At 71.2% G+C, this 56,838-nt stretch carries 47 protein-coding genes and 4 pseudogenes (1 of these 51 only partly in view); 12 read left to right on the top strand and 39 right to left on the bottom strand.

Annotation, left to right across the window (positions count from 1 at the left end; all coding sequences use genetic code 11):
• The 3 genes and pseudogenes from ACZ7HT_RS05375 to ACZ7HT_RS05385 form a co-directional block, all read right to left on the bottom strand.
• Positions 1-130 (bottom strand): annotated as a pseudogene (locus tag ACZ7HT_RS05375) (FAD-dependent monooxygenase); the annotation flags it as partial.
• Between the two features lie 163 nt (positions 131-293).
• Positions 294-476: a hypothetical protein gene (locus ACZ7HT_RS05380; RefSeq protein WP_471160102.1), complete on the bottom strand. Its 183-nt coding sequence runs from the start codon at positions 474-476 to the stop codon at positions 294-296.
• On the bottom strand, positions 473-799 hold the full coding sequence (locus ACZ7HT_RS05385) for an alpha/beta hydrolase (protein WP_471160105.1): 327 nt from the start codon (positions 797-799) through the stop codon (positions 473-475). The genes ACZ7HT_RS05380 and ACZ7HT_RS05385 overlap by 4 nt, the downstream gene beginning before the upstream one ends.
• Here ACZ7HT_RS05385 and ACZ7HT_RS05390 point away from each other — a divergent pair.
• Positions 798-1,127 carry a hypothetical protein gene (locus ACZ7HT_RS05390; RefSeq protein ID WP_471160108.1) on the top strand — a complete coding sequence of 110 codons (330 nt, stop codon included), beginning with the start codon at positions 798-800 and terminating at the stop codon, positions 1,125-1,127. The genes ACZ7HT_RS05385 and ACZ7HT_RS05390 overlap by 2 nt on opposite strands.
• A gap of 796 nt (positions 1,128-1,923) precedes the next feature.
• On the opposite strand, the gene ACZ7HT_RS05395 is transcribed toward ACZ7HT_RS05390, so the two are convergent.
• The 4 genes and pseudogenes from ACZ7HT_RS05395 to ACZ7HT_RS05410 form a co-directional block, all read right to left on the bottom strand.
• Positions 1,924-2,265: a YkvA family protein gene (locus tag ACZ7HT_RS05395; RefSeq protein WP_471160111.1), complete on the bottom strand. Its 342-nt coding sequence runs from the start codon at positions 2,263-2,265 to the stop codon at positions 1,924-1,926.
• A 420-nt stretch (positions 2,266-2,685) separates the two neighbouring features.
• Positions 2,686-3,585, bottom strand: a pseudogene (locus ACZ7HT_RS05400) (SulP family inorganic anion transporter); the annotation flags it as partial.
• Positions 3,586-3,681: 96 nt separating this feature from the next.
• Entirely contained in the window at positions 3,682-4,074 is a 393-nt protein-coding gene (locus ACZ7HT_RS05405; protein WP_471160114.1) for a three-helix bundle dimerization domain-containing protein, read from the bottom strand.
• A gap of 341 nt (positions 4,075-4,415) precedes the next feature.
• Complete coding sequence (locus ACZ7HT_RS05410) at positions 4,416-4,736, bottom strand: carboxymuconolactone decarboxylase family protein (protein WP_471160117.1); 321 nt, start codon at positions 4,734-4,736, stop codon at positions 4,416-4,418.
• An 860-nt stretch (positions 4,737-5,596) separates the two neighbouring features.
• Between ACZ7HT_RS05410 and ACZ7HT_RS05415 the strand changes: the two genes are divergently transcribed.
• Genes ACZ7HT_RS05415 through ACZ7HT_RS05430 form a run of 4 tightly spaced genes read left to right on the top strand, consistent with a single transcriptional unit; the run spans position 5,597 to position 10,862 of the window.
• On the top strand, positions 5,597-6,838 hold the full coding sequence (locus ACZ7HT_RS05415; protein ID WP_471160119.1) for an MFS transporter: 1,242 nt from the start codon (positions 5,597-5,599) through the stop codon (positions 6,836-6,838).
• 51 nt (positions 6,839-6,889) lie between these two features.
• Positions 6,890-8,221 (top strand): hydantoinase/oxoprolinase family protein, encoded by a 1,332-nt coding sequence (locus tag ACZ7HT_RS05420; RefSeq protein ID WP_471160121.1) that lies wholly within the window; start codon positions 6,890-6,892, stop codon positions 8,219-8,221.
• Positions 8,218-9,354, top strand: a complete 1,137-nt coding sequence (locus ACZ7HT_RS05425; protein ID WP_471160123.1) for a DUF917 domain-containing protein — start codon at positions 8,218-8,220, stop codon at positions 9,352-9,354. The genes ACZ7HT_RS05420 and ACZ7HT_RS05425 overlap by 4 nt, the downstream gene beginning before the upstream one ends.
• Complete coding sequence (locus ACZ7HT_RS05430) at positions 9,351-10,862, top strand: PucR family transcriptional regulator (protein WP_471160126.1); 1,512 nt, start codon at positions 9,351-9,353, stop codon at positions 10,860-10,862. The genes ACZ7HT_RS05425 and ACZ7HT_RS05430 overlap by 4 nt, the downstream gene beginning before the upstream one ends.
• A 102-nt stretch (positions 10,863-10,964) precedes the next feature.
• Here ACZ7HT_RS05430 and ACZ7HT_RS05435 read toward each other — a convergent pair whose 3' ends face one another.
• The 7 genes and pseudogenes from ACZ7HT_RS05435 to ACZ7HT_RS05465 all read right to left on the bottom strand — a co-directional run bounded on the left by ACZ7HT_RS05435 (position 10,965) and on the right by ACZ7HT_RS05465 (position 19,978).
• Positions 10,965-12,659, bottom strand: a complete 1,695-nt coding sequence (locus tag ACZ7HT_RS05435) for a hydantoinase B/oxoprolinase family protein (RefSeq protein ID WP_471160128.1) — start codon at positions 12,657-12,659, stop codon at positions 10,965-10,967.
• Entirely contained in the window at positions 12,656-14,698 is a 2,043-nt protein-coding gene (locus ACZ7HT_RS05440; protein ID WP_471160131.1) for a hydantoinase/oxoprolinase family protein, read from the bottom strand. Before ACZ7HT_RS05440 ends, ACZ7HT_RS05435 begins: the two co-directional genes overlap by 4 nt.
• Positions 14,699-14,808: 110 nt before the next feature.
• Positions 14,809-15,285 carry a YybH family protein gene (locus tag ACZ7HT_RS05445; protein WP_471160133.1) on the bottom strand — a complete coding sequence of 159 codons (477 nt, stop codon included), beginning with the start codon at positions 15,283-15,285 and terminating at the stop codon, positions 14,809-14,811.
• A 652-nt stretch (positions 15,286-15,937) separates the two neighbouring features.
• Positions 15,938-17,230 carry a pyridoxal phosphate-dependent decarboxylase family protein gene (locus ACZ7HT_RS05450; protein ID WP_471160136.1) on the bottom strand — a complete coding sequence of 431 codons (1,293 nt, stop codon included), beginning with the start codon at positions 17,228-17,230 and terminating at the stop codon, positions 15,938-15,940.
• 227 nt (positions 17,231-17,457) lie between these two features.
• Complete coding sequence (locus tag ACZ7HT_RS05455; protein ID WP_471160139.1) at positions 17,458-18,267, bottom strand: DUF1254 domain-containing protein; 810 nt, start codon at positions 18,265-18,267, stop codon at positions 17,458-17,460.
• Between the two features lie 35 nt (positions 18,268-18,302).
• Positions 18,303-18,521 (bottom strand): annotated as a pseudogene (locus tag ACZ7HT_RS05460) (DUF1254 domain-containing protein); the annotation flags it as partial.
• A 170-nt stretch (positions 18,522-18,691) separates the two neighbouring features.
• On the bottom strand, positions 18,692-19,978 hold the full coding sequence (locus ACZ7HT_RS05465) for a DUF2254 domain-containing protein (protein WP_471160140.1): 1,287 nt from the start codon (positions 19,976-19,978) through the stop codon (positions 18,692-18,694).
• A 261-nt stretch (positions 19,979-20,239) separates the two neighbouring features.
• Here ACZ7HT_RS05465 and ACZ7HT_RS05470 point away from each other — a divergent pair, with 261 nt between their 5' ends.
• Positions 20,240-22,087, top strand: coding sequence for a glycoside hydrolase family 15 protein (locus ACZ7HT_RS05470; RefSeq protein ID WP_361625652.1), 1,848 nt, complete (start codon positions 20,240-20,242; stop codon positions 22,085-22,087).
• 24 nt (positions 22,088-22,111) lie between these two features.
• On the opposite strand, the gene ACZ7HT_RS05475 is transcribed toward ACZ7HT_RS05470, so the two are convergent.
• The 8 genes from ACZ7HT_RS05475 to ACZ7HT_RS05510 form a co-directional block, all read right to left on the bottom strand.
• The gene (locus ACZ7HT_RS05475; RefSeq protein WP_471160143.1) at positions 22,112-23,887 is read right to left on the bottom strand and encodes a cation:proton antiporter; all 1,776 of its coding nucleotides are present in this window, start codon (positions 23,885-23,887) and stop codon (positions 22,112-22,114) included.
• A 45-nt stretch (positions 23,888-23,932) separates the two neighbouring features.
• Positions 23,933-24,991: a cytochrome d ubiquinol oxidase subunit II gene (locus tag ACZ7HT_RS05480; protein WP_471160145.1), complete on the bottom strand. Its 1,059-nt coding sequence runs from the start codon at positions 24,989-24,991 to the stop codon at positions 23,933-23,935.
• Complete coding sequence (locus ACZ7HT_RS05485; protein WP_471160148.1) at positions 24,988-26,463, bottom strand: cytochrome ubiquinol oxidase subunit I; 1,476 nt, start codon at positions 26,461-26,463, stop codon at positions 24,988-24,990. Before ACZ7HT_RS05485 ends, ACZ7HT_RS05480 begins: the two co-directional genes overlap by 4 nt.
• Before the next feature lie 36 nt (positions 26,464-26,499).
• Positions 26,500-27,339 carry an SDR family oxidoreductase gene (locus tag ACZ7HT_RS05490; RefSeq protein WP_471160150.1) on the bottom strand — a complete coding sequence of 280 codons (840 nt, stop codon included), beginning with the start codon at positions 27,337-27,339 and terminating at the stop codon, positions 26,500-26,502.
• 162 nt (positions 27,340-27,501) lie between these two features.
• The gene (locus ACZ7HT_RS05495; RefSeq protein ID WP_471160153.1) at positions 27,502-29,106 is read right to left on the bottom strand and encodes a GMC oxidoreductase; all 1,605 of its coding nucleotides are present in this window, start codon (positions 29,104-29,106) and stop codon (positions 27,502-27,504) included.
• Positions 29,107-29,229: 123 nt separating this feature from the next.
• Entirely contained in the window at positions 29,230-30,189 is a 960-nt protein-coding gene (locus ACZ7HT_RS05500; RefSeq protein WP_471160155.1) for a cyclase family protein, read from the bottom strand.
• Positions 30,186-31,706, bottom strand: coding sequence for a gluconokinase, GntK/IdnK-type (locus ACZ7HT_RS05505; protein ID WP_471160157.1), 1,521 nt, complete (start codon positions 31,704-31,706; stop codon positions 30,186-30,188). The genes ACZ7HT_RS05500 and ACZ7HT_RS05505 overlap by 4 nt, the downstream gene beginning before the upstream one ends.
• Before the next feature lie 18 nt (positions 31,707-31,724).
• Complete coding sequence (locus tag ACZ7HT_RS05510; protein ID WP_471160158.1) at positions 31,725-32,138, bottom strand: DUF7144 family membrane protein; 414 nt, start codon at positions 32,136-32,138, stop codon at positions 31,725-31,727.
• A gap of 331 nt (positions 32,139-32,469) precedes the next feature.
• Here ACZ7HT_RS05510 and ACZ7HT_RS05515 point away from each other — a divergent pair, with 331 nt between their 5' ends.
• Both ACZ7HT_RS05515 and ACZ7HT_RS05520 read left to right on the top strand, forming a co-directional pair.
• Complete coding sequence (locus ACZ7HT_RS05515) at positions 32,470-36,204, top strand: S8 family peptidase (protein WP_471160159.1); 3,735 nt, start codon at positions 32,470-32,472, stop codon at positions 36,202-36,204.
• A 137-nt stretch (positions 36,205-36,341) separates the two neighbouring features.
• Positions 36,342-37,340 carry a helix-turn-helix domain-containing protein gene (locus ACZ7HT_RS05520; RefSeq protein WP_361625631.1) on the top strand — a complete coding sequence of 333 codons (999 nt, stop codon included), beginning with the start codon at positions 36,342-36,344 and terminating at the stop codon, positions 37,338-37,340.
• A gap of 93 nt (positions 37,341-37,433) precedes the next feature.
• On the opposite strand, the gene ACZ7HT_RS05525 is transcribed toward ACZ7HT_RS05520, so the two are convergent.
• The 15 genes and pseudogenes from ACZ7HT_RS05525 to ACZ7HT_RS05595 form a co-directional block, all read right to left on the bottom strand.
• Positions 37,434-38,120, bottom strand: coding sequence for a hypothetical protein (locus ACZ7HT_RS05525; RefSeq protein WP_471160161.1), 687 nt, complete (start codon positions 38,118-38,120; stop codon positions 37,434-37,436).
• Positions 38,121-38,370: 250 nt separating this feature from the next.
• Entirely contained in the window at positions 38,371-39,015 is a 645-nt protein-coding gene (locus ACZ7HT_RS05530) for a GAP family protein (RefSeq protein WP_471160163.1), read from the bottom strand.
• A gap of 745 nt (positions 39,016-39,760) precedes the next feature.
• Positions 39,761-40,117: pseudogene (locus ACZ7HT_RS05535) on the bottom strand (heavy metal translocating P-type ATPase); the annotation flags it as partial.
• Between the two features lie 127 nt (positions 40,118-40,244).
• Positions 40,245-40,466: a ferredoxin gene (locus ACZ7HT_RS05540; protein WP_184931916.1), complete on the bottom strand. Its 222-nt coding sequence runs from the start codon at positions 40,464-40,466 to the stop codon at positions 40,245-40,247.
• Positions 40,463-41,791, bottom strand: coding sequence for an NADH-ubiquinone oxidoreductase-F iron-sulfur binding region domain-containing protein (locus ACZ7HT_RS05545; RefSeq protein ID WP_471160166.1), 1,329 nt, complete (start codon positions 41,789-41,791; stop codon positions 40,463-40,465). Before ACZ7HT_RS05545 ends, ACZ7HT_RS05540 begins: the two co-directional genes overlap by 4 nt.
• Complete coding sequence (locus ACZ7HT_RS05550) at positions 41,788-42,480, bottom strand: ferric reductase-like transmembrane domain-containing protein (RefSeq protein ID WP_471160169.1); 693 nt, start codon at positions 42,478-42,480, stop codon at positions 41,788-41,790. Before ACZ7HT_RS05550 ends, ACZ7HT_RS05545 begins: the two co-directional genes overlap by 4 nt.
• Positions 42,477-43,466 carry an FAD:protein FMN transferase gene (locus tag ACZ7HT_RS05555; protein ID WP_471160171.1) on the bottom strand — a complete coding sequence of 330 codons (990 nt, stop codon included), beginning with the start codon at positions 43,464-43,466 and terminating at the stop codon, positions 42,477-42,479. The genes ACZ7HT_RS05550 and ACZ7HT_RS05555 overlap by 4 nt, the downstream gene beginning before the upstream one ends.
• Positions 43,463-43,903 (bottom strand): hypothetical protein, encoded by a 441-nt coding sequence (locus ACZ7HT_RS05560; RefSeq protein WP_184931912.1) that lies wholly within the window; start codon positions 43,901-43,903, stop codon positions 43,463-43,465. Before ACZ7HT_RS05560 ends, ACZ7HT_RS05555 begins: the two co-directional genes overlap by 4 nt.
• A 124-nt stretch (positions 43,904-44,027) precedes the next feature.
• A complete protein-coding gene (locus tag ACZ7HT_RS05565; RefSeq protein ID WP_471160175.1) occupies positions 44,028-45,398 on the bottom strand; it encodes a sensor histidine kinase in 1,371 nt (456 codons plus the stop codon).
• Entirely contained in the window at positions 45,395-46,099 is a 705-nt protein-coding gene (locus ACZ7HT_RS05570; protein WP_471160178.1) for a response regulator transcription factor, read from the bottom strand. Before ACZ7HT_RS05570 ends, ACZ7HT_RS05565 begins: the two co-directional genes overlap by 4 nt.
• Positions 46,100-46,676: 577 nt before the next feature.
• Entirely contained in the window at positions 46,677-47,075 is a 399-nt protein-coding gene (locus ACZ7HT_RS05575; RefSeq protein ID WP_471160181.1) for a DUF302 domain-containing protein, read from the bottom strand.
• A gap of 190 nt (positions 47,076-47,265) precedes the next feature.
• Positions 47,266-47,865 carry an FAD:protein FMN transferase gene (locus ACZ7HT_RS05580; protein WP_471160184.1) on the bottom strand — a complete coding sequence of 200 codons (600 nt, stop codon included), beginning with the start codon at positions 47,863-47,865 and terminating at the stop codon, positions 47,266-47,268.
• Complete coding sequence (locus ACZ7HT_RS05585) at positions 47,862-48,047, bottom strand: hypothetical protein (RefSeq protein WP_471160186.1); 186 nt, start codon at positions 48,045-48,047, stop codon at positions 47,862-47,864. Before ACZ7HT_RS05585 ends, ACZ7HT_RS05580 begins: the two co-directional genes overlap by 4 nt.
• On the bottom strand, positions 48,040-48,450 hold the full coding sequence (locus ACZ7HT_RS05590) for an FMN-binding protein (RefSeq protein WP_471160189.1): 411 nt from the start codon (positions 48,448-48,450) through the stop codon (positions 48,040-48,042). Before ACZ7HT_RS05590 ends, ACZ7HT_RS05585 begins: the two co-directional genes overlap by 8 nt.
• A 55-nt stretch (positions 48,451-48,505) precedes the next feature.
• Entirely contained in the window at positions 48,506-49,876 is a 1,371-nt protein-coding gene (locus ACZ7HT_RS05595; protein ID WP_467458080.1) for a ferredoxin reductase family protein, read from the bottom strand.
• Between the two features lie 230 nt (positions 49,877-50,106).
• On the opposite strand from ACZ7HT_RS05595, the gene ACZ7HT_RS05600 reads away from it, so the two are divergent.
• From ACZ7HT_RS05600 to ACZ7HT_RS05615, 4 genes are all read left to right on the top strand, one after another.
• Complete coding sequence (locus ACZ7HT_RS05600; protein ID WP_471160193.1) at positions 50,107-50,844, top strand: response regulator transcription factor; 738 nt, start codon at positions 50,107-50,109, stop codon at positions 50,842-50,844.
• The gene (locus tag ACZ7HT_RS05605; RefSeq protein ID WP_471160196.1) at positions 50,841-52,343 is read left to right on the top strand and encodes a sensor histidine kinase; all 1,503 of its coding nucleotides are present in this window, start codon (positions 50,841-50,843) and stop codon (positions 52,341-52,343) included. Before ACZ7HT_RS05600 ends, ACZ7HT_RS05605 begins: the two co-directional genes overlap by 4 nt.
• A gap of 373 nt (positions 52,344-52,716) precedes the next feature.
• On the top strand, positions 52,717-53,049 hold the full coding sequence (locus tag ACZ7HT_RS05610; protein ID WP_184931904.1) for a GYD domain-containing protein: 333 nt from the start codon (positions 52,717-52,719) through the stop codon (positions 53,047-53,049).
• A gap of 6 nt (positions 53,050-53,055) precedes the next feature.
• On the top strand, positions 53,056-53,574 hold the full coding sequence (locus tag ACZ7HT_RS05615; protein WP_132916188.1) for a flavodoxin domain-containing protein: 519 nt from the start codon (positions 53,056-53,058) through the stop codon (positions 53,572-53,574).
• Positions 53,575-53,660: 86 nt separating this feature from the next.
• On the opposite strand, the gene ACZ7HT_RS05620 is transcribed toward ACZ7HT_RS05615, so the two are convergent.
• The gene (locus tag ACZ7HT_RS05620) at positions 53,661-56,597 is read right to left on the bottom strand and encodes an FtsX-like permease family protein (RefSeq protein ID WP_471160201.1); all 2,937 of its coding nucleotides are present in this window, start codon (positions 56,595-56,597) and stop codon (positions 53,661-53,663) included.
• Positions 56,598-56,599: 2 nt separating this feature from the next.
• Positions 56,600-56,838 carry the 3' end of an ABC transporter ATP-binding protein gene (locus ACZ7HT_RS05625; protein WP_246532743.1) on the bottom strand. Its footprint extends 508 nt past the window's final position, so the window shows 239 of its 747 coding nt (coding positions 509-747); its start codon lies off the right edge, out of view; its stop codon occupies positions 56,600-56,602.

A 56,838-nucleotide genomic window follows, 5' to 3' on the forward strand; every position in this document is an offset into this window, starting at 1 on the left:
CCACCACGGTCACCTCGGCCCCCCGCCGGCGCAGCCAGTGGGCCAGCGCGGGTCCCGCGATGCTCGCCCCCGCCACCAACACCCTCGGACCGCTCCCCCGGGTCCCCTGCTCGGAGTCGTCGACGCCCATCACTGCCTCCATGTGCTTCCTCCCGCGCCGGAACGTTCCCGGCACAGGCCCACCGCTGTCGGTGGATCCGGCAGTATCGACTGCGGATCCGCACACAACTCATCGGTACGGCTGAAATCGCGTCCACGCTCCCGCAGACACCCCGAACTCGGCATGCGACCGGTCAGGCATGGTCATGATCGCCTCGACCTCGGTAGACACCGATGGTGCCGGTGGCCTTCGGGGGTGCGTCTTCGCTCATGTACCGGGTGTCGGCCTCGCTTCCGGCGATCATCAGCAGCGGCACGTCGATCAGGTCGAGGTGGTCGGTGGCGTCGAAGGCCATCAGGTCCAGCAGGCTGCTCATCGTGTACTTGAAGGTCGAGCCGGGGCAGGCGTGGGTCTTCCAGTAGACCGCTTGTCGGACTTGACCGCGTTCAGGGTGTATCCGCCGCCGCAGATGCCGAGCGCGCCCACCCGTTCGGTGTCGACTCCGGGGAAGTCGGCCATGCCGTGGACGTCGTCGGTGCGGTGGTAGGGCTTGTCCACGTTGCGGGGCTCGCCTTCGCTGTGTCCCTGGAAGGAGGCGTCCGCGGCGATCGTGATGTAGCCCTGTTCGGCGAGCCGCTGCGCGTCACCTGGTGCCACGATGGAGAGAGAGGTTGCCAGGTGCTTCAGGGAGGCGATCATGAGCCGGGAGTATCACTTTCATTGCGAGCACGCCGGCTGCTCGGTCACCGTTGGCCTGAGGATGGGCGGGAGGCGGGAGCTGGAGCTCCTCGTGGACGGGAAGCAGGTCGCCGCCGCCCGCGCCCATGGCCACCACGCGCAGACGACGGTGATGACCACGATCCTGCCCACCGACCCCCCTCGCGGCATCGAGGTCGAGGTGGCGCTCCCTGGTGTTCTCGGCGGTGATCCGGCAAGCACCCTGGTCGCGGGTGGCGAACGCAGGCCCATACCCGCCCGGGAGGTGCCCCGACGGGCGCGGTCGTCGGAGGCCGACTGGTACTCCTGACCGTACCGGGGCGCCCGGCACGGCGCGTGCTCGGCCAGTTCGAAGCCGCCGTTGGGGGCAGACGGGTCGGCGTGCGGGTCGTGGATGGGCGGGGCCCTGTTCTCCGGCGAACACTCGCCGGAATCAGTTCCGCTCCACCCCTGCCATGTGCTGGACGAGGGCGGTCAAGGCGAAGCCGGACGGTGGCGCGGACGCGACGGCGGCCTACCCGTCGTCCAGGCCGTCGCACTTCATGGCGAGGGTGGCGCGGTGAAAGTCAAGCCATCTTTCGGAGCACGGTGCGCTCGTCGGCGTTCAGGGGCGGCAAAGGCGTTCGATGGCGCTCATCGGCCGATCATCGCCAGCGGCCGAAGCTGTCGACAGACAGGGCTTCCGACAGACAGGGCTTCCGACAGGGCGGGCGTTGCCTGATGTGGCATCAGCAGGAGTCGGTCCTCCCACGCCTCTGGTGAACCCTCGATTCTGGGGACGCGTACACCCACACCAAGCCCTGTGCGAAAGGGAAGTTCGTCATGCCCGCATGGCCGCGCAAGACTTGCCCCGTCTGCCGGCGCCCCGTCGCAGTGAACCCGGACAGTCGGCGGATCGCCGACCACAAGCCCCCGCGGCCCAGCGAGCGCGCCAGGACCTCGTTCCTATGCCAAGGGTCCGAACAGATGGTCGAGCTGGGTGGATGGTGCTCCTGACCTGCGAGGAACATGATCCGGCGAAGGAGGAGATGCTCTTCTGAGGTGCCTACCGGCACCGTGCCCCTTGCGTCGGTGAAACGGAACGGGCGAACCTCCAGCGGCCTCCCTCACTTGAGGCGGCGACTCCTTAGCCGGACCGCTGTTCCAGGCCTTCGAACCTCTGGGAGCACTCTGGGGTCCGCCTCGCTTCCGGCGGCGACCGCGTGCAACGCCCGCAAGGCGACCAGGAGCACACCCATGTCGTCGAGGTAGACCGGGTCCGGGATCAGGTCGATCGGTGAGATGGTGTAGACCACCGCCGCCCAGAACAGGGCCTTGGACCGCAGCGGGAGACCGGCGTCGAGCAGTAGCCTCCGAGCCTGGAAGACGCGGACGAGCAGCACGGCCGCGAATCCCGCCACGACGAGTACGAGAGAAACGGCCGCGATGAGCCAGAAGGAGCTGTCCATGCTTCTCTCCTGCCCGGTAACGGTCGAGGTGGGCCGGTCGTCTGCGGCTGTTACAAGGCTACGATGTCGGGCCCGCTGTTCTGCTCATCGGCCGTTCCCGTCGTCGGGACCTTCTCCCCACCGCGACCGGTGACACCGGCCTGCTGCGGGTCGGCTGCCCGAGAACCGGCCCTCGAGTCCGGTCCATCATGTTCAGCAACATGGCCGGGATCACGCTGGGCCTGCGCTCTTCGCGTGCCAGTGCCCCGCCACCGGCCCCGAGCGCCGCACGGCGCCCCGCCGAGGGACTGGCGCGGTCACTGCTCGTCGGTGGGCGGCCGCTCGGCGGTACCGGGGCCGGGCTCGTCGGGCGGGGGCGGGCTTGCGGTGGCCGGGGGCGCCCACTGCGCTCCGGTGCGCAGGCGGAAGGCGGCGGCCGCGGCCGCTCGTGCTGACCGGGAAGCCCTGGAAGAGACCGGCCGCCAGATTGGCCACACCGATGGCCGCCGTCTCCTGGTTGCCGCGGACCTCCTGTCCGGTTCGCGCCGCGAAGGCCGACGCGTTGGAGATCGTGTCCGCCAGCGACACCAGGGCGATGCCCAGCGCACCGCCGAGCAGCAGCGACAGGTCGGCGAGCCGTACATCGGGGATCGTGAACGGAGGAAAGCCCTCGGGCAGTCCTCCGACCAGGCCGACGCCGTGCCCGCCCAGATCGAAGACCGTGGCCGCGGCGATCGCCAGCACCACCATCACGAGCACGGCGGGGACCTTCGGCAGAAGGCGTTGCAGGACCAGGTTCAGCCGTGTCCGTCTCGCTGTGGCACTCAGCCCGCCGATTCCTGCCGTGGCCGGTACGGGCCGAGTGAGCACCGACTCCCCGCGCGGCTGCGGCCTGCGCGGCATGAGACGGGGCGTCTCCTGGTCGACGCCCAGCGTGAAGCCGAAGGAGGCGATGGCCACGAGGCGGATCCACAGCGCCTGCGGCGGGGTGAACGGCTCGCCCGCCGTGATGCTGCGAACGGTGGCCCCGAGGATTGTCGGAACGAAGGTCGCCAGCCGCCATGACCGCGCCATTGACGAGCCGCCGGACGACCTGTCGCCCGGCGGCATCGACAGTTGAACGCAAGACTGATCGAGGAACCGGCGCCAGGCCGGAGCTCGCTGTTGCCTGGGCGGCGCGTTCGGGTCGTGCGCGGTCGGGCTCTCCGCGGACCATGCCGTGCAGAGCCCGACCGCCGGATCGACGCCGAACGCGGCTGTGACCTCCTCGGGGGCACGCGCGTACCACAGGCCTTCCGAATTCCGAGGCTGTTCACCCGCGGAGCCCGACCGCGCCGTCATCGCTCTGCCTCCGATCCATGGCCGCGGAGCGGCGGACAGGTCGCACGCCGCTCCGGCAGGCCGGCCCTGTCTCGCTTTCCGTCCGGCCGCGCGGTCTCAGTCCGTTTCCGGTCCGGGGTGAGCACCGAGCGTCTCGGGGGTCGCCCGGCCGTCGACGACCTGACAGAGAGCCGCGCGGCAGGCGGCTTGGAGCGCCCTCCGGGACCTGCGCTCGACCAGGATCGGGACGTAGGCCCTGACCCTGGCCTGGCGGAACGACTCGTACGCTGTCCTGACTGTCGCCTCTACGTCGACCGAGTCCAGCCAGGGGTAGGCAGCCCCCAATCGGGCCACCGTGTCCCGGAGGGACGCGAGTTCGTCCTGTGAGCCGTGTGACGGGAAGTTCGGTGGATCTGCCGGGTCGGCGCGCTCGACTGGCCCGGGGTAGCCGGTCGAGCCCTCGACGGGAAGGTTCGCATCGGCTTGAGGGGGTTGCTCGTCGACCGTCATGGGGGCACTGATCCCATGTTCCACGACCTCCTGACCGCAGAACCGCACATCTCGCCATCGCCACGAGAAGGTCAGCCATGCTCATTGTCTGCTCGCCCAGGCAAGATCGCCCTCCGAGGCCGGGCCTGGGAAGCGGTGGAAAACGGCGCCGGTAGGGTCACCGCGGCGCCGCTCGATGGAACTCGTCGTCCCCGTGCAACGGACGAACAATTCCGGACGAGGCAGGGTTCGGTCCGAAAGTCGGTGGAGTGGGTGTGGTGCCGCTTCCCGGGAGTCCGCACGATGCCTCGGGGGTTCCCGACTTCCACGGGCTTGCGATGGTCTCCCGGGTCGGCCCTGCGTCAGCCTTCCGCGTCGATCTCGGCGACGGCGATGGCGACGCCGAGCGCAGCGGTGATGTTGCCGGCTGCCGTCATGACGCGGGCGGTTCCCACGATGGGGGCGATGGCGACCAGAACGTCCTGCAACTGCTCGGTGGTGAGGCCGGCCTTGAGGGCGGGATCGATGTGAGCGAGGTAGGAGACCGGAGGAGCGTCGGAGGCGGCGAGCGCTGCGATACGGGTGAGCAGAAGGATGTCCGGCGCCAGTCCGCACCGCTCGAGCGAGTCGTCCGTCATGGCGAGGATGGTGTCCAGAACAGGGGTGTCAGATGCAGTGGACATCTCGAATGTCCTCCTGAAAGGCCCGACTAGGGGGAGTGAGATGAAAGGGGGATGCCTGCAGACCTCCGGCATGCCCTGCCCTCGATTCTAGAACCCCTCCTGAACCTGCGCACGGGGTGTGTGTCCGCGCTGACCATGGTTGGCGGGCGGCTCGCGTGATGGGGGCCGAGAGAACGGGTGCCCGGAGCGCTGGTCAGGACCGGTCAACGCTCAGGCGTCCCACCTCCCCGGCGGTGAGCAGGGCTGGAAGGTCGGCGACGGAGTCGAGAACGTGCACCGGCGCCCTGGGGCGTCCGGTGCAACCGGCGATCAGGTGCCGCCGATCTGGACCGTGAATGGATCAAGGATGAATGTGATTCCCGCAGGCGGTGGGGGTGCCGGTCCGTGAATGGTCTGGATCTTGGTCAGTCCTCAGACGGGGCTGCCTCGCACCATCCGGCTCCGCGGGAAGTGCTCTGGAGCCGGAGAGGCGAGAAGCCCGGCACCAGCGCCGGGACGAGCGCGTTCGTAGGGACGGATCGGTTCGCCGGTGGCGGGTCCAGGCAGGGCACTGCTGTCTCTGCGGCTGCGGACGCAGCGGGCGGGTGGGCGGCAGAGCGGCGGCGGGTGGACGTCTGTGCGCCGAGCACACTCACCACGAGGCTGGCTGTGCTCGCAGCATGGTTCCGGCCGTGGTGGCCTGTTTATGGTGCCTCGCATTCACACCGAACCCGATGGTGTGCGTCTCGGTATCAGTGCCAGGAGGGCAGCCGATGAGCGCAGTCTCAGTACAGTCCGGAACCGCCGGAGTCCCGGACGGGGCCGGCGGTCCGCAGCCAGTGGGTGTCTACTTCGAACGCATGCCGTTCGGGAGGGCCCACGTGTTGATCGCCCTCGCGCTGTTCATGGCTTTCGTCATCGAATCGTGGGAGCAGCTCGCTCTCGTCTACGTCTCCGCCGACCTCGGCGACGCCTTCGCCCTCGACGCCGGACGGGTCGGCTGGGCTCTGTCGGCCGTGGCCCTCGGCATGATCCCCGGCTCGCTCGTCTGGGGGCCGGTCGCCGACCGCATCGGACGCCGCGCCGTGTGCCTGTGGAGCCTCGGTTCGTACGGTGCTGTGGCGCTGGCCGGCGCCTTCTCGCCGAACTTCACCACGCTGATGATCACACGGGTGCTCTCGGGGATGGCCCTGGGCGGCATCTACACCGTCACCTTCCCCTACTTCCTGGAGCTGCTTCCGGTCAGGCTGCGCGGCAGGGCCGCCGTCTACCTGTCGATCGGCTGGCCCATCGGCGTGCTCGCTGCCGTGGGGGTGACCCAGGCGCTGTCCGGGATGGGCTGGCACGTCGTGGCCGTGGCCAGCGCGCTGGCGGCCCTGTGGGTGTTCGCGATCCGGGCCTGGGTGCCCGAGTCCCCGTACTGGCTGGCCGCCCGTGGCCGGCACGCCGAAGCCCGGGCGGTTCTCCTGAAGCTCGGCGCCGAGGTCCCCGAAGGCACCGGCTTCAGCGTGGTCGAGCCCGAGCGGGCCGGCAACCCGCTCGCCCTGCTGCGCGGCCGGCTTCTGCGCATCACCCTGCTCATGCTGATCGTGAACTTCGCCTTCAACTGGGGCTACTGGGGCCTGCAGACCTGGCTGCCCACGCTGCTCATGGAGAAGGGGCTGAGCATGTCCAGCAGCCTCGGCTTCGTGGCGCTGAGCGCCCTCTTCATGATCCCCGGCTACGTCTCGGCCTCGTACCTGACCGGGCGCTTCGGCCGCAAGAAGGTCTTCCTGCCCTACGTGGCGGCCGCCGCGGTCAGCGGCGTGCTCTTCGCCTACTCCGGCAGCCTCACTCAGCTGTACGCCGCCAACTTCGCCCTGTCGTTCTTCAGCCTCGGCGCGTGGGGTGTCTGGAACACCTGGAACGGCGAGTTCTACCCGACCGCGCTGCGCGCCACCGGATACTCCTGGGCCACCGCGGCTCAGCTGATCTCCACCTCGGTCGCACCGTCGGCCGTCGGGTACCTGCTGGCGCGTGCCACCGGGTTCTCCTCCACCGTGCTGTTCATCACCGCGTTCCTGGTGGTGGCGCTGGTTGTGGCCGTGCCGCTGCCGGAGACCGAGGGCCGTGATCTGGAGTGATATATAGGGGCAGATGGTGACAGGATCATGCGGGTGAGGCTGGGAGTGGACGTGGGACGCGTCACCACCGTCGCCGTGCTGGTCGGGCCGGGCGGTCAGACAGTGGCTCGCGCGGTGGTGGACAGTGTTCCCGGTCTCGGCGAGAGTCTGCGCGCGGTGCTTGCCGCGCTGCCCCGGGCTCAGACCGGTGACGCAGACGCCGTCGGCCTCACCACAGACCTGGAGCGCCGTCCGTCGCGGCTGCGACCGGTAGCCGCATTGCGGATCGCCCCGCTCAGTCATCCGTCCCTCGGGCCGCTCGCGGGCTGGCCTCCGCAGGCCGCCCGCGAGGTAGGGCCGCTCCACGCGGTCGTCTCGGGGGGATCCGCGCTCACCGGGCGGCAACTGGCTCCGCTCGACCAGGCAGCAGTCGCGGACTTCGCGCGGCGGGCCGCCGACGACGGTGTCACCGCCTTCTCGGTCGCGGCGGCCGGCGCGCTGACCCGCCCCGACCCGGAGCTCGCCGCCGCCGAGGTCATCGCCGAAGCCGTACCCGGCGCGGAGATCACCTTGTCGCATGAGCTCGGGCGGTCGGGGCTGCGGGAACGCGAGAACACCGCCGTCCTCAACGCCGCCCTGCGGCCGTGGGCGGCACGCGTGAGCGACACGGCTGAACGCGCGCTGCGCGCCAGCGGTCTCCGGGCGCCGCTGCACCTGGCCCGCAACACCGGCGGACTGGTTTCCGCCGCGTACTTCCGCCACTATCCGGTCCTCGCCATCGCCTCCACCACGGCGAGCGCCGTGCGGGGTGCCGCGCTCGCAGCCGGGGCGGACCGCGCCGTGGTCGTCGACGCGGGGGCTGCGGAATACCGGTGCGCGAGCGTCACCGACGGCGAAGTGGAACGCTCCGACGCCGGCCCCGGGCTCGGCGGTGTCGACCTGGACCTGGCCCGGATCCGCGCCGACGTGTTGCCCCGCGCCGACCTCGTCCGGACCGGCGCCGAGCAGGTCGCCGACCTGGTGGCCGGCGTCCGGCGGCGGACCCCCGGCGGTGTGCTTCTCGCGGCGGGCGGCGACTGTGGGCTGGTACCCGTCCGCGCGCAGGATCCGGCGGCCGCCATCGCCGCAGCGGCCTACGGAGCCGCCCGCTCGGAAATCGTCGCCGAAGTCGATCAGGTCGCCGTCGCCGGGGGCCGTGCCGAACTCGACCGGCTCCTCGGGCTCGCCCGTGACCAGGCCCTGGCCCGGGTCGTCGCCGCCGGTGCCGCCCCGGCCACCGCCCGCGTCGCGTACGCCGCCCACACCCCCGTGTCCTACTTGCCCGAGGGCGTTCACCGCCTCCGCGTCCGCGCCCTCGGATCCCCTTCGGGGAATCCCGTCATGGCCCGCGGCCGGCGCACATGACGCCCGGGGAAGAGACCGCGCTGGGCGCCGCACGGCTGGAAGACCTCGCCAAGGGAGCGCTGGTGCTCGCCGCGGGCGCCGAGTATTCCTCGTACCGGGCGAGCCTCGACTGGGCGCGGGCGGCCGTCGCGGAGCACGGGCCGGTGCCGCTGATCCACCCCGGCGACCTGGGCTCCGAGCAGATGTGTGTCACGGTCAGCCTGCTCGGCTCCTCGGCCGCGCTTGCCGAGCAGCTGCCCACGGGAGAGGAGCCGCGCCGGGCGGTCCGGGCGCTGGAGCGCCGCCTGGGCAAGGCGGCGGATGCCGTCGTGCCGCTCAACACTGCGGCCGAGAACGCCCTGCTCGCCGTCGTCACAGCGGCGTCCTGCGGGCTGCCGCTGGTGGACGGGGACGGCTGCGGACGAGTGCTCCCCCTGCTGGAGCAGACTACGTTCACCATCGCCGGGATCGATCTCGCCCCGGTCGCCCTGGCCACGCCCGCCGGGGATGTGGTCGTCGTGGAGGCGGCCGGCAGCCGTGTGGAGGAGCTCGTACGGCCGCTGGTCCTCGCGGCCGGAGGCTGGGCGGTCGCCGCCTGCTACGCCATGGACGGCGAACGTCTGGCGGCCGCCGTGGTTCCCGGCACCGTGAGCCGGGCCCTGGCGGCGGGGCACCCGACGCTTGGTGACTCCTTCGCGCTGTGGCAGCCGCGGCCCCGGCGACTGGGCATCGGGCGGATCACCGCCGTGGAGCACCCCGCGACGCCGGGACCGGACACCGCCGGGGGTACGGCGCTGCCGTCCCGGCCGACCAGTGTGGTCGTCACCGAGACCGAGGGCCTGCACCGACGGTTCCGCCTGGAGGCACACAACGAGGTGCTGCTGGTCCTCGCCGACGGCGCGCCGGCCGCGGCCGCGCCGGACCAGATCCTGATGCTGTCGGCAGCCGACCAGCGGGTGTTGGACGTCGAACGTGCCATGCCCGGCATCGAAGTGGAGATCGTCGAGATCCCCGCCGCACCCGCCTGGCACACCCCGCAAGGCCGCCGACTCGCGGCCGCCGGTGGGCTCCTCCTGCTGAGCACGGACCCGGCCCCGGATCCCCGGCAGCCACAACACCCGGACGCGGAACGACCCGAGGAGAACCGGTGGTGAGACGTCCCGACCTGCCCGCACCGATGACCGTCGCGGAGCTGGTGCAGTACGGCCCGCTGCCCGGCGTACGCATACTCGGCACGACGGGACGCGACGCCCAGGTCCTGGACGTGCGCATCGTGGACCGGCGTGAAGCCCTCGACGACCTGCGTCCACACACTGCCGTCGTCCTCACCGAGGCGCTCGCCCGGTCGGGATGGATCGTGGAGATGGCGCTGCGCAAGGCCTGGGAGCAGGCGGCCGCCTGCGTGGTCGTACCCGAGACGGCGGCGGTGCATCCGCCGGGCGCACTCGCGGACCGCCTCGGCGTTCCGCTGCTGCTGATCGGCGGCGACGCGCTGGAGGGCGCCGTACGGATCGCCTCCGCCGTGTCCCGGCCGGACGCCGGCCGAACCGCGCTGCTGGCCGACGCCGCCCAGCGCCTTGCCGCCGCCGGCCCGCACGTCGAGCGCGTACTGGCCGCGCTGCACGCGGCGCTGCCCTCGACGTCCCTGGCCCTCACCGATCCGGTGGGCGGAATGCTGGCCGGGCGACGGGCCGCACTCGACTCCCCGCACCCGGTGCGGCTGGACGTGCCGGGGCCAGACGGACACCCGCTCGCGGTTCTCCTGGCTGACTCCCGCTCCAAGGAGGCGGGCTGGGCGTCGACGGTCGCATCGGTGCTGCGGCTGGCGGTACCCCCGCTGACCGCATGGGCCGCCACCCGCCGCCTTGCGGAGGAACAGTCGGACCGCCGCAGTGAGTTGCTGCTGCACCAGCTGACGCATCGCTCCGAGGAGGAGGACGAACAGGCCCGTGCCCACGTCCGGGCCGAGGCCGCGGCGCTCGGGTGGCCGCTGGCCGGGCCTCTGATCGCGTTCGCCCTGCGACCGGCCGTTGCCGCGGACGCCGACGCCGGGCCCGCGCCGGGACCCGCGCTGCGTGCTCTCTGGGCCAGGTACGGCATCGGCGGACCGCTGATCGCGTACGAGGACTGCTGGGTGTCGTGGCGTTCCGCGGCAGCCGGCAGTCCGGCCCCGGACCCGGAGGTGTGGCTGCGGCAGGGCGAGGCACAGCTGCGTACAGCCGTCCGGGCGATCGGTGACCAGTTGCCGCTCGCCGGGGGAGTGGCCGGTCCGGCCAGTGACACCGGCACGCTGGGCGTGGCGCTCGCCGACGCCAGGGCCGCTGCGGCGGTCGCCGCCGTACCCGGGTCGGTGGTCCGCGCCGACCGTATGGGGCCCGCCCAACTGTTGTCCGCGTTGCCCGCGGAGGCGCTGCGGCGGCCCGCCGAGGTCGTGCTGGCCCCGCTGCTCGCCGCGGACCGGGACGGAACGCTGCTGCGTACGCTGGCGGTCGTCCTGGACCAGGGAGCCGCCCCCTCGGCGGCGGCGGACATCCTCGGTGTCCACCGGAACACGGTCGCGGCGCGCCTGGAGCGTATCCGTGCACTCGGCTTCGACCCCGAGGACCCTGCCCAGCGCCTTCCTCTGCACCTGGCCTGCCGCGTCCTGCTGGCCGAGTCCTGAGCGGGAAGCGGTGATGAACGTGCCACCACGTGGGGGGCCCGGCCGCCGATGGGGGATTCGGCAACCGGGCCCGGTTCAGGGTGGAGGCGGAGCGGTGGGCGGTCAGGCCTCCACGCCGTAGGCGGACGCTGCCTGCTCAGGGCTCAGCAGGCCCTGCCGGAGGTCTTCCCGTACCGCCTCGGCGGGGCGCTCCGCGACGGGACCGAAACCGCCACCCCCGCCGCTCTCGCAGCGCAGCACGTCGCCACGGCGCACCGCCAGCGCGTTCACCTTGAGCAGTTCGCGCTCGCCGTCCCGGCCGGGGTTGAGGACGACGCGGGGCGCCGCGCCGCTGCCGCCGCCGAAGACACCCCACGCGGGGGTCACGGAGCGCTCCCACCACAGCGACAGGCTCTGGTCGGCCTCGAACGTGTACTGGCGCACCACGCCGTTGCCGCCGCGGGTGCGGCCCGCCCCGCCGGAGTCGGCGCGGATCGCGTACTCGGTGACTCGTACGGGGAACAGGGTCTCCAGCACCTCGGCGGGCATGTCCCGCAGCGAGCCGTTGACGTTGTTGATCAGGCAGGACTCGCCGTCGTCGGTCTGCCAGGCGCCCCAGCCGCCGACCGTCGCCTCCTGGGAGACGAAGAGCCTGCCGTTGCGCGGGTCGGTCCCGGTGAACTGCACGATCATCGAGTCGCCGTAGCTGGCGGCGGCCGCTCGCGCGGGCACCGCGGGCGCCAGAGCCTTGACCACCAGGTCGATGACAAGGCCGAGGTGGGAGTAGTAGTACTGGCACGCCGCCGGCTCGACGGCGGCGAGCATGGTGCCCGGCCGGGTGAGCACCTTCAGCGGCCGGAAGGAACCGCCGTTGAGCGGGACATCGCCGCTGACCAGCAGCTTGTAGCCGACCCGGCAGGCGGCGACGGTCTGCGCCGCACCGCAGTTGACGGGCCCGGTGGCCTGGTCGGCGCAGTCGGTGACGTCCATGGTCATCCGGTCGCCGTCGATCTCGACGCGCACGGTGACGTGGAGCGGGGTACGCAGGTCGATGCCGTCGTTGTCCAGGTAGCCGGTCGCCTCGTAGACACCGTCGGGAATGGCGGCGATCTGCTCCCGCTCCAGCCGCTCGGTCTGCGCGAAGATGGCGTCCCGCGCGGCGAGGACGGTCTGCAGCCCCCAGCGGCGGACGATCTCGGCGAACCGCTTCGCACCGGTACGGGCGCAGGCCACTTGGGCCCGCATGTCTCCGAGGGTGGGCTGCGGGAAGCGGACGTTGCGGGCGATCAACGAGTGCGCCTGCTCGCAGGGTTCGTCGCCCTCGTAGATCTTCAACGGGCCCATCCGCAGGCCCTCTTGGTAGATCGAGGTGGAGTCCATCGAACCGCCGGGGTCCTTGGAGCCCATGTCGATCCAGTGCGCACGGGACGCGGCGAAGCCGATCAGCTCACCGTCGGCGGTGTCCTCGGTGAAGATCGGCGCGTAGACGGTGACGTCGTTGAGGTGGGTGCCGCCGATGTAGGAGTCGTTGAGGACCCAGACGTCGCCGGGCTTCCAGACGTTCGCGCCGTACATCTCCTCGGTGGCCCGGGTGCACACCTCCAGGTTGCCCAGGAAGATCGGCAGGCCCGAGGACTGGCCGAGCACGTTGTGGTCCCGGTCGAGGAGGGCGACCGCGCAGTCCTTGGCCTCGTAGATGGTGGGCGTGTAGGAGGACCGGATGAGGGTGGTGTTCATGTCCTCCGCGGCCTGCAGCAGCGCGCAGCGGATGATCTCGGTGGTGACCGGGTCGACGACCCGGCTGCCGTTGTCGGTCATGCCGTGGCTCCAACCTTGATGACGAGGAAGCCGTTCTCGTCGACGGTGACCGACGAGTCCGGGGGGACGACGGTGGTGGAGGTGGCCTCCACGATGACCGCGGGACCGTCGACGCGCTGCCCGGGTGCGAGCCGCTCGCGGCGTAGAACGGTGGTGTCGTGCGAGCGGCCGCCGAAGACGACCGGCCGCTGCCGGACGGTGTCGGAGACGGCCTCGTCGGCGGCGTACGGCACCGGTGCGGCCTCGGGCAGCACGCCGAGCGCGGTGCTGCGCAGGGTGACGAACTCGACGGGCGCCTCGGGCGTTGCGTGCCCGTAGCGGCGTTCGTGGAGGGCGGCGAAGCGGTCGGCGGCAGTGGCGAGGAAATCCTCGCCGGCCGGTTCGGCGGCGGCGAGCAGCGGCACGGCGAGGGTGTAGTCCTGGCCCTCGTACCGCATGTCGACGACGTGCTCGACCCGCTGGCGCTCCACGGGGACGCCCTGCTCGGTGAGTGCGGCCAGCGACTCGTCCTCCAGGCCTGCCAGCGCGCGGGCCATGGCCTTGCCGTCGAGGTCGGCGCCGGGGGTGAAGAACTGGCGGGTGAGGTCGCGGCGAACCTCGGTGCCGAGCATGCCCCAGGCGGAGAACGCACCGGGGAAGCGCGGTACGACGACCTCGTCGATGCCGAGCTCGCGGGCGATCGCCACGGCGTGCATCGGGCCCGCACCGCCGAACGCCAGCAGGGCGAACTCGCCGGGCTCCAGGCCGTGTTCGACGGTGAGCGTACGGATCGCCTGGGCCATCTTGGCGTTGGCGACGTCGCAGATCCCGCTCGCCAGTTCCACCGGATTCAGACCGAGCTCACCGGCGAGCGTGGCGACGGCCTGCTGGGCCGCGGCCACGTCGAGCGTCATGTGGCCGCCGGCGAACCAGTCCGGGTCGACGCGTCCGAGCACCGCGTTGGCGTCGGTCACGGTGGCCTGGGTGCCGCCGCGCCCGTAGCAGGCCGGGCCGGGGACGGCTCCGGCGGACTCCGGGCCCACGCGCAGGCCACCGGCCTCGGCATAGGCGAGGGAGCCGCCGCCGGCGCCGATGGTCTGCAGGTTGACCAGCGGCATCAGGACCGGGAAGCCGTCCGCCGAGCCCTCGTTGGAGACGTCGGGGCGGCCGTCGAGGACCAGCGACACATCGAAGGACGTGCCGCCCATGTCCACGCAGATCGCGTTGCGCCGTCCCAGCAGTCCTGCGGCCGCCGCGCCGCCCATGGTGCCGCCGACCGGCCCGGACAGCAGGGTCTGCAAGGGGTGGCGGCGGGCGTAGGCGGCGTTCACGATGCCGCCCGAGGACTGCATCACCTGGACCGGGACCGTCAGGCCGTGCTCCGCGAACCGCCCCTCGATCCGCCCCAGATAGCGGCGCACCACAGGGCCCGTGTACGCCTCCAGGACGGCCGAGGACGTCCGCTCATACTCGCGCCACTCGCCCGCCACCTGGTGCGACAGCACCACGACGACGTCCTCGCCGAGCTCCTGCTCCAGGATCTTCCCGGCCAGCAGCTCGTGCTCCGGGTTCACGTAGGAGAAGAGCAACGAGACGGCGACAGCATCGAAGCCCTCGTCCTTCGCACGTCGGGCGGCAGCCCGTACGGCGTCCTCGTCGAGGGGTTCGAGCTCGGCGCCGCGCCAGTCGAAGCGGCCGCCCGCCTCCATCGTGTCGCAGCGCTCGACCAGCGGCTCCGGCTTGCGGTAGTGCAGGTCGAACATCCGGTCCCGGTTGCCGCGGGCGATGTGGTAGACGTCCCGCATCCCGGCCGATGTGAGGAGCAGGACGCGGGCGCCCTTGCGCTCCAGCAGGGCGTTCAGGCCCTGCGTGGTGCCGTGCACGAAGAAGGAGATGTCGCCGGGCGAGTCCACCGCCCGGCCCAGCGAGGCGAAGACTCCCTCGGCCAGGTCACCCGGCGTCGTGGGCGCCTTGGCCGCGAAATAGGTACCGCTGTGTTCGTCATAGGCGACGACATCGGTGAAAGTCCCACCGATGTCCATGGCCACCCGGTATGTCATGCCGCCTCCCGGCTTTCTCAGGGGATCGCCGAGGACGTTAGCCCGAGGCTTCTGGGGAGGGCTGTGCACGGCGCATGGGTGGCTGGCCGCCGCAGTGCGCCGCGCACGGTTCAGTGATCGTCGGCGGGGACACCGCCCGCCTGCTGCACGTCCTCGTGCAGGTGAACGATGCGCCACTGCGCGTCGAGACCCTGCTGCAGGACCGCGGTGTTTCGGACCAGCTCGGGGCGCAGCTCACCGGCCGACGGGTCGGGCGCGAAGTCCACCCGCAGCCAGAAGCGCAGCACCGCGATGTCACCGAAGACGTCCACGACCTGCCCGTACGGCTCCAGCCCGGTCTCCACCGGCCCCTCGCCACCGGCCGGTCGTTCCTCGCGCACCCGGTCCAGGTCCGGCTTCCCGAGGAGCAGCCCGGCAGTCGCGGAATCCCACACGGTCGCCTCCGAGTCCAGACAGGCGTCGATCCGCGCGCGGTCCCCGGCCGAGTAGGCCTCGTACATGGTGGTGATCACCCGCCACACAGCGGTTGCCGTCTCAGGGGCCGCGCCGGGGCGGGCGCCGACGGGGGACGAGGGGAATGCGGTCATGGCGGGGCCTCCTGGAGGTGAGGTGTGGAGAGGGAACGCGTCGAGCGGGGCAGCGACGGGCAGTCAACCTACACACCCGGGCAGCTCATGATGCGCGCCCATGCGCCCTTCACGGCGCGTTGGCGGGTGCGTGGTCGATACCAGGGCTCCGTACGAGTCCTGGCCCGATGTCCGGACCGATGGGTATCTGAGGTGAAAGGGGTGCCTGATGCTCGACGGCCGCTCCAGGTACCCGATGTGAGGCTCCAGAAGAAGCCGGACTTCCTCAGTGAGTAGGACACCAGCCGGTTCTTCGTCTGCCGGTGGTACAGGAGTGGAGGGTGCGCCGGCCTGCGGAGATGGTGGCGTTGACGCCATCGATGGGCGAGATGGTCTGGGAATGGTCCGGATCTTGGAGTTCTCTCGGGACCCCTGCCGCGCGGCAGAGCGTGAATCGCGAGGAAGAGCTGCGCCATGGTGCAACCGGCGTGGGATGGTGTCGAGGAAGGCGACTTGGGGCTACAGCACTTGAGACGCGACTGGATGCCGATCACGGCAGGCCGGCGTGAGGTGTCCTGAGTCCGCAGGTTCGACTGTCGTCAGGCCTCTCTGGCCGCGCGCCGGATCGCGTCGAGCGTGCGCGCCACATCGTCGTCGGTGGTCGACCAGTTGCTCACCGAGATCGCATGACGCGTCTGCCGTGCCAGGTGGACCCGCTGATCCACGCCGTGCCGTCGTCGAGCAGCCGGGCGAGTACCCGGTCGGTGCGTCCGTCGCTGCCGAACTCGGCGCAGACCTGCGTGAACGCGACCTCGTTGAGAACGGTCGCGCCGTCGATCTCGGCGAGGCCGGCGGCGAACGCGGAGGCGTGGCGACACAGCCGCTCGACGAGGTCGGAGACTCCCGATCGGCCGAGGGACCTGAGGGCGGCCCACACGGTGAACGCTCGGCCGCGCCGCGAGAGTTCGGGCACCTTGTCGATGGGGTCGCCGTGCTCGTGCTGGATGAGGTAGTCGTCACGCTGGCCCATCGCCGCCCGGACCGCGGACGCGTCGCGCACGATCGCGAGTCCGCAGTCGTAGGGGACGTTCAACGTCTTGTGGGCGTCCGTCGCCCAGGAGTCCGCGTCCGCGCAGCCCGCCGTGAGGTGGGCGCAGCGCGGCGAGGCGGCTGCCCACAGTCCGAACGCGCCGTCGACATGGACCCAGGCGTCTGCCTCGCGCGCCGCACGGATGCTCGCGGAGAAGGGATCGAAGGCGCCGGAATGGATGTCGCCGGCCTGGAGGATCACGATCGTGGGGCTCTGCCCGCCCGTTGTCAGCGCCCTGCGCAGGGCCTCGGGTTCGATGCGTCCTTGATCGTCCGCCGCCACCAGTTCGGGCCGACCGAGCCCGAGGTAGCGCAAGGCCAGGTCGATGGCCATGTGCCGGGACTCGCCGGCGACGACACGCACGTGCGGGCCACTCGTGAGACCGTCGCGGGCGACGTTCCAGCCGGTGCGGCGCAGCACCGAGTCCCGCCCGGCGGCGAGGCACGTGAAGTTCGCCATCGTCGCACCCGTGGTGAAGCCCACGGAGCTGTCCCTCGGCAGGCCGAGCAGATCGAGCGACCAGGCGCCGGCGATCTCCTCCGCCGCCGCGTACGCGGGCGAGACCGTGCGCATCACACAATTCTGGTCCCAGGCGCTGACCAGCCAGTCAGCAGCCAGCGCGGCCGGCTCGGTGCCGCCCACCACGAACCCGTAGAAGCGGCCGCTGGGGAACGCCGTGAGCCCCGGCTCACAGGCCGTGGCCAGCAGGTCGACGACGTCGGCAGGTGTGCTGGGGCCGGCAGGCAGTTCGGCACCGAGCGCGCTCACGATCTCGTCGACCGAAGCGCGGGCGGGAATCCGGCGGTCGGGCAGGCTCGCCAGCCACCGGACAGCATGGTCGTACGCCTGTCGGAGCGCCGCCTCACGCGCGTCCATACCTCGGACTATGCGACCGTCGCCGCCGCCCCGCAAGCCGACCGCGGTCGGGGTCCCTCGCGAGATCCGGAGGGAGGGTCCGGATGCGTTCCGGCTCCCCTGGAAGTCTTGCGCTCGCACGGCTCCTCGGCGCGACGGTCCCGTACGCGCCGCTCGGCGGAGAGACGCGGCGGCGTCCGCCCTCGGGCCTGAGGGGACCGAGGGCGGGACGTGTGGGGTCGCGGTCGTCACGGAGCCCTCTCGTACGCGCCCGACAGGGGCCAGAGTTGCCGTGGCGCGAGGAGGAGGCGACCAGGGCCTGGATTCAGCTGGTGCGTCGCAAGGGCGGCGGGGGCCAGTCGCCGGTGAGGGCGGGCCGCTTGGGCCAGTACAGGCGCAGGAAGACGTTGAAGCTGGCTGAGGGTGCCGGGAGCCAGCTGCTCTCGCGGTCGGGTCCGGGGCTGTCGTGCGTGCGGGTACAGGGCGTCGGCGTCGAGGTTGGCTCCGTATCCGAACCGGGTGATGACCGCGCGCTTGGTGTAGTCGGTTCCGTAATCACCCAGGCCCTGGTGCACGGTCCACCCACCGTCGTTCGCGGACTCCGCTCGGGCGAGCAGATCGAGCAGGACCTCCGGGCCGCGCCGCGCACCCGCGTCCAGGGTGGCGAGCTCCTCGGGGGACAGGTCGTCCAGGCTCGCGCCGGGTGCGATGCCGAGTTTGACGAAGCGGCCCAGGAACGGGGCATCGGCAGGGTCGGGAGGGTTGTCCACCATCATCCGGTTGAGGAGCGTGAAGTACTCGCGGCCGCTGAGGGCGTGGACCTTGTCGACGGGCGGCGTCGTGGTGTCGGCGCCGGCGGGCACGGGGACGTCGGTGGGAGGGGAGTAGGCATCGGGGTCGCCGGTCCACTCCGACAGCGGAATCAGCCGCGTGCCGTCCTGGAGCCGGTTGACGGACGGGCCGTTCTTGCGTCGGCCGACGACGGCGCAGACATCGGACCAGGCGTCCAGGATCGGGACCATCCAGAATCGGTCACCGAACTCGGGCAGGGGCAGCACCAGAGGCTGGTCGGACAGATCGGATCGAGCCAGGCACTGGAGTACAGGGTGTCGGCGTTCGGTGAGACGACCTCGGTGGAGGAGGCGTCCGGAGTGGCGCGCATGTAGCAGAACTGGTTGACCGGGGCTTTCCGTCGCGCGTCGTCCCGGGCCGGGACCGCCGTCATGGAACTCTTGGTCATGGCCGCCGCGACCAGCGGATACCCGTAGATCCACGCCTCCGAGGCCGGCTTCTCCAGCGATTCGTCCGCCATTGGCTTCTCCCAGGCGTTTCTGCGAACTCGGTCCGAGCCCGACGCTATGAGCGCCTCCTGCCTCCCGCGCGGTCGGTCCGCCGAACGGGTGAGGGAGACAAAAGCGTTGGAGCTGGACCGGCAACGAGGTTCTTCTGCTGCGCAGGCCGGACGGACGGACGTGTGCGCCGCTACGAGAGGTACTGCCCACCGATGCCCTGGTGGTCGGGCTGTTGCGCGATGGCCCGGCGGGCCAGGTCGGCGAACTCTCGATCGATCGACCCCTGCAGCAGGCTGATCTCCGCTCGCACAGCGGCGTGCTGAGACGGCGGCAGGGTGTCGAGCAGGCCGTCGAGCATGGCGTGGAGCCGTCGGCAGACCTGCACGGACGACCCCCCGTACTCGCGGATCTCGCATACGGCGAGCTGAAGGAAGTTCTCCCAGTCACGCCCCGGGAGCACGAGCCGGGCGTGCCCGTGGCGATCGGCCAGCACATAGCGACCGGGGAGGCGTGTGCCGCCGACCGTGTGCAGGAAGGACTCGATGTAATTGATCACCTGCACCGCGGTCGTAGGGTCGTTCACCGCGGGGGAGAGGGCCCTGATGGCGATGTCGACGAGGACCCTCAGGGCGAATGCGGGGTCCTGATCGATGGTGCGCTCGGCCCCGAGGGCGACGAGACCGGTCACCCGGTCCGGGTCCGGTTGCGACGTGCCCCCGTGGACCTCGATGAGGACAGTGCCGGGCGGTACGAAGTCGCCGATCAGGCGGGTCGCGACGAAGACGCAGTCGTGGCGCGCCGCCTCCGCGACCAGCCCGGCCGCGTTGAACGCCTGGATGGCTCCACCGCGTCCGGTGCGGATGCGCATCACCGGACCGTCGGGCGACACGGTTCCCTCTCCGCGTGGTGCCGCGTCCCGGATCGCCGCGGCCCCGCTCGTGAAGACGGTCTCTCCCATGCGGGTGACCAGCTCGGCGACGGCCACCGGTCGGAGACTGTGCGTGAACCTGTTGAGGTAGATGAGAAGGAGCACGAGGCTGACGGCCACCGCCACGCCGGCCAGGGTGACCCCGAGGTCGGGGACGGAGTCGGTCTCGACGCTGCGCATCAAGGAGAACGCGAACGCGAACGTCCCGGTGAAAGTCGCCAGCACCGCTTTCTGCAGCCGGTCCCGGTACCACAGGCGCATATAGCGAGGGGAGAGGGTTCCCGTCGCCTGCTGCACGACGAGTACGCCGATGGTGACGACGAATCCGAGCAACGCCACCATCGCCCCCACGATGGCGGAGAGTACGCCGCTCGCCGTCGTCGCGGAGTAGTGCCAGCCGCTCGGCGGCCAGTCCGTGCTGTCGGCGGTGAGTGCGAGCTCAGCGAGAAGGACACCGAGGAAGAGACCGAACAACGGTACGATCCACAGGCTCGCCTTGACGTATTGCCGCAGCCTGAATCTGGCTGCCCAGGACGTCCGGACACCCACGCCATGCCTCCTTCACCCGGAGGAGTCCGTTGCTCATGAGGCACATGAGTGCGCAGGCTCCCTCAGCGGGAGCGCTGCCACTCACCGTAGAGCCCTTTTCGGAGCGGCGCAGAGGCAGAGTTCCCGACCGCGCCCGGTGCGACTCGCTCGCCAGGACGGGACGACACCATCGGCCTAAGCTGGCCGAACGGTGCCTGGACCGCCTCGGGCGCCGCGTAACGGTGCCCGAACGTTGTCTGACGGGGCCGAAAGGGGCTCAATATGGACGACTACCCCCTGATCGAGAACCACGGCCTGATCGGTGATCTGCAGACCGCGGCCCTCGTGACAACCGATGCGACGATCGACTGGTTCTGCTGTCCGCGCTTCGATTCGCCCAGCATCTTCGGTGCTCTGCTCGACCGACGGAAGGGCGGCCACTTCACCGTCAGGCCGGCCGCGGACGCCTACACCACCAAGCAGCTCTACCATCCGGACACCGCCGTTCTGGTGACGCGTTTCATGACCGAGGCCGGGGCGGGCGAGGTGGTCGACTTCATGCCGGTGACCGGCACGACGGCGACGGACCGGCACCGTCTGGTCCGCATGCTGCGCTGTGTGCGGGGCAGCATGACGTTCGAGGGGGAGATCGCTCCGCGCTTCGACTACGGGCGCAAGCCGCACAAGCTGCACATCACGGAGCACGGAGCCCTGTTCACTTCGGAGGACATGGACCTTGCTGTGCACGCCGTCCGTGAGCCGCAGGACGACCGGCTGCTGACGGTCCTCTCGGGTGACAAGGACCTGCGTTTCAGTCTGACCCTGCAGGCCGGTCAGCAGCGCGGCCTGATCATGGAGTCGTCCCCCGGCGAGCCGCCGCACGAGGTCCGAGTGGCGGAGTTCGAGCGGCTCTTCGACGAGACAGTCGGTTTCTGGCGCTCCTGGCTGGGGCAGTCCGTCTATTCGGGCCGCTGGAGGGAGGCGGTGGAACGTTCGGCCGTGACGCTCAAGCTCATGACCTACGCGCCGAGCGGCGCCCTGGTCGCCGCCCCCACGGCGGCGCTGCCCGAGCAGTTGGGCGGGGAGCGCAACTGGGACTACCGGTTCACCTGGATCCGTGATGCGTCGTTCTCGGTGTACGCGTTGCTGGGCCTGGGTTTCAGGGAAGAAGCGACGGCGTTCATCAGCTGGCTGCACGACCGGGTGAAGGAAAAGGCCGGCAACGGGGATGCCACCGGGCCGCTGAACATCATGTATCGCGTCGACGGCTCCTCCGACCTGGTCGAGGAGACCCTGGAACATTGGGAGGGGTACTGCGGCTCCGCCCCCGTCCGCATCGGCAACGGAGCAGCGACCCAGCTGCAACTGGACATCTACGGCGAGGCGCTCGACAGCATCTACTTCGCGCACCGGCACGGCATGCACCTCGACAACGGGGGCTGGAAGGCGCTGCACACACTGCTCGACTGGCTGGTCGACCACTGGGATCAGCCCGGAGAAGGGCTGTGGGAGACCCGTGGCGGCCGGAAGGACTTCACGTACGGCCGCGTGATGTCCTGGGTGGCCTTCGACCGCGCCCTGCGGATTGCCTTCGACGACGGGCGTCCCGCGGCCGGTGGCCGCTGGGTGGACGCCCGCGATGAGATCTACGCGCAGGTGCTCAGCCGGGGATGGGACCCGCAGAAGCAGGCCTTCGTGCAGCATTACGGCGACGATGTCCTCGACTCGTCGCTGCTGCGGATGCCCACGGTCGGGTTCATCACGCCGGACGACCCGATGTGGAAGTCCACCCTGGACGCGATGGAACGTGAGCTGGTCAGCGACAGCCTGGTCTACCGCTACAACCCGGAGGCGTCTCCCGACGGACTGCGCGGTTCCGAGGGAACCTTCTCCCTGTGCACGTTCATGTACGTCGACGCCCTGGCCCGGGCCGGACGCACCGACACGGCCAGGCTGGTGCTGGAGAAGATGCTCTCGTACGCCAACCACTTGGGCCTGTACTCCGAGGAGATCGGCCTGACGGGTCGGCAACTGGGCAACTTCCCCCAGGCTTTCACGCACTTGGCGCTGATCGACGCGGCGATCACCCTGGACGCGAAGCTCAATGGAGCGCGCAGGGGCGGGAGGTAGTCGCACGGAGCCGGTCCACGAGGTTCAATGCCCGCCGGTCATGGGGACGGAACCGAGGAGAACGACGGTGTCGCCCTCCTGCGGGACGGCCTCCTGCCTCTCGGTGATCGGGTCCAGCCGCTGGTCGGCCCGCACCACGAAGAGAGTCTCGTGCTCCGGCGGCAGCGGGTCGGAGGCCGGCTGCACCACGAACCGGGCACCCCGTTCGTAGCGCTCCGCCAGGACGTGACGGACGAGGGAACGGCCGAAGAGGATGTCGCCGCCGGTGTAGGGGGCGACCACTCCATGGCTGTCGTGCGGGGGCCCGACCCGGTAGACGGGCCCCTCGACGTTGTCCTGCATCACGACCGAGGCGAGCGCGTTGAAGTCGTCGTCATCGGTGGCCAGGAACACGGCCGTCACTCCCTCGAGCCGCGCCCCGGGGTTGATGGCCGTGGCCAGCAGATCGCCCTTGGCCAGGTCGAGCCCCGCTTCCTTGATCAGTTCCCGCTCCTCGTCGAGCCCCGCCCACATCAGCACGTCCAATCCCGCGGACCGCAGGGCTCGTCCCAGGTCGACCACCCACGGCTCCCCGCCCACCAGGAGGATGCGCGTGCCCGCCGGTTTGACGACGCCCAGCCGTCTGGCCATGGGTGCGGCCGTCAGCGAGTAGAGCAGGACGGTTCCCACGATCACCAGGAACGTGACGGGAAGGATCCTCGCGGCCCCGCTCTCCCCTCGTTGGACCAAGCTGGCGGAGAAGGTCGATGCCGTGGCCGCCGCGACGATGCCGCGCGGGTCCATCCATCCGATGAAGGCCCGCTCCCCCCGGGTCAGACCCGAGCGCGCCGTCGCGACGAAGGCCACGAGCGGCCGCACCACCAGGACGAGGATCGCGATGAGGGCGAGCGCGGGAAGGAGCACCGGCACCAGGGATGCCGGCGTGACGGTGGAGGAGATGGAGACGAAGAGCAGCCCGATGATCAGCTGGACCAGGGTCTCGAAGAAGGGACGCCGAGCCGGCATGTCGAAGCCTCGGACGTTGGCGACGGCCAGGCCCGTGACGATCGCGGCGATGAGCCCCGTGTCGTCCCGCACGATGTCGCAGCCCGCGGATACGGCGATCACGGTGGCGAGTTGAGCCAGCGTACCGAGGGTCTCGCCGAGCCGAAGGGTCCGCAGAGTGAACCACAGCAGCGCGGTTCCCACGATCCCGCCGACCATCCCCACGGCCATGCTGAGGGCGAACTGACCCAGCTGGTATCCCCGGCCGATGTCGACCCGGTGCGTCGAGGCGATGGCGTGGAAGGTGAGCGCGCCGAGGATGCCGCCGATCGGGTCGGTCAGCGTCCCCTCCCAGATCAGGATGCGTCGCACCTTGTCGGTCGGCCGCACGAAGTCGAGCAGCGGACCCACGACGGTGGGACCCGAGACGACGAGGATCACGCCGAGCATCGCGGCCACGCGCAGCGGCATGTCGAACATCGCCGGTGCCACCGCCGCGATGACGAGGAACGTCAGCAGCACGCCGTACAGGAGCAGCCGTCCCACGATCCCGCGGGTGCGGCCGGTGAGCTTGCGCAGGTCGAGCCCCAGGCCGGCGTCGTAGAGGATCACCGCGACGGACAGCGACACCAGGTCGGAGAAGGCCGGCCCCAGCAACTCGTCCGGATTGACGACGTCCGTGATCGCGCCGGCGGCGAACCCGATCGGCAGCAGGATGATCAGGGCCGGGACGCGCAGCTTGCTCGCCAGGATCTGCGAGCCGGTGGCGAGCACCACCGTCAGGGCGAGTCCGAGAAGGATCTCGTCTTCGGTCACAGCGGCTTCCTTCTTCGGATACCAGGCGCGAGGGGGACCGGATGGTCAGCCGCTTGGTGCCGCGCCCTCACCGTCCGTGCCGCTTCCTCTGCGCAGCTCGGCGTCGGTGAGCTCTTCCAGTTCTTTGTGGGTGTCCAGCCAGTAGAGGAAGACGACGGCCGGCACGACGAGCACCAGGGCCACCAGGGTGACGATCGCCAGCCACGTCAGGGTGGCGGGTGCGCCGGCGGCGTCGGCCACGGTCAGCGAGGTGGGGACGAGGTAAGGGCGCTGCGCCATGCCCCAGGCGATGACGGCGGACGCGACGACGCCGACCGCCGTGACGCGCACCCACGTGCCCGGCGTCCGCAGGAGCAGCCAGGCTGTCGCGAGCGCTGCCACCCCGGCCACGACGACGAAGAGCAGCCCCAGGCCGTGGCTGAGTCCGTGCCAGACGTAGGGGGAGTCCTCGTGGGTGACGAAGCCGGTGATCACCGACAGGACGGTGAGCGCGCCGAGCGTGCTCAGCGCCCGCCGCCTGAAGTAGCCGACCAGCTCAGGCGCATCGAAGCGGCGGGCGTCGCCCATGAGGAAGACCGCGCCGAGGAAGGCGCTGGTCGCGATGGCGACCAGCCCGAACATGATGGAGGTGGGGTTGGACCAGGCGTCCGCCGAGGCCGTGGTACCGGGCGCCACCCGTCCCGACGCGACCCCGCCGACGGCGGCACCGAGGAAGAACGGCGTGACGACCGAGGCCACGGCGAACACGGCACCGTACAGCCGCCGGCCCGCGAGCCGCCGGGACGGCTTGCGGAACGCGAAGCCGGCGCCGCGCAGCACCAGGCCCATGGCGGCCAGCGCCAGGGGGAGCCACATCGCGGAGAACACGGTCTGGAACAGGATGGGGAAGCCGGTCCACATGATGACGAGAACGAAGATCAGCCAGACGTTGTTGACCTCCCACACGGGAGCCATGGCGTGGTCGATGAGCCACCGGGGCCGTCGGCCGCGCTCCGTTCCCCCCGCTGTCAGATCCCAGAAGCCTGCCCCGTAGTCCGTGCCGCCCGCACAGGCGTACGCGGCCACGGCGAGGAGCAGTACCACGGCGATGAGGTCGGCGGTCACGGGCGGCCGTCCTCTGCCCGGGCTCCGCCGGCGGCGGTGCCGTCACCCGCGGGGACGGGGGCCCGCGGCCCGTAGGGGGTGTCCGCCTCCGGCGTGTGGGGTGGCCCGCCGGCAGCCCGCTCCTCGTCGGCGAGTCGCCAGCGCGTGCGCATCCTGAGCAGGATGACGAGGAACGAGCCGAAGAGGAACACGTACACGACCATCACCACGCCGAGCATGATCCATAGACTGGTGGAGCGGGTCGAGGTCACCGCCTCCGCGACCCGCATGTTCTGGTAGACGATCCAGGGCTGACGCCCCACCTCGGTGGCGATCCAACCCGACTCGACGGCCACGACGGAGGCGACGCCCGCGCAGGCAGCCGGGCCGTAGAACCACTTCGAGGCGGGAAGTCGACGGTGCCGCAGCCAGACCAGGCCGTACCAGAGGGCGAGCAGCACCAGGGCGGACCCGATCAGGACCATGATGTCGAAGGCCCAGTGGGCGATGGTCGCCTGAGTGGCCGTCGGCCGCTGGTCCGCCGGGACGGAGGTCAGTCCCACCACCTCGGTGTCCGCGCTGAATCCGGCCAGGAACGAGTCGAGCAGCGGGATCTTGATGCCGCCCTTGACGCTCCCGTCCTCCTGCAGGCGCCCGAAGAGGTACTCCGGCACACGGGTGTCGGTCTTCCAGACGATCTCCATCGCGGCGAACTTCACCGGCTGCTTGTGGAACACCGACCGGGCGATGGAGTCGCCCAGGACGAACTGCACCGGCGTGGCCACCGCGGCGATCGTGAACGGAACGGCGAATCCGAGCCGGTGGTAGTGGTCCCGGCGGCCGCGCAGCCAGCCCACGGCGTAGACACCGGCCACCACGAAGCCCGCCGTGAGAATCATCCCCACGACGAAGTGCCAGTACTGCGGCCCGAACATCGGCGTGAAGATCGCCTTCCAGACGTTCACGTCGACCGGGGTGCCGTCGGAGTCGAGGGAGAAGCCCTGCGGCGTGTTCATCCAGGAGTTGGCGGCCAGGATGCCGAACGCTCCGAGCAGCGCGGCGGCCGGGAGCGGCAGCCCGAGCAGGAAGTGCGTCCGGGGCTTCAGCCGCCGCCATCCGTACAGATAGATGGCGATGAGCACCGCCTCCAGGAAGAACGCCCAGGCCTCGACGCCGAATCCGATGCCGAAGACATCACCCCACCTGCCCATCATGCCGGGCCAGAGCAGGCCGAACTCGAAGGAGAGCACGGTGCCGGTGACGATGCCGACCGCGAACTGCACCGCCATGACGGCCGACCAGCGCCGCGCCAGGAGCAGGGCGGTGGCGTCCTTGCGGCGCAGCCCGCGGTAGTGCATGACAAGGGTGATGAAGGGGAAGGCCACGCCCAGCGGCACCAGGATGATGTGGGACGCCAGAGTGAAGGCCATGAGCTGCCGGGCCGGCAGCAGTTGGGCCGGGGCATCCGCCAGCAGGTGGAACGAGGTGGGCATACGTGCCTTTGCTTCTCGTGACGTCCGGGAACAGAGTCAGCCGCCGGTGGCGAAGCCCGGGAAGAGGGTCATTCCGCCGTCGATGTACAAGGTGGTCCCCACGACGTAGTCCATGAGGTCGGAGGCGAGTGCGACCACGGCGTTCGCGATGTCCTCGGGGTCGCCGATCCGGTCGTACGGGATCAGCCTCAGCAGGTCCTCCCGGGCCTCGGCCGTCTCCCAGGCAGCGCGGTTGATCGGCGTCTTGATCGCCCCCGGGGCGACCGCGTTCACCCGGATCTTCTCCGGTGCGAGCTCCTGGGCCAGGGTCTGCATCATCATCTGCACACCGCCCTTGGAGGACGCGTAGTTGACGTGGCCCGACCACGGGATGATCTGGTGCACCGAACTCATGCAGATGATCTTCCCGGCGGCGCGGGACACCTCGGAGACGACGCCGCGGCGCCGGAATTCCTTGGCCGCCTCCCGGGCGCACAGGAACTGACCGGTGAGATTGACGTCGATGACCTTCTGCCACTGGGCGAGTGTCATGTCGGTGAGCCGGGCGTCCCGCTGCAGTCCCGCGTTGGCCACCAGGATGTCGATGGTCCCGAACTCCTCGACCATCCGGTCCATCATGGCCGTGACCTGGTCCTCCTGGGACACGTCGGCCTCGTAGGCCGCCGCGCGCACCCCGAACGAGGCGATCTCCTTGACCACTTCCTCGGCCGCGTCACGGCCGGCCACGTAGTTCACGACCACGTCGGCGCCGGCACGGCCCAGGCCGATGGCCGTGGCCTTGCCGATGCCCGAATTGGCCCCGGTGACCAGGGCCTTCTGACCCTGCAGCAGACGTGCGGGGATCACACCCTGCGGTGTATCCACGGTGGAACCCATGTTGCCCTGCCTCCTCGCTGCGCGACTGCGCCCCGCCCGGCTGCTGCCGGGCGGGCCTGGAGGTCACGCAATCACCGACCGCGGCGGGCGGCATGGGGGGAGAACCGTCGTTGGACCGTTGGGCCGACCATCTTCGCCCGATCGGCCCAACGGCTCCTGGTCTCAGCCCAGCCGAGCCAAGAGGTGGTCTCCGACCCGGAGGGCATTGGCGATGGCCGTCAAGGACGGGTTGACCGCGCCGATGCTCGGGAAGAAGCTCGTGTCGACGACGTACAGGTTGTCGAGGTCGTGGGCTTTGCAGTTGACGTCCAGCGCGGAGGCGGCGGGGTCGGTGCCGAAGCGTACGGTGCCCGCCTGGTGCGCCGTCGCACCGATCGGCATGCCCTTGTGCAGATAGATGCTGTGGGACAGCAGGTGGTGCTCGTGCATGCCCAGGTGGCCGAGCATGCCCTGCAACTTGTGCCGCAGCCGCTTCAGGCCTTCGACGTTGTTCTTCTCGTCGAGAGCGAGGTGGATGCGGGCGTCACCGTCGAGGGTGACCCGGTTGTCGGCAAGGGGCAGGTCCTCGCCGCACAGCCAGAAGTCGACGGCGTGGTGTGCCAGCACCTCGAACGGCATGTCCGGTGTGACCGCACCGGCCCACCGAGGCGCCTCGCCGTGGATCTGCTCGGCGTCCGACTTGCCCAGCATCTGGATGCCGCCCAGCGGGAAGTCCCAGTCGTCCGCCCCGAAATACCAGTCGTGCAGGGCCAGCGTCTTCTGGAACTGGGTGTCGTTGGGCTCCTTCGACACCGCCATCAGGGCCAGGTTGTTGTGCCGCATGTAGAAGCGGCCGACCACGTCGGAGCTGTTCGCGAGACCGTTGGGATGGTGCTCGTTCGCCGAGGCCAGGAGCAGCGCGGCGGAATTGACGGCTCCGCAGGAGACGACGACCACGTCCGCCGTGAACCGGACCTCCGAGCCGTCGGGCAGCCGGCCGACGACCGCGCTGACAGTGCGTCCGCTCGCATCGGTCTCCAGGCGGACCACCTGCGTGTCCGTGACCATCTCGACGTCGGGATGCCGCAGGGCCGGCTCCACGCAGATGACCTCGGCGTCCGACTTGCCGCGTACCAGACACGGAAAGCCGTCCACTCGGTTGCACCGGATGCAGACACTGGAGTGGGTGGCCCGCCCCCCTTTCTCCTGGCTCAGATTGACGCCGATCGGTAGATGGAAGGGGCGCAGACCACGCTTCTCGAGGTCGTCGCTCAGCTGCTGGATGCGCGGCTCGTGCTCCACGGGCGGATGGGCGTACTGGGCGCTCGCCTTGCCCTCGGTCGGATCCTCGCCGTGCCGTCCGTGCACGAGGTAGAGGTGCTCGGCCTGCGTGTAGTACGGCTCCAGATCCTCGTACCGGATCGGCCAGGCGGGGGAGAGGCCGCCGTGGTGACGGAGCTCGCCGAAGTCCTCCGGTCGCAGGCGGAAGAGGGCGGCGCCGTAGAACTTGGTGTTTCCGCCGACGTAGTAGTTGACCTCGGGCGGGAACTCGCTGCCGTGCTTGTCCAGCCAGAACTCCGGCGCCCTGTACTTGCCCTTGACGAACACGGCCGTCGAGTCCCAGTTGTCCCGCTCGCGCGGCAGGTAGTCGCCGCGTTCGACGAGGAGTACGCGTTTGCCGGACGGCGCGAGCCGATGGGCGAGGGTGCCGCCGCTGGCGCCGGTACCGATGATGATGACGTCGTAATGAGGGGCGTCGCCCACGGCGACCACCGTCCTTGCGATCATGGCCCGGGACTGGCGTCGGGCCCGTTTTCCCGCTGTGCGGGGCCGAGCGTCCCACCCGTTCGAACGTATCCGCCCTCCCCCTGAACGGCGACCGGAGCGGTGGTCGCCGCCCGGCCCCGTCGGTCACAGCACCGCGATGGGGTTCACCGGCGAGCCGGTGGCTCCGGGCAGCCGCAGGGGGGCGACCGCACACAGGAAACTCCATCGCCCCGCCTGCGCGCAGACCGGGGCCAGGTCCTCGAACTGCAGGTAGTCCATCAGATGGATGCCCATGGCATGGACGGCCAGGACATGCACGGGGAAGGAGACGCCCTGCACCGCGCTGGGTGCGGTGTCGTTGTTGCCGTCGCTGCCCAGGACAGCGACCTTCCGCTCGGCCAGGTACCCCAGGGCGGTCGGATGGAGGCCTGCCCGAGCCGTCGCCGCGTTCCACGGTCCGAGTTCCGTACGACGGAGGCGATGCCCCACCCGTACGAACAGCAGGTCTCCCGGTCCGACGCGAACCCCTTGCGCGACCTCGGCGGCCGACAGATCGTCCGACGTCACCTGGTCGCCCGGCTCCAGCCAGGGCACGCCACGCAGCCGCGGGATGTCCAGCAGCACGCCCCGACCGACGAGGCCGTCCGCGGCCAGGTCCACGGAGAGCGCACGGGCACCCTCGGGCGTCACGCTGCTCGCGGGCACCCCGCCGTACAGCTCCCCGTCGAACACCACGTGGCAGAGCGCGTCGAGATGGCTGTCCGCGTCCCCGTGCACGTTCATGGCGAAGCGGTCGGTGGCGAAGTGCAGCCCCTCCGCGCCGAGGTCGTCCGAAGCAGGGCCGGTCATCCTGTGCACCGCGGGCTCGGGGTCGTCGGGGCCCGGCACGGTCTCGATCGGAGCGGCCAGCGACACCGTACGTCCGAGGCGGACCTCCGCGACGGCGGCCACGATCCGCTCGGGCGTCACATGGCGGAGTGCGCCGGGCCGACCGCCCTCCGTCGATCGCGCCGCTCCGTGCCGCAGCCGCTCGTAGAGCGCCCGGAACTCGTGCGCGGGCATACCGGGATCGGGCACGGCCGCGGGCCGTGCGGTCGGGGTCATGGCGGCCCCCAGGGGCTGAGGCCCCACCGGAGCACATGCGTGGAGCCCGGCTCGAGCACGGTGAGATCCGTGCCGCTGCGAAAGGCGTCCGGGGGACAGGACATGGCCTCCACGGCGACACCACGCCGCCGCCTCTCGGGTTCCGCCAGAGTGTCCCCCGTGTACACCTGTACGTACCGGGTGCCTTCGCCGAGCCACAGATCGACACCCCGCAGCCCGGAAGGGTGTGCCAGGCGCACGACGGCCCGGCCGTCGGGGCCGCGGTCGAGTCCGGTGAAGGCCGTGTCCAGTCGCAGATCGCCGATGGGGCGGGCGGTGCGGAAGTCGTACGCGGTGCCGTCGACCGGCTCCTGGCCGATCGGCAGCCCCCGGTCGTCGGTGCGGATCAGGTACCGGGCGGGGACCGTCAGCAGCGCGGTGTCGACGAGGTCGGTGCCGACGGTCAGATAGGGGTGCTGCCCCACTCCGTAAGGTGCCGGCCCCGTACCGGCGTTGGTGGCGAAGACGGCGGTCTCGAGCCCGTCGGGGTCGAGGCGGTACTCCGCGCAGACCTCCAGGAGGAAGGGATATCCCGGCTGAGGGCAGAGTGTCGTGCCGACCCGGACCGCGTCGTCGGTACGGGCCAGCAGCTTCCACAGGGACCAGCGAAGCAGCCCGTGGATCGCATTGTCCCTCTCCGGTTCGGTCAGGGGGAGTTGGTGGTCCTGGTCGCCGAAGCGGTAGCGTCCGCCGCCCACGCGGTTCGGCCAGGGCGCGAGCAGCTGCCCCCGCCCGCCCGTGATGGCGGACCCAGCGGAGAACCCGTCGAGCAGCGGTCGGCCGTTCACCGCGTAGTCGCGCAGGGCGCCGCCCAGCTGGACCACTGTCACACTCTGCTCTCCGTGGACCAGCCGCCACGACGCGCCTGTCGGGCTGGGGGACGCATCGCGCACAACAGTGTGGACGGCCTGCTCCGTGACAGACCCGGCCGGCGGCCTACCGGAGTCGGCTGCCCGGCGCATCAGCGAGAGCACCGATGCGACGACGGCCTCCGGAGGCTGATCGATCTCCACCACCAACGGGTGTTCGTCGGGCTCAGGCTCCTGCAGATCCTCGAGCTGGGTCCCCAACAGGTCCGCCGGGAAGAAGTGACCGTGCCGCTCGGCGAGCCGGGAGCCCAGCAGCTCGCGCGAGCCGTGCAGGTACACCAGAAGAACTTCGGGGCGCCCTGCCGGCAGCCTGTCCCGGTAGGCACGCTTGAGCGCGGAGCAGGTGACGACGGCCTGCCGACCAGCCGCGATCGCCCCGTCCATCCACTCCCCGATCGCGTCGAGCCACGGCTCCCGGTCGTCGTCCGTGAGGGCATGGCCGGCCGCCATCTTGGCGCGGTCGGCCTCGGAGTGGAACTCGTCCGCATCCCGGTACGCCCAGCCCAGTCGATCGGCGAGGAGCCGCCCCACCGTCGACTTGCCCGACCCGGCGACGCCGACGACGAGCACCAGCTGCGGAAGTTCCCCTGTCGCTGTTTCGTGTGCCATGGGTGTCGGTCCCGGCCGTCAGTGCTTCATCGGCCGTGGCGCGACGCACAACCCCCAGATGACGAGGGCGTCGATGGCGATGAACACCAGCGCCCACCACGGGGTGTAAGGGAGCCACATGAAGTTGGCGATCATGCTGAGACCGGCCAGCCCCACGCCGACGACCCTGGCCCATGTGGCGCCCGTGAACAGGGCGGCGCCGGTGAGCCCGATCAGAATGCCCAGGATGAGGTGGATCCAGCCCCAGCCGGTGAGGTTGAGCTCGTAGACGTAGTTGCGCGTGGCCAGGAACACGTCGTCCTTGGCGATGGCTGAAATGCCTCCGAGTAGCATCATGATGCCGTTGACGATCATGATGACGGCGGCAAACACCAGCCAACCGCTGCTGTGCGTGTCCGCTTGCCGACCGGGTGAGCTCGTGTGGGTCGTCATGCCAGGCTCCTCCATGTCGTCCGGCCGGTCCGCCGAGACGTCTCCGTCCGGTGGAACGCATACATCCCATCTGACCCCCGCCGTCCTCCGGGCGCACGTCGGCAAGGCGAGAAGACCGGTGGCGCCGCGCCCCCTCCGGCATGGCTGGAAGCCCGCCTTCGGATGCCAGCGGCATGTCAGCGGCATGGGGGTGGCACCGCAGGACGCCCACCGGGGCTCGTCATGTTCCGTCCGGAATCCCACGATTCACGGCTGGCAAGCCTTTGCCATGGCGAGGACTTGCCGTAGTGAGGCCTTCACGACGGCGTTCACCGGTCGATAGACCCATGGCATGTACTCCCCCTCTCATGCTTCCGCCCTCCGGCGCAGGCGCTGGCGGCTGATCTCGGTTGCCACCGCGGTGCCGCTGCTGGCGTCGGGGCTTGCGGTCCTGCAAGCACCCGCACAAGCCACTCCGAGCAAGCCCACCGTTCCCGCCAAGCCCTCGGCGACCCACAAGGTCACCCTGGTCACCGGCGACGTCGTCACCGTCACCACGACGGCCGACGGCAAGCAGATCGCCGAGGTCGACCGGCCCGACAGCGCCGTCGGCGGCGTGAAGCTGCAGCAGATCAAGGGTGACCTCTTCGTCATCCCGGACGAGGCGGCGCCGCTGCTGGGTGCGGACAAGCTGGACCGACGGCTGTTCAACGTCACCGACCTGATCGAGATGGGCTACGACGACGTCAAGTCGGCCGCCGTACCTCTGATCGCGACGTACACCCAGCCGAAGTCCCGCGCGGCCGTCGAGCCCACGGCCCCCCGGGGCAGCAAGCTGACCCGCAAGCTCAAGGGCATCGGAGGTGCCGCACTCGACACCGAGAAGCGCCAGGCCCGCACCTTCTGGAACACCGTCGCGCCGCAGGGCAGCACGAAGCTGAGCGCGGGGGTGGCGAAGCTGTGGCTCGACGGCCGCGTGAAGGCCAGTCTGAAGGAGAGCGTGCCGCTGATCGGCGCACCCGAGGCGTGGGCGGCCGGCTACAACGGCAAGGGCGTCAAGGTCGCCGTGCTCGACACCGGCATCGACGTCAACCACCCCGACTTCGCCGGCCTGATCGACGGCACGACCAGCTTCGTGCCGGGTGAGGCCGTCACCGACGTCAACGGGCACGGCACGCATGTCGCCGGCACGATCGTCGGCTCGGGCGCAGCCTCCGGGGGTGAGAACAAGGGCGTCGCGCCCGGGGCCGACCTCTACGTCGGCAAGGTGCTCGGCGGCGCGGAGGGATCCGGCCAGGACTCCTGGGTCATGGCCGGTATGCAGTGGGCCGCCGAGTCCGGCGCCGACATCGTCAACATGAGCCTCGGTGACTCCTATCCCACGGACGGCAGCGACCCGATGTCGCAGCTGGTCGACGCGCTCTCCGCGCAGTACGGCACGCTGTTCGTCATAGCCGCCGGCAACGCGGGCCCGGAGAGCATCTCCGCCCCGGGCGCGGCCGCCTCGGCGCTGACCGTGGCCGCCACGGACAAGCAGGACCGGCTCGCGTCCTTCTCCAGTACCGGCCCGCTGGCCCACTCCGGTGGGATGAAGCCGGACATCGCGGCGCCGGGCGTGGACATCACCGCACCCCGCTCGCAGGAGATGACCGGCGGTGGTGAGGGCCTCTACCGCACCCTCAGCGGCACCTCGATGGCCACCCCGCACGTGGTCGGTGCGGCGGCGATCCTGTCCCAGCAGCACCCGGACTGGACCGGCGCACAGCTCAAGGAGCACCTGATGAGCACCGCGAAGGGCCTGGACGGCGGGTACTCGCCGTACGAGGTCGGCACCGGCCGTCTCGACGTGGCCGCCGCCGTGCGCACCACGGTCCGTGGCACCGGCTCGCTGTTCTTCGGCAACTACACGTGGCCGCACGAGCCGAGCGACGTCGCCGTCACGAAGGACCTGACCTTCACCAACACCGGCTCCGCGGACGTCACGCTGAACCTGGCGCTGACCGACGGCGGCGGCCCGTTCATGCTGGGAGCCACTACGGTCACCGTCCCGGCGGGCGGCACCGCCGCCGTCCCGGTGACCGGTGATCCGCAGGCCGCCTCGGCCGGCCGGCACGTCGGCTACGTGACAGCGACCGACGCGGCCACCGGGCAGCCGGTGACCCGCACGTCCGTGGCGTTGCTCAAGGAGGAGGAGCGCTACGACCTGAACATCAAGCTGGTCGGACGGGACGGCAAGCCCGGCGCCGGCTGGGTCACGATCAACCTGGCCGGCGACTTCTGGCCGTGGCAGGTCTACGTCGACGGCTCGACCACCATGCGCATGGCACCCGGTCTGTACACGGTCGCGGGGTACCTCGACGTGGTCGGCGAGAAGGCGGACCGCTCGGGTCTGGCCGTGCTGGTCGACCCGGAGACCGTGCTCAAGGACGGCGCCGCGGACGTGGTGCTCGACGCGAGCAAGGCACGGTTGCTGCAGACCGAGGCGCCGCAGCGCACCGAGGACCGTCAGCGCAAGGTCGACTTCAACGTCCACTACAAGGACCTGGACCCGTTCATGGACTACCGCAGCGCGTACGTGCTGCCGCCGACGTACGACGACGTCTACGTCGCGCCGACGGAGTCGATGGAGCAGGGCGAGTTCATGCTGACCACCCGTTGGCGCAAGGGCGAGCCGCAGCTCAGCCTGAGCACGATGGGCGGTCGACTCCGCTTCGAGGCACTGGTGCAGGCGGGCAGTGCCCTGGGCACGGCCACGGACACGCTGGACGCCGTCTACGCGGGCAACGGTGCGACGGCCGCATACGAGCAGGTCAAGGCCAAGGGCAAGGTCGTCGTCATCGAACGCAGCGACGAGGTCTCACCCCAGGAGCGCACCGAGGCCGCGGTCGCGGCCGGTGCTAAGGCGCTGATCGTGGTCAACGACGGTGTCGGTCCCCTGATGGAGTACGTCGGAGAGTCGCCCATCCCGGTCGCCACCGTGCACCGCGACGCGGGCAAGGCCCTCGTCTCGACGGGCAAGGCCGGCAGCTTCAAGCTGACCGTGAAGCAGACCGAGTACACGCCGTTCGTCTACGACCTCACCCGGGAGTACCCCGGCCAGGTTCCGGACCGTGCCCTGGTCTACAAGCCGTCCAAGGACGACCTCGCCCGGATCGACGCCCGCTACTACTCGGCCACGGCCGACCGGCCGGCGGAGGGCTACCGGTCCGACTTCACCCTCAGCCCGTCGTTCAACTTCCCCGAACGCGAGTGGCACCCGGGCACCCGCACCGAATGGGTGACTCCGGGCCAGGTCTGGAGGGAGTTTCACGCGCAGGGCGTCGACGGCGACCTGCCGTGGGTGATGGTGTCGGGCGACAACACGTACACCAAGGGCAGCACCACCCGACTGGACTGGTTCGCTCCGGTGACCAGGCCCGGCCAGAGCGAGTCGTTCGGCGTGTACAACTCCCGCTGGCAGAACTACATGACCTGGAACGTGCAGGCGTGGGCGTCCTCCAGCGACGCCATGCGGCTGGGCGGCTTCCTGCAGTGGGGTGAGACGCCGACCCACCTGAAGGTCTTCCAGGGCGACACACTCATCCACGACAACCCGAACAGCACGGACATGCAGTGGGTGGAGGTTCCGGCGGGCAACCTGCCCTACCGCGCCGTCCTCGACGCGGAGCGGCCCGGTGACGTCTTCCGGCTGTCGACGCGCACCCACACCGAGTGGACCTTCACGTCGGGCACCGTCGATTCGGACTTCTTCGAGCCGTTCCCGGTGCTGAACCTGGACTACAAGCTGGAGTCGGACCTGCACGGCGACGTCAAGGCCAACGCGACCGAGCAGCTCGCGCTCAAGCCGGTGTCGATGGGCCGAGGCACCGTGCCGGGCACCGTCACCACGGTGAAGCTGGACGTCTCGTACGACGACGGCGCCACCTGGCAGAAGGTGACCGTGACCAAGGGCGCCGACGGCTACTGGACGGGTTCGTTCAGGACGGTCAGGAGGCCCGGCGGCTTCCTCTCGGTCCGCGCGAGCGCCGAGACGGACGGCGGCTTCAGCGTCAAGAACGAGATCATCCGGGCGTACGGCCTGCGATGAACCGCACTGCCGGGCCCCGGGGAGGCGACTTCCCGGGGCCCTTCCCTTCGCACCTGCTCCCATCAGGGACTATTCAAGGTCTGCCGCCATGGCGCATACTCTCCCCGCTGCGGCAAGCGGAGGAGAGTCGGTCGCCGATGTTGGATGTTCTGGGCCTCGGACCCGATGACGAGCGCGTCTACCGGGCGCTGCTCGGACGCCCGAACTCCACCGCGATCCTGCTGTCCGACCAGCTCGACCTGCCGCACGCCCACGTCGACAAGGCCTTGTCCCGCCTGGTCGAATGGGGACTCGTGACCAGGTCGGCGGACGAGCAGTTCACCGCCGCACCGCCGGCCATGGCGCTCGGCGCTCTCATCAGCCAGCGCCGGGACGGGCTGCGGATGGCCGAGCACGCCCTGGTGACCTTCGCCGAGGAACACCGGGCGGCGATGACCGGGAGCAGCATCAGCGATCTCATCGAGGTCGTCACGGGCGTCGACGCCATCCGCCATCGCTTCCTCCAGGTACAGCAGGCAGCCCGTACGCAGGTCCGCTCCTTCATCACCGCACCGTTCGTCGCCCTGCCGCCCGACGAGAACACGGCCGAACCCATGGCCATCGGCCGCGGCGTGCAGTTCCGGGCGGTACTGGACCGGGCCGTACTGGCAGAGCCGGGCATCCTCGACGACGCGATCGATTCCCTGCGCAAGGGGGTGCAACTGCGTGTCGCCGACCAGCTGCCGATGAAGCTCGTGCTGGCCGACGCCGACCTCGGCCTTGTCCCGCTCGCGGTCACACCGGACGGGGAGCCCGGCGCCGCGCTGCTGCACCGCAGCGGACTGCTGGACGCGCTGGACGCTCTGTTCGAGACCGTATGGCGCACGGCCGACCCGCTCGCACTGTCGGCCACGGTCGGAGCATCCGAACCCACCGTCGAGGTCGGTCCGCAAGGCCCGACGGAGCTCGACCGCAGGATCCTCGCTCTGCTCCTGGCCGGCCTCACGGACTTGGCGACCGCGACACAACTCGGTCTGTCACCGCGCACGCTCCACCGGCGCCTGCGTCATCTCATGGACCTGGCCGGTGTCCGGACCCGGATGCAGCTCGGCGCCTGCGCGGTACGAAACGGCTGGGCGGAGCCCCTTCGAACGTGACCGGCAAGCGACGGCGCCGCCCCGCTGGGCGCGCGGGCGCGCACTATGAGAGCCGTCTGGCCTTCGCCGTTGTCCCGGTGGCTCGTCAGCTCGTCAGGCGAGGACGTTGACGGCGCGGGCGACCACGAGCCCGAGAATGAGCAGGGAGACGAGGGACTGAACGCCCATGGTGATCTTGGCCCAGGGTGCCAGAGGCATGACGTCGGTGGGGCTGAAGGCGGTGGCGTTGGTGAGCGCGAGGTAGAGGTAGTCGATGTAGCGGGGCCGCCAGTCGGCGCTGCTCAGCCGGGGATCGAGCTGTTGGGGGAAGGCGAGCGCGGGGGTGGAGGGCATGCGGTGGGCGCGCGCGGCGGGCCCACCGCTGTCGAGTTCGAAGTACAGCAGGGAGAAGGCGAGGACGGTGCAGGCCCACACCGTGCCGCCGGTCTGCAGCAGGCTGGTGGCGGAGCTGGTCTCCTTCCCGGCATGGAGGATGTCGTCGACCAGTTGAACGGTCGACCAGACAGCGCTGAGGGCCAGGACTCCCACCAGGGCGATCGACATGCTCCGCAGGGCGGCCGTACGCCGGTCGATCCGGCCCGGGTCGCCGGCGATGAGCGCCAGCAGAAGCAGTCCCTCGATGGCAGGGAGAACCCAGCGAGGTGCCAGACGGAGGTCGTCGGGGAGCAGGACGGTCAGCATCATGGCGGCGACGACGGCCGCCGCCATCGGCCATCGAGGCTCGCCGAAGGACTCGCCCGGTCTCGGGCTCTCGGTCGTCTCTGGGGTGCGTCCGGTCACGGTGGTGGCCCTAACGGTCGAATGTGGAGTGTGAATGGAGCTGTCCTGCCCTCGGAAGGTACGGCTGGCCGGTGGGGCGGCCGTCGGATCCCACGCGCGGTGCACGACAGCCCCGGACCCGACCGCGAGAGCTACTGCCCCCCGCACCCGCAGGCTGCTTCAACGTCTTCCTTCGCCTGCACTGGCCCAAACCGCCCGCCCTCACCGGCGACTGCCCCCGGCCGGCACCGCGAGGCACCGGCTGTCCGGGTCAGGCGACCAGCGCGTAAATACTCCGGGCCGTCAGCCACAGGCCGATCAGCAAGGAGAGCGTGACTACCAGCTGTTCCTGGTGCTGCTGCAGCCAGCTCCGTAGGGCGTTCAAGCGGGCGTTCGCGGTCGCGGGCACCCAGACCGTGTACATCTCCATGACGATGAGGCTGGATGTGGCCAGCAGGCAGTAGCCGGTCAGTACGAGCCAGTCGGTGAGGGTGGAGAGGTTCGCGTCGACGGCGGTCGCGGCGCCGGCGCCGACCAGGCCCCAGGGCTGCAGCAGCCACGCCAGACCGGCTGCTGTGACCGGGGAGGCGTTGTCGATCCGGGCGGCCCAGCGTGGCGGGCCGTGCGGGCGGGGCGGTCGGCGGTGCCGGTACGCGCCGAACAGCACCAGTGCCAGGCCGATGGCGAGTTTCGCGGCGGTCGCGGCGGTCGAGGACGCGCTACGAGGGGCCGGGGGCTGACCGCCGGTCAGCAGCACGACGAGGGCGATCACCGCGACCAGGTTGGCCAGCCATGACAACAGGAACGCCAGACCCTGACGAACGCCGCGCCGCGAGGAGAGCAGCAGGATGAAGGCGCTGTTGTGCAAAGGCCCCAGGGTGATGGCCGTACCGATCACCACCAGGTCGAGGACCATCGGACCAGTCGCTCCTGGGTCTCGGTGCTGTTCGCCACGTATGGACAGAGAGCCGGTCGGTAGGGGTGAGGCGGTGCTACGGGACCGCATTCCGACTCTGCAGGCGGCTGCCCGGCCGGTCAAGCAGGCCACGTCCGTGAAGCCTTAGCGGAGTGGTTTGGGCGCGGTCTCGTAGGGCGTCGATCAGGACGCCGTACAGGGCCGTGAGGTCCGCGGCCATGTCGATGGCGGGACGGCTCCAGCTGGGCCAAGGTGACGGCGCTGGACGCGATCAGGGTTGAGAACACGAGCCGGGAGAAGGCTCGGAGGTCGAGCAGCTCGGCCATGGTTGTCACCGGCCCCGGGCCGGCGACTACGTGGACCCGGCCGAACGCGCTCAAGCCGCCCATGGAGGAGTGGGACCTCATCAGCCGGGGTGAGTGCGGCGCCTGCGAGGTGAGCCGGAGCATTGCTCCGTGACTGGTCTGGAAAGCACTGGTCAGGAGCGGGATACGGGTGGGATGAACGGGGAGTTCCGGCGTAGACGCGACCCCTCCCTACGCGGGGTGAGCGAGAGGCGCCTGACGGGCAAAAGGCCAGGTCAGGCGCCTCTTTCGCTGCCCCTAGAAGAACCCGAGCTTCTTCGGCGAGTAGCTCACCAGCAGATTCTTCGTGTGCTGGTGGTACCCGCCTCGCATGGCCACTGACCAGCGGAAACGGCCACGATTCGGCCAGGCTGCAGGCGGCTGGTCCGCGTATGGCCCGGATCTTGGTCGGCACGGGCTGCGGCTTCGAGGGTGCGGCCGGTAGCGAGCATGACGGCGATCAGGGCACCGGCAAGGTACTCGCCCACGGCCAGGGTGCCGCCGAGTGCGAGTACGGCGATCAGGTCCACGCCCGCCTGTCCGCGACGCAGTGCGGCGAGCACCCACACTACGGCGGGCACGACGGCAGCGACGGTTCCCAGAGCCCAAAACAGGTCCGACAGACCGGGAGCGCCAACGAGCCAGGCGATGCCGCTGCCGGCCAGCGCGGCCGCGGTGACGGACAGGAGGACCGATTCGAGCCGCAGGGAGGTGATGGCGGCGGTGATGCGGCGCGAACCTGCTGCGGTGGGGTTCATGGCGCACCTCGATCCGTGCGGTGCGGCCACCGCGGGGCTCGGTCCCTCCCTCCCATCAAGGCGGTGACCTCGGCGGTAGGGGCCGTCCGGCCCTTATGCCGGGCCGGACGGGACCGACGCATGCTCGTCACGTCCGGTCGGCATCGAGGTGGAGCGCCAGCAGGGGGCAAGCCGCGGCGGCCCGTCGGGCGTGGGCGCGCAGGTGGTCGGGGACGGACCGGTCCTTGACGATGGGGTAGCCCCATTCGTCGAGGTCGATCAGCTCGGGCAGCAGTTCCCCGCACAGGCCCTGTCCGGTGCAGGCGATGCGGTCGATACGCAGGGTCTTGGCGCGGTTCGCGGGGTTCATCGCCAGGTCTCCGGGAGTACGGCGGGTGGTACGGGGATCCGCGGCGACCGGTGGGCCGCGGCGCAGGCGCCCTGGGCGAGGTGGCGGTCGACATCGTCGGCGAAGGCGCGTAGGGCGGAGGCGGCCAGTTGGGCGGCGCCGTCCGGGTGGCGACAGGCACCCCGGTCCGGCAGCAGCCCGACCCGCCGGAGCAGCCGGGACAACAGAGCGGGGTCAGCCCGTCCCGCAGCCAGTGCGGCGAAGTCCTCGGCGACGGCGGGCAGCCCGAAGCGGCACGGCCCGCACTGGCGGGCGCCGTTCGCGGCGAGGTACGCCAGCATGCGCGCCGTCTCGGACAGTCCGCAGGCCGCCCGGGGCAGAGCGATCAGCACGCCCGCACCAGGTGCGGCGCCCAGCGGGGCCAGGTTGCACCGGGCGAGGGGCACTTGGAGGTGCTCCGCGGAAAGCCAGGTGCCGCCGAACCCGCCCAGCAGGAGCGCTTGCAGGGACTCCGTACGGCCTCCGGCGCGGTCCAGGATCACGTCGAGGGGCGTCCCGAACGCGGTCTCCAGGACACCGGGCGCCGCGACCGCGCCGGAGACGGTGACGAGCAGCGTGCCGGGCTCGTCCGGCGTTCCCATCTGCCGGAACCAGTCCGACCCGTAGCGGGCCATCAGGGCCAGGTGGGCGAAGGTCTCGGTGTTGCTCACCAGCGTGGGGCGGCGGGCGACACCGCGTTCGTGGGTGCGGGGCGGGCTGCCCTGCGGACGCGCCGGTCCGCCGTTGAGCCAGCGCACCAGCGACGTCGACTCGCTGGAGACGTAGGTGTGCGGAAGGGCGTGGAGGCGCAGCTGCACCGGGTCGAGGCGGGCGCGCCGCCGTTCGTCCAGGGCCGCACTCAGCTGCTCGAACTGGGCGGCGCGGGTGCGAGGCAGGCACACATGGACGGTGTCGGCGCTGACCGTCCTCGCGGCCAGGACGGCGCCGTCCAGGACCAGATGGGGTGCGACGGTGAGCAGGAACTCGTCCTTGCGGCTCGCGGGTTCGCTCTCCATCGCGTTGACGACGACCACCGCCTGTCCGCCCCGCTCCGCGACCGCGCGCAGCTTGCGGGCCGTGGGGAACCCGGCACCGCCGCGCCCGGTGAGCCCGGCCGCCTCGACGGCCTCCACCACGGACATCGGCGACGTACGGGTGCCCGGAGCCGACGGGCCGTAGTGCCGCAGATGCTCGGCGAGGGTGGCCGGCACACCGGTGGCGTACAGGCCGGAGAGGAGCCGGGGCGCGTGGTGCGCCGGGGAGGAGAGGGCCGAGGAGTTCGGCGTCGCGTTCGTCGTCTCGTTCATCGTCCGCCTCCGATCAGGGCCACAGGTGTCAGGGCGGCGCGCTGCGACCAACCCGGCTGGAGTGGCCCGGCGGCGAGGAACGCGGTGAGCACCATGGGTACGGCGGTCGCGGCCACGGCGGCCGTCAGGCGCCCGGCGACATGCCCCGGACCGGCCTTGGCCAGCCGCCACCACACGGCGGCGATCACCGCCGCGAGGCAGGCGGCGTACAGCCACAGCTGGAGGGGGAGCCGGGTGTCGGTGCCGGTCCCGGCGCTGTGGAAGAGGGCCAGGGGCCAGGCGGCGTACGCGAGCCAGTGCACGGCCTTCCAGGAACGTACCCCGAGCCGGTGCCGTAGCGCGCTGGTGACGAGGACCGCCAGCAGCAGGTCGAGCGCCGCGGTGCCGAGCCCGAGCCAGAGGGGCCGGTAGGACGCTCCGAAGGGCACCAGGGACACGGCCCAGCTCAGGCGCGCGAACGGATCGAGCACCGCGGTCACCACATGCATGCCGAGGAACACCAGGGTGAGCAGGGACAGGTTGCGGTGCAGCAGCCCGATCTCGAAGCGGCCGATGCGGCGGGGCACGACCCGTCCGCCGGAGGCGATGCCGAGCACCACGGTGGCGGTGAGGAGGACCAGGGCGAGGGTGCCGCCCGCACGGCTCGCGTACCAGAGAGGGCTGCCTGTCAGGGCCAGGGTCGTCGTCATCGCGCGCCTCCGGGGTCCGGCTTCCGCGAGCCCGGCGGTGCGGGCGCGTGCGAGTCGGGCGGCCAGCCGCCGAGGCGTACGATCCTGCCGTCGAGGGCGGTCAGCCGGGCCGGCAGGGCGGTGCTGAGCAGCCAGTCCGGCGCCCGTTCGCCCAGCACGATCGCCGCCGTGCTGACGGCGTTGGCGTCCACGCAGGTGGCGGCCGCGACGGTGGCGGTGCGCCACGCCGGTGCGGCGGGTTCTCCGGTGGCCGGGTCGACGATGTGGTGCAGGGCCCGACCGCCGCGGCGCCAGGCGCGCACCCGGATGCCCGAGGTCGCCAGGGCCCCGCCGGTCGCCGCCACTGCGGCACCGCCTTCCGGCGCCGGCCGGGCGTGGTCGTCGGCGAGGGCGATCCGCCAGCCGCCCTCTGGGGCCGGTCCGGCGGTCGCCAGGTCGCCTCCCAGATTGACCAGGACGCTGCAGCCGGTTGCTTCGGCGGCCCGTCGGGCGGCACGGTCGGCGGCCAGCGCCTTGGCGGTGGCGCCGAGGTCGAGGCGGGTGCCCGGGGGCAGGCGCAGTCGGCGCGTCCGCGGGTCGAAGGCGATTCGCCGCCAACCAGGCGCCGGCCGGCCCACCGAGACGGGGCGGGTGTCCCCGGGGCGTATGGACGCGAAGGTGCGGTCGTAGCCGAGCGCGATCACCGCGCTGCCCACGGTCGGGTCCACCGCGCCGTCGGTGAGCCGGGCGGCCCGCAGCGAGGCTTCCAGGGCCACCGCCAAGTATGCGCTGACCGTCGTCGTACAGCCCGCGTTCAGGTTCACACGGCTGAGCTCGGAATCAGGCCGGAAGCGGCTGCACGCACGGTCGACGGCGGTCAGCTCGGCCCGCAGCACTGCTTCCGCAGCGGGCAGAGCGTCAGGGTCGGTGACGAGCAGGACGGCCGTGGTGCCCAGCGCCGGGAAGGCGACCCGGGCGGGCACGGACGCCGACGGGCATGTGTTCATGACGCCCCCGTCGTGGTCTGCGGCTGCTGCTGGGTCGCGGCGGGTGGCTGGACCGGCGGCTGCGGAGCCGGTGGCGCCACGGTGGTCGGCTGGACCGGCGGCTGCGGAGCTGGTTGCGCGACTGGAGCCGTACCCTCCGTGCCGTCCTCGTCGCCGTCCTGCTCCTCGCGCCCCTCGTCGTCCTTCCCCACGGTGGCGGCAGTCGACGGCGCGGGATTCTGCACCGGTGCATTCGCCGGTACGTTAGTGGGCGCGGAGGCGGCCGAGCCGCCCGGCAGCAGGTGCGCGTAGAAGCCGCCCAGGGCCGCCGCACCGGCGGCGGCCGTGACCGCGATCCACCGGGTGGTGCGGCGGCTGCGGCGCAATCCGTGGTCGCGTGCGTACTGGGAGGAGGCGGGGGCGGGTGTCGGCCGGAAGTCGTCGGGCAAGGGGGCCATGGCAGCGCTCCTGGAGAATCGGCGGCCCGGATCGGCTGCGTGCACTTCCAGGCTGAGCTCACCGCACCTGGGAACTCGCTCACGTCTCCTTCAGAACCGGTAAAGATCTTCACGTCGGAAGCCTCTACGCCCCGCCCTGCGCGCGCCCGTCCTCAGCCCACAGGGGGAGATCCAGTACGACGGTCAGCCCGCCACCGGGAGTGTCCTCGAGGCGTGCCGTACCGCCGTTGACGGTGACCAGCCGGTGCACGATGGCCAGCCCCAGACCCGTGCCCCTGGCTTCGGGGTTGCCGAACCGGCGGAAGGCGACCGCCTTGGCCTCGTCCGTCATCCCGGGTCCGTCATCCCGAACGAACACCCGGGCCCGCCCCCGTACCGTGCCATGGCCGAGGGTGATGCTCCCGCCGGATTCCGCGGCCTCCACGGCGTTGGCGATCAGGTTGTCCAGGATCTGCTCCAGGTGGCCCGCGCCCAGCGCGACGCTCAGGGCAGGCCCCTCGGGCACGGCGGTCAGCCGGACGCCGTGCTCCTCGGCGACAGGGGACCAGGCCGCCACCCGCTCGGTGACCACCTCGTCGACCCGCACCGCGGCCGGACGCGGTGTCGCCTGCTCAGCACGCGCGACCGCCAGAAGTCCGTCGACCATCCGCGACAGACGGGTGATCTCCTCCTGTGCGGCGGCCAGCTCCACCGCTGTGTCCGGTTCGGCGCCGGCGGCCAGCACGTCGAGGCGCAGCCGCAGCGCAGCCAGCGGCGTGCGCAGCTGGTGGGACACATCGGCGATCACGGCCCGGTGACCGTGGACCAGGGCCTCCGTGCGGGCAGCCATGGTGTTGAAGGTGGCGGCCAGCCGGCGCACCTCCGGAGGCCCGGCCTCGACCTTGGCCCGCTCGTCGAGGGCGCCCTCGCCCAAGCGCCGGGCGCTGGCGTCCAGCGTCGACAGCGGACGGCTGACCCAGCGGGCGAGCCGCACGGACAGCAGCATGGACGCCGCAAGACCCGCGACACCGAGCGCGGCGGACCAGCCCCAGATCGCCGCGATCCGGGCATCCAGCGGATCCGCGGAGCGGGCCAGGACGACCGCACCGGCGGGCCGGCGCACCTCTCCGGCCGGTTCCGCGGCGAGCAGCCGGCCCTCGTTCTCCGGCGGCTCCGGCTCGTGCCCGGCCAGTACGTCTTCCACCAGCTCCTCCGCCTCCTCGCCCTGGGCCGCCGTGCACGGGGTACCGGCCACCAGGCGCCCGGAAGCGTCGTACACCGAGGCGCAGTCCCCGGCCCGGGCCGCGGCGTCAAGCTCCTGGTTCAGGACGGTCGGGGGCTTGTTGTCGGAAAGGTGCTCCTCGGCCGCCGCCGCGATCACCCGGGTGGCCGCCCGCTGGTTGTCGCGGTAGGCGACGCGCTCGCGCGCCGTCAGCGACACCGCCAGCGGTACGACCGCCAGCACCAACAGCACGGACGTGAGAACAAGGAACGTCCAGGTGATCCGCTGGGTCACGACCGCTCCCGCGACCCCTCGACCGCCCCGAGCCGGAACCCCTGCCCGTAGACCGTCTCGACCAGCCCCGGCACGCCGAGCTTGCGGCGCAGCGCCGCCACGTGCACGTCCAGCACCTTCGTCGGGCCGTACCAGTGGGCGTCCCAGGCTCGTTCCAGAATCTGCTGGCGGCTCACCACCCGACCCGGATCCGCAGCCAGACACTCCAGGATGCCGAACTCCTTCGGCGTCAGCGCCACCGCACGTCCGTCGACCGAGACCTGCCGGGTGCGCAGGTCCAGCGTCAGCGGCCCGTGCCGCAGAATCTCGGGCTCCGCCGGACGTCGGCGGCGCAACACGGCACGGACTCGTGCCAGCAACTCGGCAAGACCGAACGGCTTGACCAGGTAGTCATCGGCACCCTCGTCCAGGGCCACCACCCGGTCCGCCTCCTCACCCCGCGCGGTCACGGCGATGATCGCGGCGTCTGAACGCGCCCGCACCCTCCGGCACACCTCCACACCGTCGATGTCCGGAAGCCCCAGATCCAGCAGGACGACATCGGGCGTGGACGCTGCCAGGGCCGCCCGCCCGGTCCCCACACTCGCGGCCTCGTATCCAGCTTGTCGCAGACCACGCACCAAGGACTCTGCGATGCCCCGGTCATCCTCCACGACCAGCACCCTCGTCACCTCGGGATCGCCCCCTGTGCGCGCGTTCATGATCGCTGCCCGCCTTCCGGCCGAGGAGTCAGCCACGCCGACACACTCAGGCTGCGTCCACGCCTCGTGTCGGCGGTAGGGGCCGTTCGGCTCCCAGTGCGACGCGGGCGGACCCCAGCCGACTCGGTGTGCCCATGGCTGTCGATGCAGCGAGCGGTGGCCTCGGACCGAGGACCGGTGAGGGGTGCGGCGGCCGGCGGTACGGGTCGTGGTGGTTCTCATGACCTGCCCCCATGATGCGGTCGGCGCGGCGGAAGAGGGCGGTGGCGGCCAGGGTGACGCCCGCGAGCCAGGCAAGGGCGAGAAGTAGGGGAGCCGGTGGCGTAGAAGCCGGGTGTGACGGCGGCGTCGGTCAGGACGCGGCCGGCGCCGTAGCTGGGCAGGGCGCGGGCTCAGCCGGGCGGAGCATGGGGCGCGTCGAAGACGGTGGCGGTGAGGGAGGCGGTCGTCGCCGCGAGCGCGCCGAGGGCGACGACGGCGAACAGAACGGCGGGTCGGCAGCCGGTTGGCGCGAGCCGTCGGTCGGCGGCTCACGGGTCGACCGTCGGTGGTCAGCTCTGCACGGCAGCCCGACAGCTCACGTACTTCCTTCTGCGACGGTGGCGAGTGCGATGTCGAGGCGTCGTGCCGCCTCGTCGGCGACGGGGGCCATGGCGTCGACGCCGGTGAGGGTGACCATGGTGGCGGGGTCGATCGCCTGGACGGTCACCTGGTCACCGTCGGCGCGGACCACGACGTTGCAGGGCAGCAGCAGTCCGATCGAGCGGTCGGCGTCCAGGGCCTGACGGGCGAGTGGGGGGTTGCAGGCTCCGAGGATCAGGTACGGCTCCATGTCGTGGCCGAGTTTCGCCTTGAGCGTGGCCTGGACGTCGATCTCGGTCAGGATGCCGAAGCCCTGGTCGGCGAGGGCGCGGCGGACGACCTCCACCGTCTCGTCGAAGGTTCCGGCGACCTTGACGGTGCGGTCGTAGGGCATGGTCTTCACCTCACTGTTCGGAAGGCGACCGCCTCGGCATGCGGGCGACCCGGTCGTCGTGCCGCTGACGGTCGGCGCAGCGTGGGCCGAGGACAACATGATGTCCCGACGCATCCGTCCGGGGGCGGACGACAGGCATTGAGGGACCGTCGGAAATCCTTCAGTTCGGTCTCGTGGTGACGCCCAGCCCCTACCCAAGCGGGGCGAAGGGGAAGTCCGAGGACGCCCGGACTTCCCCGTCCGCAGCGACGGTGAGGAGGGCGTACCCCGGCAAGGCGGTGATCCACCGATGGGCCTCGCGAGCCCCCAGGACCATCGCCGCCGTCGCGTAGACGTCGGCCCACAGCAGTTCCGGGCCCGTCACGGTCGCCCCCAGCAGCCCTGTGGCCGGGGTCCGGGTGCGCGGGTCGATGATGTGCGCGCCGCGCTCGGTCGTGCCCGAGGTGGCGACCGCGAGGTCTCGCCCCGCGACCACCGCCAGCAGCCGCCCGGGCACCCGGGGGTCGGTGATCCCGATGCGCCAGGTGCCTGCGGGTCCTGGTGCGCCGCCGACCCGCACGTCACCGCCCGCGTTCACGCACGCGTCGGTGGCGCCTGCCTCCCGCAGCACCCGCCAGGCCCGCTCGGCGGCCCAGCCCTTCACCAGACCGCACGGATCGGGCCGGCCGTCCGCCCAGGCGTCGAAGGCGCCCCGGGTACGGCTGTGCGCGAGGTCGCACAGCTCCAGCACGCGCCGTACGGCGGGAGTGGTGTCCGCCCGGCCCGACTCGCCCCGTCGCAGTCGGCTCACGGCGCTGTCCGGCGAAACGGGGAGAACTCCCGGTCGACCTCGTGCAGCAGCGCCACGGCCTTGCCCAGCGCGGTCCGCAGCTCCGGCGTCCGCCGGTGGCGCAGGGCGAAGGAGACCACGGTGCCCATCACCGGTTCGGCGTGCCGCCAAGGGGCCGTCCCGGGCGCGGTCCGGTCATCCATGGGCCTGGTCCAGCGCGCTTTGCAGGGACTGGATGTAGCCCTCGCTCGTGTACGTGGCACCCGACACCGTGTCGATGTGGGCGCTCTGCGCGGTCAAGGCTTCGCCGGTGAGCGTCGGCACTGCGTAGCCGGCGATCTCCCGGTCGCGTTCATTCTCCGACGGCGTCCGGACCGCGGTGACGTCGGTGAGCCGTCCGTCGGCGATCGTGACGCGCACCTGCACCGGTCCGTACCGGGTGTCGACGACGTCCCCGGTGTACGTGCCGGAGGGCGGGGTGCCCGGTGTCGTGCCGACGGAACCGGGCTGCGTCGGAACGGCGACGGCCGGCTGGTGCGGTTTCAGGGCGAGCAGCGAGCACACTCCGGCCACGGTGACCGCGGTGGAGAGCAGAAGACGGCGCATGGGGGCCTCCTCAGGGCCGGTGGGAGGGGGGCGTTTCGGGTCGACCCCGGCAGGTTCACCACGTGAACGATTCGTGGTGGATCCGGTGGGCGGGCACCCCCGCCTCACGCAGCGCCGCCTCCGCCGCCGCGGTCCAGCTGGGCGGCCCGCACAGGAAGCAGGCGCGCCCCGCCACGTCCGGGACGAGGCCGCGCAGCGTGGCGGCGTCCAGCGGCAGGCGGTAGCCCGTCGGGTGGCTCACGGAGTAGTGGGCGCGCGCGCCTCGGTGGGCCGCGATCGCGTCGATCTCGTGGCGGAGCACCAGATCCTCGGGCCGTCGTGCCCAGTGGATCAGCACCGGGTCCCTCGGCAGCGTCTCGAACAGCACCCGCAGTGGGGTGATGCCCACCCCGGCTGCGAGCAGCAGCGCGGGCCGTCCCGCCGCGCGGTCCGGGGTGAGGGCGCCGTACGGGCCCTCGGCCCACACCCGGGTGCCGGGACGGACAGTGGCGAGCGCCGCGCTGTGGCCGCCCAGTGCCTTCACGGTGATGCGCAGGCTGCGTCCGTCGGGGACGGCGGACACCGAGTACGGCGACGCGGTCCACCACAGCCCCGGTGCCAGGAACCGCCAGCGGAAGAACTGCCCGGGCCGGACGGTGAGTTCATCCATGCGATCGCCGGTGACCAGCACCGACACCACGTCGGGGGCTTCCCGCCGGATGCCCGCGACCCGCAGTCCGTGTCGCCGCGAAAGCCGCACCGGCGTGAGCATCCGGAACCAGACGATCAGCGCGGCGGCCCCCGCGTACAGCACGTACCAGGCGGCTCGCACGGCCGGCCGGTCGAAGTCCGCACCGTTCGTGATCTGGTGCCCGAAGGCGAGGAAGACCGCCGCGTACGTGAGGAGGTGCAGGTAGTACCAGGTCTCGTGGCTCAACCGGCGGCGTGCGGCACGCGCCGAGACCACCGCCGTGAGCAGCAGGAGCAGCAACGCGGCCGTCGTCTTGAGCATGTCCGGGTAGTGCAGGACCACCCGGACTCCCTCGGTGACCGGATCCGTCCGGCCGGTGAGCGCGTAGCCTTCGATGATCAGCACCGCGTGGGCCAGTGTCAGCCCGATGGTGTAGCGGCCCGCCGCCGCGTGCCAGCGCGTCATCCGGTCGGTGCCCAGCGTGCGGTCCAGGAGCGGCACCCGTGCCATGAGGACGACCAGCACCGCGCAGGCGTATCCCGCGAGCAGGCCGGTGATCCGGCCCGCGCCGGTGAACCAGCCCGCAGGCCCCACCACCGAGGCGGTGTCCACCCACCACAGGGCGAGCACCGCCGTGGCACCGGCCCAGATCGCCGCCTGGACCGCAATCACCGCGACGGTCGCGGACCCGGGGGCGGCCCGGCCGGCGCGACGCCGGCCTCCCGGCCGCACCGTCCGTGCGACTTCCGTGCTCATCGCTCCCTCGCCTTCGATCCCGTGGCCCGGCAGGGCGCCAGGGCCTCGCCCACTGTGGTCCGTGATCCTGTGAGAAGCCTCTGAACCGGACCCCGTACCGAGCGGTCCGCCGGCCCCGGACCAGCGCCGGACCCGACGGGGCACGGGCGGACGGTGAGAATCTGTTCAGAGGAAACTCAGAGGTGAGGGCGGGCCTCCGGCCCCGCGCCGTCCGGCATCCTGGAAGGACCATGAACCCATCGCCGCGTACCGAGGTGCGCCGCCCCGACGGCACCCGGCCCAGGGTGCTGGTCGTCGACGACGAGCAGGATCTCACCGAGGTGCTGGCCGCAGCCCTGCGCGCCGAAGGCTGGGAGGTGCGCACCGCGGGAACGGCCGCCGAGGCGACCGCGGCCGCCGAGGACTTCGGCCCGGACGCGGTGGTCCTGGACTGGATGCTGCCGGACCACGACGGCCCGCACGTGCTGGCCCGACTGCGCGCGGCCCGTCCCACCCTGTGCGTCCTCTTTCTCACCGCGCGCGACACCGTCGAGGACCGGATCGCCGGGATCACCGCCGGCGCCGACGACTACGTCACCAAGCCGTTCAGCCTCGAAGAGGTACTGGCCCGGCTCAGGGGGCTGCTGCGCCGGGCAGGGCTCGCGGAGACCGCACAGGGCGGTGGACCTCGGCTGGCCCTCGCCGACCTCGTCATGGACGAGGAGGGTTACGAGGTCACCCGTGGCGGCGTCCCCGTCGACCTCTCCCGCACCGAGTTCGAGCTGCTGCGCTTCCTGCTGCGCAATCCGCACCGCGTGCTGTCCAAGCGGCAGATCCTGGACCACGTCTGGCGGTACGACTTCGGCGGCCGCGCCCATGTCGTCGAGCTCTACATCAGCTATCTCCGCAAGAAGATCGACGTCGGCCGCCCACCGCTCATCCACACCGTGCGCGGCGTCGGCTACGTGCTGCGCCTGGAGCGCCGATGACCCCGCAGCGCCCGTCACGCGTCCGTGGGTGGCGCGTCCGCCCCCGCCTGCCGCACTCCCTTCGGGCCCGGCTGACCACGGGGCTCGTCGCGCTTCTCGCCCTCGCCTGCGTCATCGTCGGCCTGGTCACCGTACTCGGCCTGCGCAGCTTCCTGGTCAGCCGGCTCGACCAGCAGATCGTGGCGAGCGGCGGCCGGTTCGCCGTCAGCCTCGAACACGAGGGCCGACCCGACGCCGACGGCCGGGGCGACACCCGGGGGCAGGCCGACGGGACTCTCGGCGCCCGGCTGCTGCGGGGCCGGATCGCACAGGCCGCCGTGGTGCGCGGCACCAGCGACGTCACGGTGCCCTTGACCGCCGATGACGCGCGGGCGCTTGCCGCCGTGCCCGCCGATGCCCGGCCCCGTACCGTGCGCCTCGCGTCCCTCGGGACGTACCGTGTCGCCGCCTGGAGCGGCGACGACGGCGACGTCCTGCTGTCGGGACTGCCCCTGCACCCCGTCGAGGAGACGGTGGAGAGGCTCGCGGTCGTGGAGACGGTCGTGTTCGCGATTGTCCTCACCGCGGCCGGGGTGATCACCGCAGCCTGGACCCGGTTCTCTCTGCGCTCCCTCGAACGCCTGGCCGTGACCGCCGACGAGGTGACCCGACTTCCGCTCGCCGCGGGGCAGGTCGCCATGCCGCCGCCGCTGCCCGGTACCCGGCCAGACACCGAGGTGGGTCGGCTCACCGGTGCGTTCAACCGGATGCTCGGCCATGTCGGCGACGCCCTGGACCGCCGCCACGTCGTCGAGGAACGGCTGCGCACCTTCGCCGCCGATGCCGGACACGAGCTGCGCACTCCCGTGGCCACAGTGCGGGCCCGCGCCGAACTCGCCCTGCGCCATCACGGGGACACCTTGCCCGACGAGGTCCGGCACGCGCTCGAACGCATCGATGCCGAGTCCCGCCGCATGAGCCTTCTGGTGGACGAACTGCTGCTGCTGGCCCGGCTGGACGCGGGACGTAGCCTGCGCCGAGACGCCGTGGACCTGACCCGCATCGTTCTCGACACCGCGGCGGACGCGACCGCCCGGCACCCCCGACACCTGTGGGAGCTGGACCTTCCCGAGGAACCCGTCCACGTCACCGGCGACGGCGACCGCCTCCACCAGGTCCTCGGCAACCTCCTTGCGAACGCCGGCGGTCACACACCGCCCGGTACCCGGGTCACCGTCGGCCTCGCCGCCGACGCAGAGAGGGTGACCCTCACCGTCACGGACGACGGTCCCGGCATCCCCGCCGAACTGCTGCCCGGCGTCTTCCGGCGATTCACCCGGGGCGACTCCTCGCGCTCCCGCTCGACCGGTTCGACCGGGCTCGGCCTCGCCATCGTGGACGCCGTGACCCGCGCCCACGACGGCCGGGCGACGGTCACCAGCCGACCCGGCCACACCCGCTTCACCCTGCGGCTGCCGGCGCGGCGTGACGACGACGGCACCTCCGGTGGCGAAGCCTAGGGCGTGCCTCGGGTGGTGATCAGTCGATCGTCTGTCACCGCTTTCTCGGCGCAAGCACCGTGCAGTAGACCGTAGGCCAGGCGATACCGAACACCGGCGGCAGCTGCCGCCGTTTGCACTGGGCGCTGCAGAGGTGCGGACGTTCAACCCAGCCCGACCAGTTGGTGTCTTCGCTGCCGGCAATCTGGGGCGTCCACCGCTTCCATCACAGCCCAAAACGTAAACCCTCTGCGTACGGACCAGGCCGCACGCTCACCGCCGAGGGTGGGCTGTGCCGGTCATCGTGCCCGGCTGTTCGGGGGATCTGCGGGCCACATCCGACGCCTCTCCACCCCAGCGCGGGCATCGGTGGGGGAAACGAAGGAGAGACCCGATGCCGCTTTATCTATCCAGGTTCAGCTACACGCCGGAGACCTGGGCGAGGTTGATTGGGCACCCCGAGGACCGCGCAGAAGCCGCTCGGTCGTACATCGAGTCTGTCGGTGGGAAGCTCCACGGCTTCTGGTACGCCTTCGGCACGCATGACGGCTACAACCTGTGGGAGGCCCCGGACAACGTGTCCATGGCTGCGGTTGGGCTGGCGATCAGTGGGGGCGGCGCGCTCAGCTCTTTCGAGACGACCGTTCTCCTGACCGTCGATGAAACACTGGATGCCCTGGGCAGAGCCGGGCAAGTCCGGTACCGGGCTCCCGGCGCGGAGCGGTGAGCTGCAGTGGCCTCCGTTCGGGTGCTCTATGCGTCCGAGCATCACTCCACGGAGGAGATCGCCGACCGGATCGGTGAGCGATTGCGCCTGAACGGACACCATGTGGAGATCCAGGCGCTGCCCGCGCCCTCTGATAGGCAGGGGCCTTCGCCGGGCGAAGCGCTTGTGCTGGGCAGCGCGGTCCATGACGGCGCTTGGCTGCCAGCGGCGGAAGGCTTCGTCAGGAGCAATGCTGATCGCATGGGCGATCAGCCGACGTGGATGTTCAGCGTCGGCATGGCCGCGGCTTTGCCCGGGCCGTTACGCCGACTTGCCGAACGCAAGGTGCAGCCGCGTATTTCTGCTCTCGTCGAGGTCGTCCGTCCTCGGGACCATAGGCGCTTCTCGGGCGTGATCCGGCGCGAGCACCTCGACCGGAAGGGTGCCTTGTTGTTCCGGTTGCTTGGTTGCCGTTACGGGGACCACAGGGATTGGGCGGCGATCGACGCCTGGGCGGACGACATCGCCCGGGAGCTCGTCGCGTGACGAGGCGGCGGTGCGCTGGGAAGTGGATTTCGTGACGGCGGCGCCTCACCAGTGGGTTGGCCAGATGAGCTGTCCCGGGTTGCCCGTCATTCGGTGACGCGGACCGCGAGGGCCGGGCGGATGGCGGCCGCGCGCCGTGCTGGTCCGATCGTGGCCAGGAGCGACGCGACGAAGGTGGCTGCCGCCAGGCCGCCGACGCTGGCCCATTCGACGGGGAACCCTCCTTCGAGGCCCTCGAATGCGGCGCTGTTCTGGTACATCAGCCAGGTCGTCAGCACGCCCAGCAGGGATCCGAGCACGATTCCCTCCACCGCCACGAAGGTGCTCTCCCACAGGAAGGACCGCTGGACGGTCCGTGCCCGGAAGCCGAGGGCCCGGAGGATTCCGATGGTGCGGCGGCGTTCGCGTACGGCTCGGACCATGACGACACCGAGGCCGGTGATGCCCACGCCGAGGCCGAGGACGAGGAAGCCCTGCATGAGGCGGAAGAAGGCGGTGCTGGAGTCGAACTGGCGGCGGATGTCCGACTCGATGGGCGTGGCGACCAGGCTGGAGGAGAGCTGCTCGCCCTGCAGTTGGGTCGCCAACGTGTCGGGTGCGGTGCCAGGGCTGGTTCTCACCAGTGCGGAGGCGTTCTGTGCCTGGCTGCCGAAGAGTTCGTGCGTGGCCTGCTCGCTCATCACGACCGGGTAGGTGGTCGAACTCGCGCCCGTGCCAGGGTAGAAGACCATGCCGTTGCTGAGCACGCCGGCGATGACCTTCTGTTCGCTGCGGCCCGTCCGGGGATCCGTCAGGGTGAGGGTGTCCCCGGGGTCGTAGTAGTCGCCGACCGGGCCGCCGGTGCTGCCGAAGAAGCCGTCGAGAACGACGTAGCGGGGGTCGGAGGCGAGAGCCCGCCATACCGCGGGGTCGTCGGCCAGGCCAGGCAGCCGCTCGCGGAACGTGATGCCGGAGATCGCCCCGTCGGGTACGCCGACGACGGCGGTGTCCAGAGGCTGAGGGCCGCGACCACCCGGATCGGTGGCCCGCCCGGTGGCGTTGAGCAACGGTGTCACGGCGGAGATCCCGGCGGCCGACGGGCCGCCGCGCAGATCGGAGACGAGTCGATCGCCCGCGACCTCGGGGTTGTAGTCCAGTCGCAGGGAGTATCCGGCGGTGGCGTCGGCGACGACGCCGTCGACGCCGGCGCGGAGAATGCCCGAGATTTCCGTCAGGAGCACCAGGACGAACACGATCAGCGTGTACATCACCAGCGTCGCGCCGGTCCTGAAGCGCTTGGCCAAGGGGTACGCGACCGCGAGCCGCGCCGCGAGGCCGCCTTCCGTAGGGCGCTGGAGGAGCCGCCGTACGGGGCGGAGCAGGGTCTTCTGGTTGTCGCTGACCAGCACCACCGCGGAGAAGGCGGCCAGGGCGCCCTGGATGACGTACACGGACATCGACGGCGTGTCGAAGATCCGGGGGCGTACGACGGGCGCCAGGAGCGTCCAGGAGAGAACGGCTCCTGCGACCAGGGTGGTGACCGCATGACGGGGGAGGACGCGCAGCAGCGCCGGAGTGGCGAAGGCGAGGGCGAGCGCCGGCACGAGGTACGTCGCGTCGGGCTGGCTGCGCGCCACGGCCGGGACGGCCACGAGCGCGCAGAGGACGGCCAGGGTGGTGGAGACCGCAAGCAGACGGCGGCGTGGACGCTGTCCGGGTGTGGCGGGGAGGTCGCGGATGGCGGCGATGATGTTGAACCTGCTGATCCGCACGCTGGTCGCGAGGATCGCGGCGAAGGCGATGAGCAGGCCCATGGCCAGTCCGTTGAGGACGCTGGTAGGAGTGATCGCGAAAGCGATGCGGATGCTGCTTCCGCCGACGGACCAGCCCTGGAAGATCTGCGCCGCCACCACGGCGACGCCCCAGCCGACGGCGACCCCGATGGCCACGCCCGGCAGCGCCGACAGCAACGCGTACGTCGCCCCTTCGAGGGTGAAGGACCCGACGAGGCGCGAGCGCTTCATCCCGACGGCCCGCACCATGCCCATCTGGGATTTCCGCTCCTCGCCGAGCATCACGAAGATGTTCACCAGCAGCAGGGCGCCCGCGATGATGCTGAAGCTGCCGATCATGAGGAACAGGGCTCCGAGGGAGTCCCCGGCCTGCTTGGCGTCCCGCAGCACGGTGTGCTTCGGAGTGTCGATCGCCGTCTGGTCGGCGAGCGGTCCCAGAGCCTGCCGGATGTCGGTGGTCACGCGGTCGGTCAGGGCTTCGCCGCTCTCGACGCCGCCTCGGTTGGACACGAAGGTGACCGAGCGCGGCTCCGTTCCGGCGGCCCGGGCGGCGGAGTTCAGGGCCTGCGGCGGCAGGAAGACGTCGCGGTTCAGTCTGCCGCCGAGGCCCACACCGGCAAGACCCTGCTCTGGGACCACACGCTCGACCCGGTACGTCTGCGGTGCCCCGAACAGGTACACCGTGATCGGGTCACCGGCTCCCACGCTCAGGGACCGCGCCAGCGGCTCGTTGACCACGACCTGGCCGGGCTTCGGGTTTGGTCCGCCGAGACCGGAGTCGCCCCCTGCCGCGCCGAACCGCGATGCCTCGTCGAAGTCCATCTGCCAGGCCAGGACGCGCGGCTCGGCGACCTTGCGGCCACCGGCACCGCTGACGGCCGATGCCTGCGCGGCCCCGGCATTCAGAACACCGTCGACATCGGGATCGCCGACCAGGCCGGCCAGTCGTTCCGTGACGACGCGACCGGTCGGTCCAGGGGGTGCGACGACACGCTCGTCCACCGGCCCCAGAGTGCGGTACGCCTCCTGTCGTACGGAGAAGTTCAAGGTGTCGCCGACGACCAGGGCGCCGATGACGATGGCCGTGCCGAGCATCGACCCGCCGATCACCAGCACTGCCTCGGTGCGCCGGCGGGCGACCTGCCGGAAGGCCAGCCGTCGTGACACCGGCTGCCGGACGGCCACCAGCACCAGGGCCGCGAGGGCGAGCACGAGGGCGCTGAGCAACGGGACGAGGAGGTTCGGGTACATGGTCAGCCCATGGGGAAGTCACGGATCGCGGCCGGAGCGGTGACGGCCTGGCGGACGTCGTCGACCAGTTGCCCGTCGCGCATCCGGATCAGCCGGGGGACACGCGCGCCGATGGCGCTGTCGTGCGTGACCAGGACGATCGTCTGGCCCTCGTCCTGGTTGAGCTCGCACAGCAGGTCCATGACCTGGTCTGCCATCGCGCTGTCCAGGTTGCCCGTCGGTTCGTCCGCCCAGACGATGG

The sequence above is a fragment of the Streptomyces sp. NPDC037410 genome, from assembly GCF_055602235.1.

Bases quoted from the DNA above. Each gene is read 5' to 3' on its own strand.
- ACZ7HT_RS05380 (WP_471160102.1), bottom strand. From the start codon at position 476: ATGAGCAGCCTGCTGGACCTGATGGCCTTCGACGCCACCGACCACCTC.
- ACZ7HT_RS05390 (WP_471160108.1), top strand. From the start codon at position 798: ATGAGCCGGGAGTATCACTTTCATTGCGAGCACGCCGGCTGCTCGGTC.
- ACZ7HT_RS05385 (WP_471160105.1), bottom strand. From the start codon at position 799: ATGATCGCCTCCCTGAAGCACCTGGCAACCTCTCTCTCCATCGTGGCA.
- ACZ7HT_RS05395 (WP_471160111.1), bottom strand. From the start codon at position 2,265: ATGGACAGCTCCTTCTGGCTCATCGCGGCCGTTTCTCTCGTACTCGTC.
- ACZ7HT_RS05405 (WP_471160114.1), bottom strand. From the start codon at position 4,074: ATGACGGTCGACGAGCAACCCCCTCAAGCCGATGCGAACCTTCCCGTC.
- ACZ7HT_RS05410 (WP_471160117.1), bottom strand. From the start codon at position 4,736: ATGTCCACTGCATCTGACACCCCTGTTCTGGACACCATCCTCGCCATG.
- ACZ7HT_RS05425 (WP_471160123.1), top strand. From the start codon at position 8,218: ATGACGCCCGGGGAAGAGACCGCGCTGGGCGCCGCACGGCTGGAAGAC.
- ACZ7HT_RS05435 (WP_471160128.1), bottom strand. From the start codon at position 12,659: ATGACCGACAACGGCAGCCGGGTCGTCGACCCGGTCACCACCGAGATC.
- ACZ7HT_RS05440 (WP_471160131.1), bottom strand. From the start codon at position 14,698: ATGACATACCGGGTGGCCATGGACATCGGTGGGACTTTCACCGATGTC.
- ACZ7HT_RS05445 (WP_471160133.1), bottom strand. From the start codon at position 15,285: ATGACCGCATTCCCCTCGTCCCCCGTCGGCGCCCGCCCCGGCGCGGCC.
- ACZ7HT_RS05450 (WP_471160136.1), bottom strand. From the start codon at position 17,230: ATGGACGCGCGTGAGGCGGCGCTCCGACAGGCGTACGACCATGCTGTC.
- ACZ7HT_RS05470 (WP_361625652.1), top strand. From the start codon at position 20,240: ATGGACGACTACCCCCTGATCGAGAACCACGGCCTGATCGGTGATCTG.
- ACZ7HT_RS05485 (WP_471160148.1), bottom strand. From the start codon at position 26,463: ATGCCCACCTCGTTCCACCTGCTGGCGGATGCCCCGGCCCAACTGCTG.
- ACZ7HT_RS05490 (WP_471160150.1), bottom strand. From the start codon at position 27,339: ATGGGTTCCACCGTGGATACACCGCAGGGTGTGATCCCCGCACGTCTG.
- ACZ7HT_RS05495 (WP_471160153.1), bottom strand. From the start codon at position 29,106: ATGATCGCAAGGACGGTGGTCGCCGTGGGCGACGCCCCTCATTACGAC.
- ACZ7HT_RS05500 (WP_471160155.1), bottom strand. From the start codon at position 30,189: ATGACCCCGACCGCACGGCCCGCGGCCGTGCCCGATCCCGGTATGCCC.
- ACZ7HT_RS05505 (WP_471160157.1), bottom strand. From the start codon at position 31,706: ATGGCACACGAAACAGCGACAGGGGAACTTCCGCAGCTGGTGCTCGTC.
- ACZ7HT_RS05510 (WP_471160158.1), bottom strand. From the start codon at position 32,138: ATGACGACCCACACGAGCTCACCCGGTCGGCAAGCGGACACGCACAGC.
- ACZ7HT_RS05515 (WP_471160159.1), top strand. From the start codon at position 32,470: ATGTACTCCCCCTCTCATGCTTCCGCCCTCCGGCGCAGGCGCTGGCGG.
- ACZ7HT_RS05520 (WP_361625631.1), top strand. From the start codon at position 36,342: ATGTTGGATGTTCTGGGCCTCGGACCCGATGACGAGCGCGTCTACCGG.
- ACZ7HT_RS05530 (WP_471160163.1), bottom strand. From the start codon at position 39,015: ATGGTCCTCGACCTGGTGGTGATCGGTACGGCCATCACCCTGGGGCCT.
- ACZ7HT_RS05540 (WP_184931916.1), bottom strand. From the start codon at position 40,466: ATGAACCCCGCGAACCGCGCCAAGACCCTGCGTATCGACCGCATCGCC.
- ACZ7HT_RS05545 (WP_471160166.1), bottom strand. From the start codon at position 41,791: ATGAACGAGACGACGAACGCGACGCCGAACTCCTCGGCCCTCTCCTCC.
- ACZ7HT_RS05550 (WP_471160169.1), bottom strand. From the start codon at position 42,480: ATGACGACGACCCTGGCCCTGACAGGCAGCCCTCTCTGGTACGCGAGC.
- ACZ7HT_RS05555 (WP_471160171.1), bottom strand. From the start codon at position 43,466: ATGAACACATGCCCGTCGGCGTCCGTGCCCGCCCGGGTCGCCTTCCCG.
- ACZ7HT_RS05560 (WP_184931912.1), bottom strand. From the start codon at position 43,903: ATGGCCCCCTTGCCCGACGACTTCCGGCCGACACCCGCCCCCGCCTCC.
- ACZ7HT_RS05570 (WP_471160178.1), bottom strand. From the start codon at position 46,099: ATGAACGCGCGCACAGGGGGCGATCCCGAGGTGACGAGGGTGCTGGTC.
- ACZ7HT_RS05575 (WP_471160181.1), bottom strand. From the start codon at position 47,075: ATGCCCTACGACCGCACCGTCAAGGTCGCCGGAACCTTCGACGAGACG.
- ACZ7HT_RS05585 (WP_471160186.1), bottom strand. From the start codon at position 48,047: ATGGATGACCGGACCGCGCCCGGGACGGCCCCTTGGCGGCACGCCGAA.
- ACZ7HT_RS05590 (WP_471160189.1), bottom strand. From the start codon at position 48,450: ATGCGCCGTCTTCTGCTCTCCACCGCGGTCACCGTGGCCGGAGTGTGC.
- ACZ7HT_RS05595 (WP_467458080.1), bottom strand. From the start codon at position 49,876: ATGAGCACGGAAGTCGCACGGACGGTGCGGCCGGGAGGCCGGCGTCGC.
- ACZ7HT_RS05600 (WP_471160193.1), top strand. From the start codon at position 50,107: ATGAACCCATCGCCGCGTACCGAGGTGCGCCGCCCCGACGGCACCCGG.
- ACZ7HT_RS05605 (WP_471160196.1), top strand. From the start codon at position 50,841: ATGACCCCGCAGCGCCCGTCACGCGTCCGTGGGTGGCGCGTCCGCCCC.
- ACZ7HT_RS05610 (WP_184931904.1), top strand. From the start codon at position 52,717: ATGCCGCTTTATCTATCCAGGTTCAGCTACACGCCGGAGACCTGGGCG.
- ACZ7HT_RS05620 (WP_471160201.1), bottom strand. From the start codon at position 56,597: ATGTACCCGAACCTCCTCGTCCCGTTGCTCAGCGCCCTCGTGCTCGCC.